General features: G+C 72.4%; 54 protein-coding genes and 1 pseudogene (1 of these 55 cut by a window edge). 19 read left to right on the forward strand and 36 right to left on the reverse strand.

Annotated features, from left to right (window positions below):
• The first annotated feature begins 153 nt into the window (after positions 1-153).
• Positions 154-588, forward strand: a complete 435-nt coding sequence (locus tag ABH931_RS34630; RefSeq protein ID WP_370122554.1) for a helix-turn-helix domain-containing protein — start codon at positions 154-156, stop codon at positions 586-588.
• 67 nt (positions 589-655) lie between these two features.
• On the opposite strand, the gene ABH931_RS34635 is transcribed toward ABH931_RS34630, so the two are convergent.
• The gene (locus tag ABH931_RS34635; RefSeq protein ID WP_370122557.1) at positions 656-1258 is read right to left on the reverse strand and encodes a ClpP family protease; all 603 of its coding nucleotides are present in this window, start codon (positions 1256-1258) and stop codon (positions 656-658) included.
• A 1-nt stretch (position 1259) separates the two neighbouring features.
• Positions 1260-1904, reverse strand: a complete 645-nt coding sequence (locus tag ABH931_RS34640) for an ATP-dependent Clp protease proteolytic subunit (RefSeq protein WP_370122559.1) — start codon at positions 1902-1904, stop codon at positions 1260-1262.
• Positions 1905-2281: 377 nt separating this feature from the next.
• Here ABH931_RS34640 and ABH931_RS34645 point away from each other — a divergent pair, with 377 nt between their 5' ends.
• From ABH931_RS34645 to ABH931_RS34670, 6 genes are all read left to right on the forward strand, one after another.
• The gene (locus ABH931_RS34645) at positions 2282-2683 is read left to right on the forward strand and encodes a hypothetical protein (protein ID WP_370122562.1); all 402 of its coding nucleotides are present in this window, start codon (positions 2282-2284) and stop codon (positions 2681-2683) included.
• A 27-nt stretch (positions 2684-2710) separates the two neighbouring features.
• Complete coding sequence (locus tag ABH931_RS34650) at positions 2711-3022, forward strand: hypothetical protein (protein WP_370122565.1); 312 nt, start codon at positions 2711-2713, stop codon at positions 3020-3022.
• A gap of 230 nt (positions 3023-3252) precedes the next feature.
• Positions 3253-4026, forward strand: a complete 774-nt coding sequence (locus ABH931_RS34655) for a DeoR/GlpR family DNA-binding transcription regulator (RefSeq protein WP_370122568.1) — start codon at positions 3253-3255, stop codon at positions 4024-4026.
• Positions 4023-4955 carry a 1-phosphofructokinase gene (gene pfkB / locus ABH931_RS34660; RefSeq protein ID WP_370122571.1) on the forward strand — a complete coding sequence of 311 codons (933 nt, stop codon included), beginning with the start codon at positions 4023-4025 and terminating at the stop codon, positions 4953-4955. The genes ABH931_RS34655 and pfkB overlap by 4 nt, the downstream gene beginning before the upstream one ends.
• 73 nt (positions 4956-5028) lie before the next feature.
• Positions 5029-7014 carry a fructose-specific PTS transporter subunit EIIC gene (locus ABH931_RS34665; RefSeq protein WP_370122574.1) on the forward strand — a complete coding sequence of 662 codons (1986 nt, stop codon included), beginning with the start codon at positions 5029-5031 and terminating at the stop codon, positions 7012-7014.
• Positions 7015-7211: 197 nt separating this feature from the next.
• The gene (locus ABH931_RS34670; protein WP_370122577.1) at positions 7212-7694 is read left to right on the forward strand and encodes a macro domain-containing protein; all 483 of its coding nucleotides are present in this window, start codon (positions 7212-7214) and stop codon (positions 7692-7694) included.
• 90 nt (positions 7695-7784) lie between these two features.
• Here ABH931_RS34670 and ABH931_RS34675 read toward each other — a convergent pair whose 3' ends face one another.
• The 3 genes from ABH931_RS34675 to ABH931_RS34685 all read right to left on the reverse strand — a co-directional run bounded on the left by ABH931_RS34675 (position 7785) and on the right by ABH931_RS34685 (position 9746).
• Positions 7785-7907 carry a hypothetical protein gene (locus tag ABH931_RS34675; RefSeq protein ID WP_370122580.1) on the reverse strand — a complete coding sequence of 41 codons (123 nt, stop codon included), beginning with the start codon at positions 7905-7907 and terminating at the stop codon, positions 7785-7787.
• 190 nt (positions 7908-8097) lie between these two features.
• Positions 8098-9393 (reverse strand): adenylosuccinate lyase, encoded by a 1296-nt coding sequence (gene purB / locus ABH931_RS34680; protein WP_370122583.1) that lies wholly within the window; start codon positions 9391-9393, stop codon positions 8098-8100.
• A gap of 116 nt (positions 9394-9509) precedes the next feature.
• Positions 9510-9746, reverse strand: coding sequence for a hypothetical protein (locus ABH931_RS34685; RefSeq protein WP_370122586.1), 237 nt, complete (start codon positions 9744-9746; stop codon positions 9510-9512).
• Between the two features lie 356 nt (positions 9747-10102).
• Between ABH931_RS34685 and ABH931_RS34690 the strand changes: the two genes are divergently transcribed.
• The gene (locus tag ABH931_RS34690) at positions 10103-10501 is read left to right on the forward strand and encodes a hypothetical protein (RefSeq protein ID WP_370122589.1); all 399 of its coding nucleotides are present in this window, start codon (positions 10103-10105) and stop codon (positions 10499-10501) included.
• Between the two features lie 16 nt (positions 10502-10517).
• A pseudogene (locus ABH931_RS34695) lies at positions 10518-11051 on the forward strand (alpha/beta hydrolase); the annotation flags it as partial.
• On the opposite strand, the gene ABH931_RS34700 reads toward ABH931_RS34695, so the two are convergent.
• The 3 genes from ABH931_RS34700 to ABH931_RS34710 all read right to left on the reverse strand — a co-directional run bounded on the left by ABH931_RS34700 (position 10952) and on the right by ABH931_RS34710 (position 13980).
• A complete protein-coding gene (locus tag ABH931_RS34700; protein WP_370122591.1) occupies positions 10952-11935 on the reverse strand; it encodes an alpha/beta fold hydrolase in 984 nt (327 codons plus the stop codon). The pseudogene ABH931_RS34695 and the gene ABH931_RS34700 overlap by 100 nt on opposite strands.
• Before the next feature lie 102 nt (positions 11936-12037).
• Complete coding sequence (locus ABH931_RS34705) at positions 12038-12970, reverse strand: alpha/beta fold hydrolase (protein WP_370122594.1); 933 nt, start codon at positions 12968-12970, stop codon at positions 12038-12040.
• A gap of 89 nt (positions 12971-13059) precedes the next feature.
• Complete coding sequence (locus tag ABH931_RS34710) at positions 13060-13980, reverse strand: alpha/beta hydrolase (RefSeq protein WP_370122597.1); 921 nt, start codon at positions 13978-13980, stop codon at positions 13060-13062.
• A 131-nt stretch (positions 13981-14111) separates the two neighbouring features.
• Between ABH931_RS34710 and ABH931_RS34715 the strand changes: the two genes are divergently transcribed.
• The 4 genes from ABH931_RS34715 to ABH931_RS34730 all read left to right on the forward strand — a co-directional run bounded on the left by ABH931_RS34715 (position 14112) and on the right by ABH931_RS34730 (position 16262).
• Complete coding sequence (locus ABH931_RS34715) at positions 14112-14372, forward strand: hypothetical protein (protein WP_370122600.1); 261 nt, start codon at positions 14112-14114, stop codon at positions 14370-14372.
• A gap of 111 nt (positions 14373-14483) precedes the next feature.
• Positions 14484-14687, forward strand: a complete 204-nt coding sequence (locus ABH931_RS34720) for a cold-shock protein (RefSeq protein WP_370122603.1) — start codon at positions 14484-14486, stop codon at positions 14685-14687.
• A 139-nt stretch (positions 14688-14826) separates the two neighbouring features.
• Positions 14827-15672 (forward strand): thioredoxin domain-containing protein, encoded by an 846-nt coding sequence (locus ABH931_RS34725; protein WP_370122605.1) that lies wholly within the window; start codon positions 14827-14829, stop codon positions 15670-15672.
• Entirely contained in the window at positions 15672-16262 is a 591-nt protein-coding gene (locus tag ABH931_RS34730; protein WP_370122608.1) for a vitamin K epoxide reductase family protein, read from the forward strand. The genes ABH931_RS34725 and ABH931_RS34730 overlap by 1 nt, the downstream gene beginning before the upstream one ends.
• Before the next feature lie 77 nt (positions 16263-16339).
• Here ABH931_RS34730 and ABH931_RS34735 read toward each other — a convergent pair whose 3' ends face one another.
• From ABH931_RS34735 to ABH931_RS34805, 15 genes are all read right to left on the reverse strand, one after another.
• On the reverse strand, positions 16340-17014 hold the full coding sequence (locus tag ABH931_RS34735; protein ID WP_370122610.1) for a restriction endonuclease: 675 nt from the start codon (positions 17012-17014) through the stop codon (positions 16340-16342).
• The gene (locus ABH931_RS34740) at positions 17014-17253 is read right to left on the reverse strand and encodes a hypothetical protein (protein WP_370122613.1); all 240 of its coding nucleotides are present in this window, start codon (positions 17251-17253) and stop codon (positions 17014-17016) included. Before ABH931_RS34740 ends, ABH931_RS34735 begins: the two co-directional genes overlap by 1 nt.
• A gap of 136 nt (positions 17254-17389) precedes the next feature.
• Positions 17390-18649, reverse strand: coding sequence for an ATP-grasp domain-containing protein (locus tag ABH931_RS34745; protein ID WP_370122615.1), 1260 nt, complete (start codon positions 18647-18649; stop codon positions 17390-17392).
• Between the two features lie 70 nt (positions 18650-18719).
• A complete protein-coding gene (locus ABH931_RS34750; protein ID WP_370122725.1) occupies positions 18720-19037 on the reverse strand; it encodes a signal peptidase I in 318 nt (105 codons plus the stop codon).
• Between the two features lie 92 nt (positions 19038-19129).
• Entirely contained in the window at positions 19130-21091 is a 1962-nt protein-coding gene (locus ABH931_RS34755) for a haloacid dehalogenase-like hydrolase (RefSeq protein ID WP_370122618.1), read from the reverse strand.
• On the reverse strand, positions 21088-22149 hold the full coding sequence (locus tag ABH931_RS34760; protein WP_370122621.1) for a glycosyltransferase family 2 protein: 1062 nt from the start codon (positions 22147-22149) through the stop codon (positions 21088-21090). The genes ABH931_RS34755 and ABH931_RS34760 overlap by 4 nt, the downstream gene beginning before the upstream one ends.
• Positions 22146-23603 carry a class I adenylate-forming enzyme family protein gene (locus tag ABH931_RS34765; RefSeq protein WP_370122624.1) on the reverse strand — a complete coding sequence of 486 codons (1458 nt, stop codon included), beginning with the start codon at positions 23601-23603 and terminating at the stop codon, positions 22146-22148. The genes ABH931_RS34760 and ABH931_RS34765 overlap by 4 nt, the downstream gene beginning before the upstream one ends.
• Positions 23587-23844, reverse strand: a complete 258-nt coding sequence (locus ABH931_RS34770) for an acyl carrier protein (RefSeq protein ID WP_370122626.1) — start codon at positions 23842-23844, stop codon at positions 23587-23589. Before ABH931_RS34770 ends, ABH931_RS34765 begins: the two co-directional genes overlap by 17 nt.
• A 43-nt stretch (positions 23845-23887) precedes the next feature.
• Positions 23888-24838 (reverse strand): 3-oxoacyl-[acyl-carrier-protein] synthase III C-terminal domain-containing protein, encoded by a 951-nt coding sequence (locus ABH931_RS34775; RefSeq protein WP_370122629.1) that lies wholly within the window; start codon positions 24836-24838, stop codon positions 23888-23890.
• Complete coding sequence (locus ABH931_RS34780) at positions 24835-26301, reverse strand: MFS transporter (RefSeq protein ID WP_370122631.1); 1467 nt, start codon at positions 26299-26301, stop codon at positions 24835-24837. Before ABH931_RS34780 ends, ABH931_RS34775 begins: the two co-directional genes overlap by 4 nt.
• Positions 26294-27613 carry a condensation domain-containing protein gene (locus ABH931_RS34785; RefSeq protein WP_370122634.1) on the reverse strand — a complete coding sequence of 440 codons (1320 nt, stop codon included), beginning with the start codon at positions 27611-27613 and terminating at the stop codon, positions 26294-26296. Before ABH931_RS34785 ends, ABH931_RS34780 begins: the two co-directional genes overlap by 8 nt.
• A 27-nt stretch (positions 27614-27640) precedes the next feature.
• Positions 27641-27925, reverse strand: coding sequence for a phosphopantetheine-binding protein (locus ABH931_RS34790; protein WP_370122636.1), 285 nt, complete (start codon positions 27923-27925; stop codon positions 27641-27643).
• 11 nt (positions 27926-27936) lie between these two features.
• Positions 27937-30117 carry an amino acid adenylation domain-containing protein gene (locus tag ABH931_RS34795; protein WP_370122638.1) on the reverse strand — a complete coding sequence of 727 codons (2181 nt, stop codon included), beginning with the start codon at positions 30115-30117 and terminating at the stop codon, positions 27937-27939.
• 9 nt (positions 30118-30126) lie between these two features.
• Positions 30127-31992, reverse strand: coding sequence for an aminotransferase class I/II-fold pyridoxal phosphate-dependent enzyme (locus tag ABH931_RS34800; RefSeq protein ID WP_370122641.1), 1866 nt, complete (start codon positions 31990-31992; stop codon positions 30127-30129).
• The gene (locus ABH931_RS34805) at positions 31985-33418 is read right to left on the reverse strand and encodes a FrbG (RefSeq protein WP_370122644.1); all 1434 of its coding nucleotides are present in this window, start codon (positions 33416-33418) and stop codon (positions 31985-31987) included. The genes ABH931_RS34800 and ABH931_RS34805 overlap by 8 nt, the downstream gene beginning before the upstream one ends.
• A 1039-nt stretch (positions 33419-34457) precedes the next feature.
• Here ABH931_RS34805 and ABH931_RS34810 point away from each other — a divergent pair.
• Positions 34458-34679, forward strand: a complete 222-nt coding sequence (locus tag ABH931_RS34810) for a hypothetical protein (protein WP_370122647.1) — start codon at positions 34458-34460, stop codon at positions 34677-34679.
• An 86-nt stretch (positions 34680-34765) separates the two neighbouring features.
• Here ABH931_RS34810 and ABH931_RS34815 read toward each other — a convergent pair whose 3' ends face one another.
• The gene (locus tag ABH931_RS34815) at positions 34766-35365 is read right to left on the reverse strand and encodes a hypothetical protein (RefSeq protein ID WP_370122650.1); all 600 of its coding nucleotides are present in this window, start codon (positions 35363-35365) and stop codon (positions 34766-34768) included.
• 152 nt (positions 35366-35517) lie between these two features.
• On the opposite strand from ABH931_RS34815, the gene ABH931_RS34820 reads away from it, so the two are divergent.
• Both ABH931_RS34820 and ABH931_RS34825 read left to right on the forward strand, forming a co-directional pair.
• Complete coding sequence (locus tag ABH931_RS34820) at positions 35518-36105, forward strand: hypothetical protein (RefSeq protein ID WP_370122652.1); 588 nt, start codon at positions 35518-35520, stop codon at positions 36103-36105.
• Between the two features lie 196 nt (positions 36106-36301).
• Positions 36302-37276 (forward strand): NucA/NucB deoxyribonuclease domain-containing protein, encoded by a 975-nt coding sequence (locus ABH931_RS34825; RefSeq protein WP_370122655.1) that lies wholly within the window; start codon positions 36302-36304, stop codon positions 37274-37276.
• Positions 37277-37324: 48 nt separating this feature from the next.
• Here the strand turns inward: ABH931_RS34825 and ABH931_RS34830 are convergent, their stop codons facing one another.
• The 8 genes from ABH931_RS34830 to ABH931_RS34865 all read right to left on the reverse strand — a co-directional run bounded on the left by ABH931_RS34830 (position 37325) and on the right by ABH931_RS34865 (position 47144).
• Positions 37325-38344 carry a hypothetical protein gene (locus ABH931_RS34830; RefSeq protein ID WP_370122657.1) on the reverse strand — a complete coding sequence of 340 codons (1020 nt, stop codon included), beginning with the start codon at positions 38342-38344 and terminating at the stop codon, positions 37325-37327.
• 793 nt (positions 38345-39137) lie between these two features.
• Entirely contained in the window at positions 39138-39746 is a 609-nt protein-coding gene (locus tag ABH931_RS34835; protein ID WP_370122659.1) for an SHOCT domain-containing protein, read from the reverse strand.
• 146 nt (positions 39747-39892) lie between these two features.
• Complete coding sequence (locus ABH931_RS34840) at positions 39893-40888, reverse strand: aldo/keto reductase (protein WP_370122662.1); 996 nt, start codon at positions 40886-40888, stop codon at positions 39893-39895.
• 63 nt (positions 40889-40951) lie between these two features.
• Complete coding sequence (locus ABH931_RS34845; protein ID WP_370122665.1) at positions 40952-41770, reverse strand: methyltransferase domain-containing protein; 819 nt, start codon at positions 41768-41770, stop codon at positions 40952-40954.
• A gap of 169 nt (positions 41771-41939) precedes the next feature.
• On the reverse strand, positions 41940-43064 hold the full coding sequence (locus tag ABH931_RS34850) for a hypothetical protein (RefSeq protein WP_370122668.1): 1125 nt from the start codon (positions 43062-43064) through the stop codon (positions 41940-41942).
• Positions 43065-43165: 101 nt separating this feature from the next.
• On the reverse strand, positions 43166-44125 hold the full coding sequence (locus tag ABH931_RS34855; protein WP_370122670.1) for a class I SAM-dependent methyltransferase: 960 nt from the start codon (positions 44123-44125) through the stop codon (positions 43166-43168).
• 367 nt (positions 44126-44492) lie between these two features.
• Complete coding sequence (thpR, locus tag ABH931_RS34860) at positions 44493-45080, reverse strand: RNA 2',3'-cyclic phosphodiesterase (RefSeq protein ID WP_370122672.1); 588 nt, start codon at positions 45078-45080, stop codon at positions 44493-44495.
• Between the two features lie 405 nt (positions 45081-45485).
• Positions 45486-47144, reverse strand: coding sequence for a beta-1,3-glucanase family protein (locus tag ABH931_RS34865; RefSeq protein WP_370122675.1), 1659 nt, complete (start codon positions 47142-47144; stop codon positions 45486-45488).
• A gap of 222 nt (positions 47145-47366) precedes the next feature.
• Between ABH931_RS34865 and ABH931_RS34870 the strand changes: the two genes are divergently transcribed.
• Positions 47367-47639, forward strand: coding sequence for a hypothetical protein (locus ABH931_RS34870; protein ID WP_370122678.1), 273 nt, complete (start codon positions 47367-47369; stop codon positions 47637-47639).
• Positions 47640-47698: 59 nt separating this feature from the next.
• Here ABH931_RS34870 and ABH931_RS34875 read toward each other — a convergent pair whose 3' ends face one another.
• Together ABH931_RS34875 and ABH931_RS34880 are read right to left on the reverse strand one after the other, a co-directional pair.
• Positions 47699-48883 carry a glycoside hydrolase family 3 N-terminal domain-containing protein gene (locus tag ABH931_RS34875; protein WP_370122679.1) on the reverse strand — a complete coding sequence of 395 codons (1185 nt, stop codon included), beginning with the start codon at positions 48881-48883 and terminating at the stop codon, positions 47699-47701.
• A 140-nt stretch (positions 48884-49023) separates the two neighbouring features.
• A complete protein-coding gene (locus ABH931_RS34880; RefSeq protein WP_370122681.1) occupies positions 49024-49734 on the reverse strand; it encodes a DUF4232 domain-containing protein in 711 nt (236 codons plus the stop codon).
• A gap of 153 nt (positions 49735-49887) precedes the next feature.
• Here ABH931_RS34880 and ABH931_RS34885 point away from each other — a divergent pair, with 153 nt between their 5' ends.
• Positions 49888-50346 (forward strand): MarR family winged helix-turn-helix transcriptional regulator, encoded by a 459-nt coding sequence (locus ABH931_RS34885; RefSeq protein WP_370122683.1) that lies wholly within the window; start codon positions 49888-49890, stop codon positions 50344-50346.
• Positions 50347-50408: 62 nt separating this feature from the next.
• Positions 50409-51806, forward strand: coding sequence for an MFS transporter (locus ABH931_RS34890; RefSeq protein ID WP_370122728.1), 1398 nt, complete (start codon positions 50409-50411; stop codon positions 51804-51806).
• 43 nt (positions 51807-51849) lie between these two features.
• Here the strand turns inward: ABH931_RS34890 and ABH931_RS34895 are convergent, their stop codons facing one another.
• The gene (locus tag ABH931_RS34895; protein WP_370122685.1) at positions 51850-56139 is read right to left on the reverse strand and encodes an amino acid adenylation domain-containing protein; all 4290 of its coding nucleotides are present in this window, start codon (positions 56137-56139) and stop codon (positions 51850-51852) included.
• Between the two features lie 18 nt (positions 56140-56157).
• A protein-coding gene (locus ABH931_RS34900; protein WP_370122687.1) for an EAL domain-containing protein crosses the window boundary here: on the reverse strand, positions 56158-56758 show its 3' end. Its footprint extends 2489 nt past the window's final position; only the last 601 of its 3090 coding nucleotides appear in the window; its start codon lies beyond the right edge, outside the window — the gene reads right to left on this strand; the stop codon is at positions 56158-56160.

A 56758-nucleotide genomic window follows, 5' to 3' on the forward strand; every position in this document is an offset into this window, starting at 1 on the left:
ACGCGGACGACCAGCGCATCCAAAACCGTTCGGAATGCGCCAGTGAACCAGGATCGGGCCCAAAGCTCACTCCTGCACACTGAATAGGAACGGTTCTCCGAGGGCGGAACGCCGCTGCCTTCCCTCGTCGCGCGTGGTGCCTAGGCTGGAGAGGTGAGCACTTCCGCGCAGGACGAGCCCCGGGTCATCCCGCTGCGACCGAGCACCGCCGCGCCGCCGCCGGGCGGTGGAACGCCTCCCACGGCCGCGTCGCAACGGCCGGGCGTGAGGGAACCGCTGTGGCGGGACCTCGTCGGTGAGGCGCTGCGGCGCGAACGTCTGGCCCAGCAGCGGACGCTGAAGGACGTCGCCAAGGCGGCGCGGATCTCGATGCCGTACCTGTCGGAGTTGGAACGGGGGCGGAAGGAAGCCTCCTCCGAGGTGCTCGCGGCGGCGGCCCGGGCGCTCGGGCTGGGGCTCGGGGATCTGCTGGACCGGACCCGGGGCGAGCTGGACCGCGCCCTGGCGCTCCGGGCGGGCCGCCGCCACACGGTCGGGGCGCGGACCGCGCCGATGCCGCGTCACGACGGCCTCTGCCTCGCCGCCTGACGACCCCGGACGGACACCAGACACCAGGCCCCGGGGTGCCGGCGGGCGCCTGTCGCGTCCGGGGACTTCAGGCGAAGGCAAGCCGTCGGCAAAGCACCTCGTCGGCGATCCCGTACGCGACGGCCTCCTCGGCCGTGAGGATCTTCTCCCGGTCCATGTCCGCTCGCAGCGTCGCCACGTCGTGGCCGGTGTGCCGGGAGAGGACCTGCTCCACCTGGGCACGTATGCGGACCATCTCCTTGGCCGCGAGGCTCAGGTCGGAGACCGTCCCCTGCTGTCCGCCGCTGGCCGGCTGCCCGAGCAGGACGCGGGCGTGCTGGAGCACGAACCGCCGTCCCGGATCGCCTCCGGCCAGCAGCACCGCCGCCGTCGACGCCGCCTGACCCACGCAGAACGTGGAGATCGGCGCCTGCACGAACGTCATGGTGTCGTAGATCGCCATCAGCGAGGTGAACGAGCCCCCCGGCGAGTTGAGGTAGATCGAGATCTCCTGCTCGGGGCTGGACGACTCCAGGTGCAGCAGTTGTGCGATCACGGCGTTGGCGACCCCGTCGTCGATCTCGGTGCCCAGGAAGATGATCCGCTCGTTCAGCAGGCGGCTGAAGACGTCGTAGGTCCGCTCGCCCTGGACGGTGCGCTCGACGACGTACGGGATGGTGTACGAGCCCATGTCACAGCCCCATCCGTCGGCGGGAGGTGGCGGGACGGATGTCGTCGAGGGACTCCACCACCTGGTCCACCATCCCGTACTCCTTGGCCTGTTCGGCCGTGAACCAGCGGTCCCGGTCGCTGTCGCGGGCGATGGTCTCCGGGCTCTGCCCGGTGTGCTCGGCGGTGATCCGCTCGATGGACTTCTTCGTGTGCTCCAGGTTCTCCGCCTGGATCTCGATGTCCGAGGTGGTTCCGCCGATGCCCGCGGAGGGCTGGTGCATCATGATCCGCGCGTTCGGAAGGCCGAAGCGCTTGCCCCGCGTGCCCACGGTGAGCAGGAACTGGCCCATGCTGGCGGCCAGGCCCATCGCCAGGGTGGAGACGTCGTTCGGGATGAGCCGCATGGTGTCGTAGATGGCCAGACCCGCCGTCACCGACCCGCCGGGGCTGTTGATGTAGAGGCTGATGTCGGTGCGCGGGTCCTGCGCCGACAGCAGCAGCAACTGTGCGCACACCCGGTTGGCCGACACCTCGTCGACCTGCGTGCCGAGCAGCACGATCCGCTGGGCGAGCAGCTGCGCCGCGAGGTGGTCGTCGAACCGGCTGGGCGCGGTGTCGCCCTCCTCGGCACGGATCGTCGGATGCGTCGTGGTGGGTCCAGTCATGCGTGCTCCTGGTCGAGGCCGCCGGGGAGGCGGGAGACGGGAACTGCTGTTGACTCGACTGTGACCCGGGACGCGGCCCCTGATGCCGTTTCTCTGCCGTGCGCAGATTCGCTACGGGCAGAGCGGGCGGCCCACGCGACGGGGCTGCCCCTCCGCCCGCCGGGCACTGCCCGCCATGCGATGCTGCGGGCGTCACCACAACGATGAGGAGAGAACACTTGCTGGTCACGCTGACTGGAGGTGCCGGGGCGGGGAAGACCACGTTGGCTACCGCGCTGGCGGCTACGACGCCCCAGGGCCCAGCCCGGGTACTCCACGGTGACGACTACTACTTCCGCACCCCAGAACATGGAGTGTGGGCGCCTGACGAATCCGGAGTGCCGCGGTTGGACGTCGGCGACCCCCGGTCGCTGGACTTCACGGGTCTCGCCCGCGACACCGACGCCGCGCTGGCCGGCTCGCCCGTCGTCATCGTGGACGGCCTGTTCGCCCGCCACGTCACCCCGCGCACAGCGACAGCGCGGCTCGACATCTTCGTGGACCTGCCTGCCGACCTGCGCCTGGCCCGGAAGATCGAGCGCAAGTGCCTGCGGGACGGGTTTCCCCTCGACGTCCTCCTGCGCAACTACCTCAACCACCGGCGTGCCGCCCACGAACAGCATGTCGAACCCCTGCGTGGCGTCTGCGACCTGGTCGTCGACGGGGACCACCCGGTCGACGAACTCGCTCAGCGGGTCTGGACGGCGGTTGCGGCCAGAACGCCGACGCACACGTCTTGACCATCGCTCGAGCTGGCTGAGAGGCACGTGCAAAATGGTGAGCGACGGCGTGGTGTCCCGCGTGAAGAAGGTGTCGCCGGACGCCTCCTACCTGCGCTTGACCGTGGGCGGCTGGCGCAGGACCTGGTCGCCGAGTTCACCCACACCCACCCGGAGGGACCGCGCTACCTCTTCCAGGCTCCGGGCCCGGCGGTGGTCCGCGCAGCCGCGACGCAGGCGGTTCCGGCCTGGGGCCGGCCCTGGGCCCGGGAGATCGCGGTGCGGCACGGCGGCTCGCTCACCCTCGCGCCGACCGGCCCGGCCTTCACCGTGCGCCTGCCGCTGCCGCCGCAGGACTGAAGTACTCGGGTTCAGGGTCGAGGCTGAGGACTCGGGTTCGGCGTTCAGGATGAGGACTCGGGTTCAGGGTTCAGGGTTCGGGGCATGCCCTGACGCCCGATCGGACGCCGGCGGACCCGCGACCGGGCATATTCGGGCACAAAGTCCCATTCCGTTCGGACATGACGCCATTAGGGTCGGAAGCAACCGGACGCAGACAGGCAGTCCGTCGCCAGGAACGGAAGCCGCCGATGTACGCGCCGGAGCGCCAGCAGCAGATCCTGCAGCTGGTCCAGGAACACGGCCGGGTCGACGTCCCCTCCCTCGCGCAGACCTTCGGCGTCACCCAGGAGACCATCCGCCGCGACCTCGGCGTGCTGGACCGGGCCGGGCTGCTGCGCCGGGTGCACGGCGGGGCGCTCCCTGCGGGGAGCCTGCCCGAGGAGCCGGGACTGGCCGAGCGCGAGGTGACGGCCGCCTGCGAGAAGGACCGGATCGCCCATGCGGCACTGGAGCTGCTCACGGAGCTGGTGCCGGCCGAGGGCAGCGTGCTGCTGGACGCCGGCACCACCGTCTCCCGGCTGGCGGCACTGCTGCCCGCCGACTCCGCCTGGACGGTGGCCACCAACGCGCTGCCGGTCGCGGCCCGGTTGGCCGACCATCCGCGGCTGACGCTGCACCTGGTGGGCGGGCGGCTGCGGCGGCGCACCCACGCCGCCGTGGACGCCTGGGCGCTGCGGGACCTGGCCGAGCTCCACGCGGACGTGGCCGTGCTGGCCGCCAACGGCTTCGACGCCGCGGGCGGGCTGACCACGCCCGACCTGGCCGAGGCAGCGGTCAAGCGGGCCATGGTCGCGGGCGCGCGGCGGGTGGTGCTGCTGGCCGATTCGGCCAAGCACGGCGACCGGCACCTGGCCCGCTTCGCCGGCCTTGCACAGGTGGACGTGCTGGTCACCGACACCGGACTGGACGACGACGCCACACGAGAGATCGAGGAGCTGGGACCGAAGGTGATCCGCGCATGATCGTGACCATTACCCCCAACCCGAGCCTGGACCGCACCTACGAGCTGCCCTCGCTGGCGGCCGGCACGGTCAACCGGGCCACCGCCGACCGGGTCGACCCCGGCGGCAAGGGCGTCAACGTCGCCCGCGCGCTGACCGCGGCCGGGCACCCCAGCACGGCCGTGCTGCCGCTGGGCGGACCGGCCGGGGAACGACTGGCCGCGCTGCTGCGGCAGCAGGGCATCGCGGTGGCGGCCGTGCCGGTGGTCGGGGAGACCCGGACCAACGTCAGCCTCGCGGCGGCGGACGGCTCGCTGACCAAGGTCAACGCGCCCGGCCCGCAGCTCTCCGCGGAAGAGTCGACGGCGCTGCTGGCTGCGGCGCGCGGCACCGAGGCCGCCTGGCTGGCCTGCTGCGGCAGCCTGCCGCGCGGCCTGGCCCCGCGCTGGTACGCCGAGTTGGTCGCCCAGGTGCACGCGGGCGGCGCCCGGATCGCGCTGGACACCTCCGGGCCGGCGCTCACGGCCGCACTGACGGCCCGTCCGGACGTGGTCAAGCCCAACGCGGAGGAGCTGGCGGAGGCCACCGGCCGGACCCTGGCCACCGTCGGGGACGCGCTGGCCGCGGCCCAGGAGCTGCGCGAGCGCGGCGCGGTCCAGGTGCTGGCCAGCCTCGGCGGGGACGGAATGCTGCTGGTCGGGCCGGACGGGGTCTGGTTCGGCAGCGCCCGGGTGGACCGCGTCCGCAGCGACGTGGGGGCGGGCGACGCCTCACTGGCCGGGTTCCTCGGCGCGGGCGGGCAGGGACCGCAGGCGTTGGCCGCGGCGCTCGCGCACGGCGCGGCGGCGGTGCAACTGCCCGGCAGCGTGATGCCGACCCCGGCGGACCTGCGGCCGGAGCGCGTCGAGATCGCCGCGGACATCCCCGCAGACCGGCCGCTGACCGGATGAACCATCACACCAGGGGGGCACGGGGGCCCATAGACCGAGCAACGACGCACGGATGCACGAAGGAAGACCGACCATGACGACGCAGGCGCCCCCGCTGACCACACCACCCCTGGTGGACCTCTACCTGGCCCCGACCGACAAGTCCGAGGCGCTGCGCGCGCTCGCGCAGCGCCTGGTCGGCGCGGGCCGGGTCACCGACCTGGACGGCTTCCTGGCCGACATCGCCGCCCGCGAGGCGCAGGCGCCCACCGGGCTGGGCGACGGCGTCGGCATCCCGCACTGTCGCTCGGCCTTCGTGACCGCGCCCAGCGTGGTCTTCGGGCGCAGCGGGCACGGCGTCGACTTCGACGCCCCCGACGGCCGCCCGGCCGACCTCATCTTCATGATCGCCGCGCCGGACGGCGCGGACGACGCGCACCTGGCCATCCTGGCCTCGCTGGCGCGACGGCTGATGGACCCGCAGTTCACCGACGCGCTGCGGGCGGTGACCGACCCGGGCACGGCCGCGGCGCTGGTCAGCGGCGAGGACATCGCTCCCGCCCCGGCCGCGCCCACGGCCCCCGTGCCCGCGGCTGCGGCCGCGCCCGCACCTGCGGTGCCCGACGCCGCGTTGCGGCTGGTCGCGGTCACCTCCTGCCCCACCGGCATCGCGCACACCTACATGGCGGCCAGGGCCCTGGAGCTGGCCGCCGACCGGGCCGGTGCGGTGATCGCGGTGGAGACGCAGGGCTCGGCCGGGTTCGAGCCACTGGCCCCGCAGACCATCGCCGAGGCGGACGCGGTCATCCTGGCCCACGACGTGGAGGTGCGCGGCCGGGAGCGGTTCGCGGGCAAGCCGGTCGTCGAGGTCGGCGTCAAGGCGGGTGTGAACCGGCCGGACGACCTGGTGGCGCAGGCTGCGGCACTGGCCGCGGGGCGTGAGCGCACCACCGTCGCGGCGGCCGCGCCGACCGCGTCCGGCTCCGAGGAGCACTGGGCCAAGCGACTGCGCACCTACCTGATGTCCGGCGTCAGCTACATGATCCCGTTCGTGGCGGCGGGCGGCCTGCTGATCGCGCTCGGCTTCGCGCTGGGCGGCTACCAGATCGCCTCCGCGCCCTCGGTGGTCGGCCACTTCGACTGGTCCGCCAAGGAGAGCTGGGCCGCCCTGCTGTTCCAGACCGGCGGCGCGGCGTTCGGCTTCCTGGTGCCGATCCTGGCCGGGTTCATCGCCTACGCGATCGCCGACCGGGCGGCTCTGGCGGCCGGCATCGTCGGCGGCGCGGTCTCGGTGACGGTCGGCGCGGGCTTCCTCGGCGGCATCGTCGCCGGTCTGCTGGCCGGGCTGCTGGTGCGCTGGATGGCGGGCTGGAAGGTGCCGGAGGCCATCCGCGGGATCATGCCGGTGGTGGTGATCCCGCTGCTTTCGGTGGGTGTCGTCGGCTTCCTGATGTTCGTGCTGCTCGGCTCCCCCATCGCCTCGCTGATGACGGGGCTGACCAGCTGGCTCAACGGCCTGGGCGGCGCCAACGCGATCGGGCTGGGTCTGCTGCTGGGCGGCATGATGGCGATCGACATGGGCGGACCGGTCAACAAGGTCGCCTACACCTTCGCCGCGGGCGCGCTGACGACGGCCGGCTCGGTGCCGGACGCGGGCAGCCTGAAGGTCATGGCCGCGGTGATGGCCGCCGGGATGGTTCCGCCGCTGGGCCTGGCCCTGGCCACGTCGCTGCGCGGCCGGCTGTTCACCCGCGAGGAGCGGGAGAACGGCAAGGCGGCCTGGGTACTGGGCGCCTCGTTCATCACCGAGGGCGCCATCCCCTTCGCGGCGGCGGACCCGCTGCGGGTCATCCCCTCCTGTGTGCTGGGCAGCATGACCGCCGGCGGCCTGACCATGCTCTTCGGCAGCACGCTGCGCGCCCCGCACGGCGGTATCTGGGTCACGCCGCTGATCGGCAGCCCGCTGCTCTACCTGCTGGCGATCGCCGCTGGCACGTCGGTGACCGCGCTCAGCGTGATCGCGCTCAAGTCGCGCCGCCCGCGTGAGACCGCCCCGCGGGGCGCGGTCCTGGCCGCCTGACCCCGCATCACCCCGCAGCCCCGCCGGAGTTCGCTCGAACTGCGGCGGGGCTGCGGCACCGACCGGCACCGGCGGGTGGGACACCCGAGGCAGTCACCCCCACAGCCCACGACCGTGAGCAGGCACGGCGCTGCTGAGCGGATCGATTCCCACGACTGTTGTGGTGGGCTGTCGGACCCGTTGGCTAGTGTCACGTCGTGACTCACGAGATCAGCTACGTCGTCGGCGACGCGACCGCGCCGCAGGGCGAAGGCCCGAAGATCATCGCGCACGTCTGCAACGACGCGGGCGGCTGGGGCAAGGGCTTTGTGCTGCCGCTCGCCCGACGCTGGCCGCAGACCAGGACCGCGTACAAGACCTGGTACCGCGACCGGGACTCCAGCGGCTTCGCGCTCGGCGCGGTGCAGTTCGTGCCCGCCGAGGACGGTCTCCTCGTCGCCAACATGATCGGCCAGCACGGCTACCGCCCGGGCGGCACCCCACCTGTCAGGTACGAAGCCATCAGCGCCGCTCTCGCCATCGTCGCCGACCGTGCTCTGGAACTTCGGGCCTCGGTGCACATGCCGCGGATCGGTTGCGGGCTTGCCGGAGGTCGATGGGACCTGGTCGAGCCGCTCATCGCGGCAACGCTCACCCGGTGCGGGGTGCCCGTCACGGTCTACGACGTGCGGACTGCTTGATCTCCTCGACCACCACTGGGCGACGTGCGAGATCCGGTGCGCGGACCAAGGCTCGCAGGGACCCCTCCCGGCCGACGCGCTGGGGGCGGGCTACCGCCGACTGTCGATCCTGGCGAACTCCTCCTTCGCCCGTTCCTCCGTTGACACCGCCGAGTAGCCGGCGACTGCGGCCAACAGCGCTCCGACCGCCACCAGGGCCTTCACCACCAGCATGTGCGAACGCCGCCTCTTCCCGATCCGTGTCCGGCTGTCTGCCCGTTCACCCTAGGAAGCTGCGGCTGCGCGTCCGCGCGGCAAAGGTCCCCGTTCGGCGGGCCGAAAGAACCTGATGGGTGCGGCGGCGATCCGAACACGCAGGTGCCTCGCGGCGCGGGGGCCGCGAGGCCCGGGGACGGGGAACGGATCAGCGGGGTTCGGCGTCCAGGCGCTCGAGGCGTTCCAGGCGTTCCCGGACGACCTGGTGGTGCGTCAGAAAGGCCTCCGGGCGCAGTTCGCCGGTCGCGATGCCCTGTTCGGCGAGGACGTGCGTGAAGGGCTTGCCGGTGGTGGCTGTGCGTGCGGCGGCGGCCTGGACGGTGCGGTAGGTGTGCTCGCGCTCCCCACCTGCTGCGAGTTGATCGGCCAGGACGAGGGAGCTGTAGACCAGGCCGTGGGTGCGGTCGATCTCCGCCCGCATCCGCTCACGGTGGACGGTGAGCCCGCGCACCAGCGTGACGGCCGTGAGCACCTGGTAGTGGCTGACGGCGAGGGCGTCCGGCAGCGCCACCCGCTCCACGGCCTGGTTGCTGAGGTCGCGTTCGTGCCACAGGGCCACGTCCTCCAGGGCGGCGCCGGCGTAGCCGCGCAGCAGCCGGGCCAGGCCGCACAGGCGTTCGCTGGTGGAGGGGTTGCGCTTGTGCGGCATCGCACTGGACCCCTGGTAGGCGCCCGGGTGCGCCTCGGAGACCTCGGCGACCTCGGTGCGCTGCAGCAACCGCAGCTCCAGCGCCAGCTGCTCCACGCACGCGCCCAGCAGGGCCAGTGCCTGCAGCAGTTGGGCGTGCCGGTCGCGGGCGACGACCTGGGTCGGCGCGGACTCCACGCCGAGGCCGAGCTCGGCGCAGACGTGCGCCTCCACGGCCGGGTCGACCAGGGCGTAGGTGCCGACCGCGCCGGAGACGGTGCCGACCGCGACGGCCTCACGGGCGGCTTCCAGCCGTCGCAGCGAGCGGTCGACGGCGAAGGCGAAGACGGCGAGCTTGTGCCCGAACGTGGTCGGCTCGGCGTGGACTCCGTGGGTGCGGCCGATGCAGACCGTCTCCCACTCCTCCATCGCCCGCCCGACCAGCGCCGAGCGCAGGTCGCCTGCGGCGGCCGCGATCAGGTCCACCGAGCGGGCGAGCAGGTGGCCTTGGGCGGTGTCGGTCACGTCGTAGCTGGTCATGCCGAGATGCACCCAGCGGGCCGACTCGGGTGGCATGGTCTCGCAGTAGGCGGCGAGGAAGGCCAGCACCTCGTGGTCCCGGTCCGCCTCCAGCTCCGCGACCCGCGCCGGGTCCGGCACCGGCGCACGGCGAATGTCCGCGAGGGCTTCGGCCGGGAGCACGCCCAGCGCGACCTGCGCCTCGCAGGCCAGCACCTCCACCCGCGCCCAGGCCGCGTAGCGCGCCTGATCCGTCCACAGCGCGGCCATCTCCGGCAGCACGTACCGTGCCAGCATCGGCTCTCCCTTTCTCGACGACGGCAACCGGGTCCTCCCGGGCCATCGCGTCACTTTGCCCGCCGACGCATCAGGGTCCGTCGGCCCGAGCGCGGGCTCGGCCTCCGGGGGACCGCCTACACGTCCGCCAGGAAGTGGATCGCGGTGAGGCCGTGCGCGCCGGACGTGGTGAAGGCGGGGTCACGGGAGGCGTCGACCGCGGCGATCGCGATCAGGGTGGCGAGCAGTGCGAGGAAGACGGTGAGGCCGGCGATCAGCTGGCGACGCGACCGCAGGCGCCGCTCGTCGGCGGTGAGCAGCGCGCGAAGGTGCGGCGGGATGGTGTCGAGCTCGGGCGTGTCGTGGGTGATCACTACGGCCTCCGGTGGCGGCGGACGAGGGGTTGCCTTCCACGTTAGGTACCTGGCTCCGCGAGAGCAGTGGCCGATGGTCGGTCGTGAAGGTGCCGCAGGGCCCGGGCCGGTGGACACTGCGGCCCGGGCCGACGGACACTGCGGTCCATGCTCGGCGGGGCCGGTCGGCCGGGGCCTGCCACCGGGCGAATCGGCCGGGACCTTCGACCGCGACGCGGGTGCGAAGGTCCCTCGCCGCGCGAACCGCCCATCGGGTCGTGCAGCACCCTTCGGGTGTGGTGGGCCGGACGGCCGTGGGCTACTGTCCAGCCAGCCACCGTATGTCGTCGCCCGCTCTCCTGGGGAAGGGACTCTCCGTGCTCGAAAAGCTCCTGCACCACAAGCTGCTGCGCGAAGGCCTGGAAGGCCAGGGGGTGATCACCGCGCGGAAGCTCGGGGCACCCATGACCCAGAACGGTGCCGGGGGCTTCTACCTCGACGTCGAAGGACACATCACGTTCGACGACGGCACCCAGGCCGTCTTCTCCTCGAGAAGACTGGACCCCCACAAGCTCGGGGATATCGACGTGGGCGCGATCGTGCCGGTCCGCTACAGCGCGGACCGCCAGCACGTGGTCCTGGACACGCCCAGGCTCGAGGCGGTGAGAACCGCGAAGAAGCAGGAGGCGGCCGGCTGGGCCGAGCAGAAGAGGCAGCGGGACATCGCCGCCGCGGACGCGAAGCTGGCCCGAGGCAACAACCACCCCGACCACTGAGCCTCGCGGCCCCAAGCCGCTCCAGCCCTTGCTCAGCCCGGCCGTCCTCGCCGACCTGACCGGATTTCCTCCGCTGCTGATCCAGGTGGGCACCAACGAGATCCTGCTGGACGACTCCACACGCCTCGCCGCACGCGCCAGGGCGGTCGGGGTCGACGTCATCCTGGACGTCACCGCCGACGTGCCACACGTGTTCCAGGCGTTCGCCGGCACGCTGGACCAGGCGGACGAGGCCCTCGACCGGGCGGCGCTCTTCCGCACCCCAGCGCGTCCGCGCCCGGGACAGAGTGGGCACGGGGGCCGAGCAGGGGTGATCCCGGCCCTGCTCCGCCCGGGACGACCGCCTCAGGCCGGGAGCAGGCACATCCCACCACGGCCCCTCGCTCCTGAACGGCATGACCGCCGCACCCCGCGGCACCGCGTGGTGGTCGCCGCAGCGACCGTCCGGCCTCAGTCCTTCGGCAGAGCGGCGAGCCAGTCGGTGAGCAGCTCGTTGACCTCGGCGGGGCGTTCCTGCTGGATCCAGTGGCCGCAGCCGTCCAGCAGGTGACTGGAGGTCAGTCCGGGCAGCGTGCGCGGGAAGGCGTCGATCGCGTCGGCCAGCCAGGTGGTGGAGGCGTCCCGGGTGCCGCCGGCGAAGAGCGAAGGCTGGGTGACGGGGGCGCCGTCGTATGCGGCGAGATCCTCCCAGTCGCGGTCCATGTTCCGGTAGCGGTTCAACGCGCCGGTCAGGCTGGTGCGTTCGAACTCTCCGGCGTAGATGTCGAGGTCGGCCCCGGCGAGCCAGGCGGGCAGCGGACCGGCGGGGAACCGCTCGCGCAGGGTTCCGCCCGCGGCCACGAAGTGCGGGTCGGGGTCGCCGGGCCCGGGCATGGTGTCGGCCGAGAGTGCGGCGTAGAAGCCCGCGAGCCAGCCGCGCACGTCGGGTTCGATCTCGGCCTCGGCGCGTCCCGGCTGCTGGAAGTAGGAGGCGTAGAACTCCTCGCTCGCGCCCAGCCGCGCGAAGACCTCGCTGGGGCGCGGTCCGCCGCGCGGGGTGTAGGGCACGCTCAGCAGGCCCACGGCCCGGAAGACGTCAGGCCGTACGAGCGCGCAGTTCGCCGCGACGGCCGCGCCCCAGTCGTGTCCGACGATCACGGCGTGCCGCTCCCCCAGGGCCCGTACGACCGCGGCCTGGTCCTCCACCAGCTCCAGCATGCGGTAGGCATCCACCTGCTCGGGCCTGGAGGAGCGGCCGTAGCCCCGTACGTCGACGGCGACCGCGCGGTAGCCGGCCGCGGCCAGCGCCGGGAGCTGGTGCCGCCACGAGTACCAGGACTCCGGGAAGCCGTGCACGAGCAGCACCAGGGGCCCCGCTCCCTGCTCGACCAGGTGAACCCGGCCCGCCGGTCCGGGGACGAGCCGGTGGGTGACGTCTGCGGCCCTGAACTGCATCGATCCTCCAGGTGTGTTGACGCGCGACAACCTCGGACCGATCTTCGGGGAAGGCCGTGGCGTACGCGCGCTTTGTTGCCGTTTCGGCAAAACGCGGCGCCCTCAGGATGCCTGGCGCACCTGGTTCAGCATGGCTTCGACGGCCTTGATGACGACGTCCGGCCGGTCGATCGGGATGTCGTGCGAGCTGTGGTCGGCGACGACCAGGTGCCGGTTGGGTGCAGCATCGGCGAACTCCCGCTGGGCCTGGCGCCACCGTTGCGCGTCGAGGCCGGTGGGGAAGGGCGTCGTGGCGGACACGATCGCGGTGGCGGGGACCGAAGCGGGCCAGCCGAGCTTGTGGTAAGCGAGGTGGACGGGACCGTAGCCGTCGGCCTCGTCCAGGAGTTGACGAGTCGCCTGGGTCAGTGGCCCGCTCTTGAGGGCGTCGATCTGCTGCTGGTTCGCGGCGACGAGCCGCGCGGTCTCGGCCGTGGTGTAGAACGGCGGCAGGCTCGCGTCCACCAGGACCGCCCCCGCCACGACGTGCGGGTGCGCGCGGACGAGGTAGGTGGCGATCTCGCCGGCCAGCGAGTGCGACACCAGGACCACGTTCTTGGTGACGCCGAGCCGGCCCAGTCCGGCGGCGAGGTCCGAAGCGGCGTTCGGGGCACGCCACGGGCCGGGGACGTACGGACTCCTCCCTTCTCCGGAGCGGTCGTAGGTGATGATCTCGGCTCCGGTCCGGCGGGCGAGGGCGGGTGCGACCTGCTTCCAGTAGGAGGCGTCGAGCCCTCCGCCGGAGTCCAGGACGATGACCGGCAGGCGGTCGCTGCCGGGCGTCACGTAGAACGCGAGCCGGTGTCCGTTGACCGTCAGCATGCGGGTGGTCGCCCGGGGAGCGGCCGGCAGGGCCTGGGATGCGGCGGCGGTTGTGCGGGGCTGCGCCGCACCGGCGGTGCCGCAGGCGGTAAGGCCACCGACCACGAGTGCGGCGGCCGCGAACGTGAGAACCGGCTTGCGGCGACGCGTGGTTCGGGTGCCGTGGTTGTCCATGGAACTGTCCCTCCGTGCTGAAGCGTGCTTTCAGCCTCGCCGCGGGGAGGCTCTTCGGCGATGGTGCTGACCCCCTCACGCAGAGGGAGTTACCCCCCGATTCGAGGAGCTCGTGCGGCCTCGGAGGCAAGCCTCCGGGCGAGGAATTCCGTCACCCGCCGCAGGGCCGCATCGCCCTCGCCCAGGATCGGGGCGAACGCCTGGAACAGGTGCGGCACGCCGGGGGTGACGTCGAGGGTGACGGGTACGTCGTCGGTGGCGGCGCGCGCCGCGAGGCGGACCGCGTCGTCAAGCAGGAGCTCGTGCGAGCCTGCCTGGATCAGCAGGGAGGGAAGGCCGCGCAGGTCCGCGAAGGCGGGGCTGATCAGCGGATCGGACGCGTCGGCGGCGCCCACGTAGTCCCTGGCCCGGACCGCGATCGCCTCAGGGGTGAAGGACGGGTCGACGGCCGTCTTCGTCGTCATGCTCGGACCCGAGAGGGTCAGGTCCGCGTAGGGCGAGAAGAGCACCCCGGCTGCGGGCATCGGCAGTCCCTGGTCGCGGGCGGCGATCAGCAGCGCCACGGCGAGGCCCGCCCCTGCGGACTCGCCGACCACGGCGCACGCCGCCCCGCGGCCCTCCGAGCGGGAGAAGCCCCCACCTGCCGCGCCTGCCGCGTCGAGGAGAGCGACGTAGGCGGCCAGCGCGTCGTCCAGTGCGGCCGGGTAAGGGTGCTCGGGGGCGAGCCGGTAGTCGACGGAGATGACACGCGCTCCGGTGCGCCGGGCGACGTCGGCGGCCAGTGCGGCCGAGGTGCGGGGCGAGCCGAGGACGTAGAAGCCGCCGTGGAACCAGAGCAGCGTGCCGTTCGGGGTGACGTCGTCGATGCTGATCTCCAGCACGGGGACGCCGCCGAGGGTGTGCGGATCCACGATGACGTCGGCGGGCAGCGGACGCGAGGTCAGCATGCGGGTGAACATCTCGCGCTGCGTCAGGTGGCCGCCGCCGATGTCGAGCGGACCGGCCCCCACTGGCCGAACGCATCCGGACCGAACTTCAGCAGGCGCTGCCGCGCCTTGAGCACGTCTTCTCCGGCGAGGCCTTCGACCCCGCGACGGCGGCACGGGCGTTCCGGCTCGCGGGCACCGACCACACCGTCTCGGTGCTCAGCGGGGCCCTGCTGGGGCGGGTCTTCGAGCAGTCACCCGGATCCACGGTGCTCTTCTCCCGCTGGCACCACTCGGTGTTCGCCGACGCCGAGCACGGCCTGGTGGACCTGCTCGTCCACGGCGCTCCCCCGCCGCCCCTGCGCACCCGGACCCTGTTCGAGGTGGCCGACCATCGGGGCCGGACCTGCGGCGTCGCTCTCGTGCAGTGGACACTCCGGCGGTTCTCCCGAGCTCACCGAACCGAAAACCGGTAGCGTGATCTTTGCAGGCTCGCTGTCCGCCGTACCGCCTCATCTGCTGTTCGAGGACGCGACCACCCCCGGGACCGGCAGCAGTCGGCCCCTCGTCCCGAACGGGAGACAAACATGGCGCAGGGCACCGTGAAGTGGTTCAACGCCGAGAAGGGCTTCGGCTTCATCGAGCAGGACGGCGGCGGCCCCGACGTCTTCGCCCACTACAGCGAGATCCAGGGCGGCGGCTACCGGGCCCTCGAAGAGGGCCAGCGGGTGGAGTTCGAGATCGGCCAGGGCCAGAAGGGTCCGCAGGCCCAGAGCATCCGCGTGATCTGAACCCAGCGACGCGCAAGGCCCCGGCCGCCCATCCCCGTAGCGGGCGGCCGGGGCCGCCGTCGCGCGAGGGACTTGCGTCCCTCGACGAGATGACCTCCGGGGTCTTCGCCGCGCGCGGGCGCGCGGCGAGGCTGGAGGAATGCCAAGGACCAGCTCAGAGCGACAGCGCCCGCATGCGCGGGACCGGATCCAGTCCGCGCGGGCCGCGGAGGCCAAGGCCGCGCGGCGCAGGCGGCAGGCGACGGTGGCCGGGGGGACGGCGCTGGTGCTCGCGCTGATCGGCGGCGTCGCCTTCGCGGTCGGCCACTCCGGCAGCGACGGCACAGGGGGTGCGAACGCCGTCGCGTCGGCGGCCACGGGCCCGCTGGTGGTGCCGGAGCACGCCACCGACACGACCGGCATCGTCTACGGCAAGGCCGACGCCGAGCACACCCTCGACGTCTATGAGGATCCGCGCTGTCCCTTCTGCGGGGAGGTCGAGCGCGCGCTCGGGGCGGAGATGCAGCGTCTCGCGGACAAAGGCGACTACAAGATCCGCTACCACATCGCCACCTTCCTGGACGGGAACACGCCCGCCGGCTCCACCAACGCCCTGAACGCCCTGGGCGCAGCACTGAACCAGGGGACCGCGCAGTTCGCCGCCCTGCACGCCGAGCTCTACAAGAACCAGCCGCAGGAGCAGGACGACGTCTTCGCCGACAACTCGAAGCTGCTCGCCCTCGCCGCCAAGGTGCCGGGACTGGACCAGGCGGCGCTGAAGCAAGCCGTCGAGGCGGGCACCTACGTCCCCTGGGCGCAGCAGGCCGGCAAAGCCGCCGTCGACTCGCTGAGCAAGGCCTGGACGGCGGCCGAGCTGCCCGAGGAATCCAAGGGAACCCCCGCCGTCTTCCTGGACGGCAGGCGACTGAACGTCCTGCCCAGTGCGCAGGGGCCGGTCACAGCAGGGCAGTTCGACGAGCTGGTCGCCAAGGAGCTCGCCCGCTGATGACCCCGTCTCCCGCCCGGGCGACCGTGGGTGCGTCCCGCCCGTTCGCGCTCCTGCTCACGCTCGGCGGGGCGCTGGGGCTGCTGGCCTCGACGGTGCTGACGGTCGACCAGATCAAGCTGCTGCGGAACCCGGACTTCCACCCTGGCTGCGGCATCAACTCCGTGCTCTCGTGCACCGACGTGATGAAGGCCTGGCAGGGCGAGCTGCTCGGCTTCCCGAACGCCGTCCTCGGCATCGCCGCCTTCGCGGCCCTGACGGCGCTCGGCGCGCTGCTGCTGACCGGGGTGCTGCTGCCGCGCCGGATCTGGCTCGGGCTCGCGGCGGGGGCGGCGGGCGGCGCGGGCTTCGCTCTCTGGCTGGCCTCGCAGTGCCTGTACGTGATCGGGGCGCTGTGCCCGTGGTGCATGGTCGTCTGGACGGTGACGCTCGCCATTGCCTGGTACGCGGTGCTGCGGACGGCGGAGCTGTACGCGCCGGTGGACGGACGGCTGCGGTCAGCGGTCCGGCTGGCCCGTGAGTTCCACTGGACGGTCCCCGTCCTGCTCTACGGCACCCTGACGATCCTCGTCTACGCCCGCTTCGGCTGAAACGCGGCCGGGGCCGGGGCCGGGGCCGGTCGAGTGTGACGCCCGCCAGCGCAGACCTCCGCACGGCGGTCAGCCCGTCAGCCGGCCAGGCGGCGCGGGGGCGGCAGCTTGTCGAGGAGCTCCCACAGGGGCTGGGGCCCGGCTGCCCACTGTGCGAGCAGGCCCCGGTCGATCAGGTGGATGCGCTGGTCCTTCGCGAAGGGCAGGGCCTTGGAGGAGAAGCGGCCGTTGGTCACCGCAACGACGATGTCCGCCCTGTGCACCGGGCGGGCGGTGCCGTTGAGCCGCTGGAGGTCCGGGGTGCCGACCGGGGAGCCGGCCAGGCCGTCGCGGCGGTGCTTGGCCTGAAGAACCCACCGCCGGCCGAACGGGTCGGTGGCCAGTACGTCGCAGCCCAGGTCCCCGCCGCCGCCCGTGCGCTCGGCCTCGGCGCCGTCGCGGCGCATCAGGTCCCGGATGGCGTACTCGAAGCGGTCGTGGCGCATCGCGTCGAGCTGGGACAGCTGCACACGCAGCTGACCCTGGTGCAGCCGGGCCCAGGCCTGGCCCTGGCGGCGCTGCTCGAACGCCCACAGGCCTCCGCCCGCGGCGAGCACCCCGGTGACGACCAGGATCCACCAGTGCCCCAGCAGCCAGTGGACCGCGAGCCAGGTGACGTATCCGCCGATCGCGAGCGCGGCCAGCACCGCGAACAGTTCGGCGTCCCCGGGAACCGAGCGCCTGCGGGCGCGGCCGCGCCGTCGGGCCGCCATCAGCCGTGCGCCCGGTGTGTGTGCGCGGGCAGCGGCATCGTGACGGCGGCCGGCCGCACGCCCGGATCCGTCGCCCCGGGCGTGTGCCTCACGATGTTGTGCGTCGCGAAGCCGTACAGGATGGCCAGCAGGATGAGCAGGCCCGTGCCTCCGCCCGTCGCCGCGAACGTCGGCGCCGAGCGCGTGTGCTCGCGTACCTGCGTGCCGTCGCGTCTCGCATAGGCCCGGACATGGACCACAGCCGCCCCCTGATCATCTTGGCGTGTGCGTATCAGTACAGCAGAGGCAACTGACAATCCGTCAACACATACTCGCAGAGCGGGCTGAGGGTTCCGCCGACGGCCCCGGCCCGCTGGTTGCGTGGGGCGCCCCCGCTCAGATCGTGCGGGGCTCCCGCGGCCGTACCCTCAGCTGGAATTCCAGGGACTCGGTGGCCTGACGGGCCGCCGCGACGGCGGCCTGCGGGGTGTCCGACAGCGCCCGCGCGTACGCGAGCCGGGATTCGGAGGTGGTCGGTGCACCGACCTGGGCGCCCTCCGAGGTGAGAGGGACCACCTCGGTCACCGCGGGGAGCTGACGGGCGGCCTCGAGGCCGTGGATCGCCTCCAGGATCCCCGAGGCGTCGATGGCGGAGAACCAGATCGCGGAGGCCTTCTCGGTGCGCGCGGACGCGGTGAGTTGGGTCCGGATGTCGGGCAGGACCTTCTCGCCCAGGGTCTGGCGTGCGGCGCAGTCGTCGATGTCCACGCCGGTGACGTCCCGGGTGAGCTCGGGTATACGGTCGCCGCCCATCCGCACGTGGGTCTCGATCAGCCGGGGGCCCTGTTCGGTGAGGACGATCTCGGTGTGGGTGGGGCCGAACTCCACACCCAGGGCGTCGAGGACCCGGACCAGGTGGTCCTCGATCTCCTCCCGCTGCCCGGCGGGGAGCTCGGCCGGGGTCACGTGCCCGAGCTCGACGTAGGTGCGGGGGTCGGAGTACTTGCCGGTGATGCCCACCACCTGGTGCTCGCCGGCTTCGGAGAACGCCTCGACGCTGAACTGCGGACCCTCGAGGAACTCCTCGACCAGCACGCCCGGGTTGTCGATCCCCAGGTAGCTGCCGCCCGCCGAGGCGAAGGCGGCGTCCAGCTCACCCTCGGAGCAGACCTTGGTCACGCCGGCGCTCCCCGAGCTGGAGACCGGCTTGACGATGCAGGGCAGACCGTGGTCGCGGACGAAGGAACGCAGTGCCCCGACGTCCTCCACCCGGGCGGAGGCGGTGGCGTCCACACCGCGTTCGCGCAGTCGGCGGCGCATGGCTTCCTTGTCGTGCGCCAGGGCCACGGTGTCGCGACTGTGCGCCGTCAGGCCGAGGGCTTGGCCGATCGCCGCGTAGGGGTGCTGGTCGCGCTCGCCGAAGGACCCGATCCGGGTGAAGGGGTCGCTGCGGTGCACGGCGGCGGCCAGATCGACCCACTCCTGCATGGGGGCGTCGCCGCGGACCCCGATGACGCGGTGGTTGCCGCCGGGGTCGGCGACCCGGCCCACGTAGGCCACGTCACAGATGACGGTGGTTCGGGTGCCGGATCGAAGACCGCGGATGCGGGCGGGGAAGTCGCGGCCGGTGCCGACGACGAGGACGTGCTCGGACACGAAGGATGTTCCTCTTCCTGTAGTACGAGTGCAGGGCGCGGGGGTCCGGCGCTCGGCGCCGGGCCGCCGCTCAGTCCACGCGGTAGCCGGCGACCGAGGGCCAACGGACGGTGAGGACCACCGAGTCCTCCTCGGCGTACCAGGAGTGGTCCACGCCCTCGCCCCACACCACGTAGTCGCCCTGCCGGGCCAGCAGCACGCTGCGCCCGGGCAGTTCGACCCGGAAGCGCCCGCTGATCAGGACCAGCAGCGCGGTGCGCCGCTCGCCCCTCACCCACTGGGCCCGCTCGTCACCCGCCGGGTGGACCCCCCACTTGATCTCGACGTCGGCGCTGTGCCGGGGGTCACCGGCCTCCTTGAAGTGGCCGAGCAGCCAGCCCCGGTCCATGGCCGCGTCCTTCGCCGCATGGCCCACGTACACCGTGGCGCCGGCGGGGACAGGCGCCACCTGGCCGGCGTCCGTCGTCGGGTCGGCATCGATCATCGGGTCACCGCCGCGACCAGCGCGGACACCTCACGAAGGTCGGCGAGGACGAGGTCGGCGCCCGCCTCGGCGAGCTGGTCGGCGGTGTAGGCGCCGGTCGCCACGGCGACGGCCAGGGCGCCCCGCGCGTGGGCCGCCTCCACGTCCAGCGGGGTGTCGCCGACGACCACTACCTGCTGGCCCTTGAAGGTGGTGCCGTAGCTGCGCTCGGCCCGGTCACGGGCGAGGTCCAGCAGCTCCGCGCGGACGAGGTGGTCGTCCCCGAAGGCCGCGACGGAGACGTCGAGCCGGGCTCCTGTCGCGGCGGCGTCCAGCCCTCCGCTCCCGAGGCCGATGGCGTCCAGCTTGATCTGCCCGATCCGGCGCAGGTTCCCGGTGAGCACGGACTGGATGACGCCGCTCTGCTCGGCCAGGGCCGCCACCGCGGACAGCGCGCCGGGCAGGGCGTGGCCGCCGTTCGCCGTGAACGTCCCGGCCCGCTCTTCCGCGAGGGCGCAGGCCAGCCCCTGGAGTGCGTCCTGGTAGTGGAGGCTGTCCGGCGCCCCCTGCTCCAGGTAGTCCTTCAGGATCGCCCGGTCGGTGCGGCCGGAGGCGGGGATGCCGGTGGGCGCGGCGGTGCCGAAGAGCCGCTCGAAGGCGGCCTTCATGGCCGTCTGGCCGAAGCCGGCCGGGTGCAGCAGGGTGTGGTCGAGGTCCCACAGCACCAGGCGGGTGGGAGTCTCCCGGGCCGGCTCGATCACGGTCTCCGCGGCCACCCAGGCGGTCAGCCGCTCGACCGCCTGCAGGGCCTGCGCGCGGTCCGCGGCCCGGATCAGCGCCGAGGCGTAGGCGTCGGTGCTCTGGCCGGCGGCGTTCAGCACCGTCCCGGGTTCGGCGTTGACCCGGAAGTTCACCACGCCCGGCACGTCGCACTCGGTCGGCCGGGAGACCAGCCGGCCGGGGCGGGGCGGGAACAGCACGAAGCCGCCGGTGTGCTCCGGAGCGGCGGGCACGGCCGGGTGGGGGCGGCCCGCGGAGGCCTTGACGTAGACCTCCGGCAGGGATATCCCGAAGCCCTGGATCAGTGACTCCTCGATCCGCCCGCCGCCCATCCGGCAGCCGACCTCGTTGAAGACCAGGCCCTGGCCGGGTGTGCCGAACACCTCGGCGTGGAACATCGAGGTGCCGGGCAGCGGGAGGGCGCCCAGGGCGGCGAGGGTGAGCTCGCGCAGCGGCCCGGTGCGCGGGTCGTCGGCCTCGAGCATGGTGCTGCTGAGCGGCACCCCCTGCAGCGGGGAGAGACAGGACTGGTCACCGTGGCTGGAGGGCCAGACCAGGAGCGGCGTGCCGTCGACGACGATCCCGTCGACGTGGAACAGCTCGTGGTCGAGGTAGACCTCGGCCAGGAGCTGGGCGTCGTCGTCGCGGCCCAGCAGCGGCGACTCGGTGATGTACCGGGCGGTCTCGTCGTCGTCGCGGAGCACGGTGACCCCGACCGAGCCGGCTCCGCGCCGGGGCTTGACCACGATCGGGTAGCCGTGGGTCTCGGCGAACCGCAGCAGGTCGGTGGTGTGGGAGACGGCGGCGTAGCGGGTGACCGGCACGCCTGCGGCGTCCAGCAGGTCCTTCATCGCGAGCTTGTCGCGGAACGCCTCGGCGCTGGCGACGCTCTGGCCGGGAAGTCCCAGCAGCCCCCGCAGCCGGGCGGTGCGCAGCAGGTCGAACTCGCCCAGGGCGACCAGGGCGTCGAAGGGCTCCTTGCGGTGCAGCCGCAGCACCTCCAGCTCGACGTCGCTGTTGTCGTGGAACGACTCGTAGACCACGGTGTGGTCGTAGGCGCCCAGTTGTTCCTCGCGCAGCTCGGGTGCCGCGCTGACCGACCGGGCGTCGGTCAGCAGCGTCAGCCGGTGCTCGTCGCCGAGCCACTGCCGGTAAGGCCGGTTGAGCAGGGCTGACCGGTTGAGGATGAGAATGTTCACTGTTCGGCTCCGGAGGTGGGGGTTCGACGGGGAGCGAGGGGTCGGCGCGGCGGGGCGGTCCGGCGTCGTGGCCGCGGGCCGAGGATCTCCACCGGGTCCGGGGCGCGCAGCAGGCGGTACAGGACCCACGGCAGCAGGCGGAGCCCCGGCAGCCGCAGCCGGCTCGGCCCGAACCCGGGGAACAGCCGGCGGAAGGTCGCGCCGTGCACGGCGGGCCCACCGGGGCGCAGCGGCACGGTGTTGACGTACAGGGCGCTGGTGAGCCGCAGGCGCAGCGCGGGATCGTGCACGTCGGCGCCGACGAAGTGGGCTACGGCGTTGCGGTGCCCCCACCACAGGAGCTCGTAGCGGTCCCGGTAGCGGGTGCGGGAGTTCTGCTCGCCGGTGCTCTGGTCGGCCGTGAACGCCAGCTCCTCGCCCACGCGGTGGACCAGCGGGTAGCGCAGGGCGCAGCGCCACAGCAGCATGCCCGTGTAGCCGATGCCGATGGTGTGCGTGTCGTCGTCGAGGCGGGAGGGGATGCGTTCGGGCATCAGCCCCCTGGCGTCGGCCGTCCGCAGCAGGACACACGAGGTGGTGACCGGGACGAGGTCGGCCAGGGTCGCGGAGCGGTACAGGAACTCGGTGGAGCCGAGGTCCTTCGGGCGCGCCGCGGTGTAGCACCGTACGGTCTGCTCACCCAGCCGCCAGGTCATGCCGCAGTACGCGAACGCGATGTCGGGGCGCCCGTCCAGTGCGGAGTACAGCCGCTGCACGGCCTGGGGCGCGAGCCAGTCGTCGGAGAAGAGCAGCACCAGGTAGGGGGCGCGGGCGGTGGCCACGGTGCGACGCCAGTTGTCGGGCTTGTCCAGGACCGTGTCGTTGCGTTCGACGCGGACGCGCGGGTCCTCGGCGGCGTGGCGCAGCGCGACCTGGTGGCTCCCGTCGGTGCTGGCGTTGTCGACGACCACGATCTCCAGGTCGGCGAAGGTCTGCGCGCGGGCGCTCCGCAGGGCCCGTTCCAACTGCTCCACGCGGTTGTAGACGGGTATGCAGATGCTGACGGCGGGCACGGTCACCGACCTCCGTCGCGGCCGTGGGTCCCGGCCAGTGCGAGGGTGGCCGTCCGGTCGACCTTGCCGTTGGGCAGTCTCGGCAGCAGGGGGACCGGGAGGAAGCGGCGCGGCACCTGGTGGGCGGGCAGTTCCTCCCGCAGCATCGCGTGCAGGGCCGCCCGGTCGGGCAGTTCGGCGGCGCCCGACTCGATGACGGCCACCAGCGTCGCGACACCGGGGACGAGTTCCGGGGCCACGCACACCGTTCGTGCGCCGGGGACGAGCCTGTCCAGGGTGCGCTCGGTCAGGTCCAGGGAGACCTTCCGGCCCAGGATCTTCGTGATGTTCGACAGTCTTCCCTCCACCACGAGGCGGCCGTCGTCGGTCAGGGCGCCCACGTCGCCGGTGGGGTGCCAGTGGCCCGCGGGTATCTCGGTGAGCCCGTCCTGGTCGGCGTAGGCGCGCAGCAGTGCCGTTCCCCGGACCAGGATCTGGGAGGTGCCGGCCTCGATGGAGACCTCGACGCCCGGCATGGGACGGCCGGCCGTCGTGTCGGTCGCGGGCGTGTGGAGGTCGGTCATGGCGACCCGCGAGCACTCGGTCATGCCGTAGTGCAGGCCGAGCCGGGTGGTCGGCAGCAGCCGGGCGAGGTCCTGACGGAAGGCGGGCTCGAGCGGCTCGCTGCCGATCTCCAGGTACCCGATCACGGGAGCGGTCCGGGCCAGGGCGGCCCGGTAGCGGTCCAGCAGCACCTTGACCGTGGAGGAGATGCAGGCGAGGCCCGCGTAGGCGTACCGCTGCGCCACGTCGAGGAGTTCCTCGGGTGAGCCGAGGGGTTCCACGAGGTGGACACTCTGCCCTGCGGTGAGGGCGCAGCGCAGACGGCCCAGTCCGAAGGAGTGCTGCAGCGGCAGGCTGAGGACCTCGGTCTGCGCGGGAGTGTTGCCCAGGAAGGCGTTGATGTGGCCCGCCTTGACCACCAGTTGCTCGCCGTCGAGGAGCACGGCCTTGGGGCGGCCGCTGCTGCCGGAGGTGAACAGGGCCTCGGGCGCGGCCAGGCGCAGGCCCGCGACCCGGTCCTCGGCCGCGGTCAGGGTCCGGGCGAGGGCCTGCGCGGTGCCCGGTTCCTGGGCCACCACCAGGGATGCGCCCAGGCGTGAGCCAGCCAGGTAGTTCAGGGTGAAGTCGAGCTTGTCGTGGCCGTGCACGACCGTCCAGGGGCGCCGCGCGGACCGTTCCTGGCCGCCGGCGTCGGTGGGATCGGCGACGGTGCCGGCAGCGGCTCGGTCCTGGCCGCCCTCGTCGGAGGGATCGGCGGCCGCCCGGTCCTGGGCGCGCCGGTCGGCCTCCGCCACCAACTCGGCGTAGGAGAGGGTGGCCTGGTCGTGGATCAGGGCCGGCCGCAGGGGCGCGGCGAGGGCGTGGGCCCGCACCGCCCGATAGAGCGGGCCCGGTGCGGCGTCACCGTGCGTCGGCATGGGTCCGCCGTTCTGCCGCCGTGACGAACTGCGCCAGGGTGCGGCAGTCGCGCAGGTCGTCCTCTCCGAGACGGATGCCGTAGATCTGTTCGGCGTTCACGATGAGCTCGATCTGGCAGACCGAGTCCCAGTCGGGCTGGGCGCTGACGTCCGAGTCGAGGTCGATCCCGGTGTCGTCGGACAGGTGCGCGATCTCGCGGAAGGCCGCGATGAGGTTCTGGGCGCGCTCGTCGAGGTGCATGGTGTTCCCGTGGTCGGCTGGAGGTGGGCGGCGGGGGCGGTGGTCAGTCCTGGTGCTCCAGCACCATGCCGCCCCAGCTCATGCCGGAGGTCCCGAGGACCAGGAGCCGTCCGGGACGGCCACTGGGCCGGGTGCGGTGGTAGGCGTGCAGGTTGACCAGGCTGTCGATACCGATCACGTGGGCGTTGTCGGCGAGTGTCCCGAGCCACACGCGGTCGGGGTTCACCCCGCACAGCCGTCCGTACTTGAGCATGGACTCGCGCCCGAGATTCTGTACGAACACGTGGTCGATCTCGTCGGGCCGCAACCCGGCGGCAGCCAGCAGGCGCTCGACCATGGACCGGATCTTCAGGGCCTTCAGGGAGAAGTAGCGCGACTCGTCGATGGTGCCGTCGAGGTCGCGGAACTCCCCCGGATTGACGAAGTCCAGCACGTGGGCCCGCAGGAGGTAGCCGCCCGCTGCGCTGTCCGGGGTGACCAGGAAGCCGGTGGCTCCGTCGCTCTGGATGTGGAAGGCGTGCGGGATCCGCGGACTGTGCTCGTTGGAGACGCCGGCCACCAGTGCCAGCGCGGTGCGCGCGGCTCCGGAGCGGATCGCCATCGCCGCCAGGTCCAGGCCGCTGAGGAAGGTGGCGCAGTTGTACATGGACAGGCCGACGATGCGCTCGGGGTTCACCTCCAGGCGCTGGACCAGCCAGCGGATGTCCGGGACCTGCCACTGCGCCTGGTTCAGCATCCAGTTGTTGCTGCTCTGGACGAGCGGCTCGATGGCGTAGGTCAGCAGGTCGACCTTGTCGCGGTGGGCCTCGAAGGCGGGGTCGGCCAGCGCCGCCTCCGCGCACAGGGCGAAGGGGTCGGTGTCGGTGACCCTGACCCGCTCGTAACCGAAGGAGCGGTAGCGGGCCGCCTGTTCGGCGTCCAGCTCCGGGAGGTCCTCCAGGTCGACGGAGGCGCCCAGCGCGGTGCCGAGCGGCACGAAGTAGAGGTCGGTCATGGGGTGCTGCTTTCTGGCGACGGAACGTGCCCGGCCGCCGAGGCGACAGGCGCGACGGGGACAGGGGCGGGGGCGGCAGGCGCGACGGGGGCGCTGCCGGCGGCGACGGCGCTGGAGGCGACGGTGCCAGCGGCGACGCCGTCGGCGGGCACAGCGGCCGCGGGGACCGCGGCGTCGGGGACCGCGGCGTCGGCGTTGGCGGGGACTGGTCCGGGCGGGGCGAGGACCGCCGGCGGGGCGTTGCGCCGGGCGGCCGGCCCCAGCCAGGTGGCCACGGCGACCAGCGCCTGCAGCACCCCCGCGCACAGGAACAGCGGGCCCGCGCCGAGAGCCCCGAGCGCCCAGCCGCCCGCCAGAGCACCCACCGGGTTGAGCGCGAATCCGGCGGTGCGCTGCACGGTGACGACCCGTGCCATGTACTGGTCGGGGATCACCTGCATGCGGTAGCTGCGCCAGGGCACCACGATCACCGAGGCGGACAGACCGTTCAGCAGGAAGGCCACGGCCAGGACCGGCAGGGACCGGGACAGGGCCGGAGCGAGCAGGGCCAGGGCCATCGCGGTCATCCCCAGCCCGAGGAGCGGCCCGATGCCCAGCCGGGGCAGCAGTCGCGCACCGGCGACGGCCCCGGCGACGGCACCCGCGCCCTGGACGGCGAAGACCAGAGCCAGGGCGGTGTGACCGTGACCGGGCTGCCGGGAGGTCAGGTAGGGCAGGTTGGCGTCGACCGCCATCACGCAGAAGTTGGTGACCGTCAGGAAGACGGTTCCCCACAGGACCACCGGCGCACCGGCCAGGACCCGGAACCCGCACCGCAGATCGGGACCGATGGCACGCGCGGCCGCCCGGATGCTGCCGAGGGCCGCCCCTGCCCGCCGAGCGGCCGGGATGCAGGTGATCAGCGCGGCCGACAGCGCGAAGGAGGCAGCGTCGAACGCACAGGCCCAGGCGGTGCCCAGCCCCGCGATCACGCCCACACCGACGGCGGGCCCCAGCAGGCTGAGCACACTGTCGGTGCTCTGGAGCCAGGCGTTCACGCCCAGGCGGCGCTCCGGGGCCGTCCGCTCCGCCAGGAACCCCTGGAACCCGGGGAACTGGAACGGACGCACGGCCGACAGCAGGAGCGCGCCCACCACGGCCACCGGCACCGTGGCCGCACCGGCCGCGCACAACGCGGCGAGCACACCGGTCAGCACGGCCGAGAGCGAGTCGCAGGCGACCAGCAGGCGACGCCGGTTCACCCGGTCCGCGACCACGCCGCTGACGAACCCCACCACCAGGTAGGGGACGAACTCCACGGCGTAGGTGAAGGCGGCGAGCGGGGCGGACCCACTGCGCGCCAGGACCAGGAGCGGGAGGGCGAAGCGGAAGATCCAGTCGCCCGCCGACGAGACGGTGAAGGCCCCGATCAGCAGCCTTTCCTGCCGTCGCGTCAGGGGTGGCGACGTGGGCGACTCAGACATGGACCGACTCCACGGCCTCGGTCAGCAGTCCACAGACCTCCGCGAGCAGGTCCGCCACGAAGGCGTCGTCGACGCGGTCGCGCTGATAGCGCGCGGCCAGCGTCAGCCGTCCCGCCCCCGTGCGGCCGACGATCATGAGCTCGCTGCGCGGCCGGGCCGGGGCCTGGTCGAGCACCAACGGCCGGCAGTGGGTGTCCGGCGGCCGGAAGTGCTCGTCGAGCAGTTCCGCGTAGAGCATGTTCAGCACCACCCCGACCGGGGCGTCCGGCCGTGCGTACAGCTCCGGGCTCAGCGCCTTGACCAGCTCGGGGTAGGGCAGTTCGGCGTGCTCCTGGGCGTCCAGGGTGGCCGCGCGGACCCGCCGCAGCGCCTCACGGAAGCTGCCCGCACCGTCCAGGTCCGTGGAGACGACCATGAGTTCGGCCAGGGGGGCCACGAGCCGCTCGGTGCCGATCCGGTCCCGGTTGTAGAGGTTGACCGCCGTGGCCTGCCGTGACCGTGCGCTGCGTGCGGCCAGCGCGAGCTGGAGGGCGCACAGCACCAGCAGGAACAGCGTGCTGCGCTCGCGCGCGGCCAGGCCGCGCAGCCCCTCGGCGACCGCGGTCGGGACCTCGACCTCCTGGGTGCCGCAGCCGACGGGGGTGCCCGCAGCGGCACGCCCGACGCCGAGTACGGGGATCGCTCCCCCCACCCCCAGCGTCCCGGACCAGTAGTCCAGCAGTCGCCCGTACTCCGGTCCGCCGAGCAACTCCTGCTGCTGGCGCACGTGGTCGGCGTAGCTGTACTCCACCTCCGGCAGAGCGGCCTCGTGTCCGGCACGGGCAGCCGCGTAGCAGTGCGTCAGCTCACCGAGCACCAGGCTCCGCGACCAGGCGTCGAGCACCAGGTGGTCGAAGGCCAGGACCAGGATGCGCTCCCGCGGGGCCAGCTCGATCACGGTCGCGCGCAGCCGCGGACCGCGGGCGGTGTCGAACGGCTCCACGGCGGCCCGGCGAGCCGCCGCCAGCGCCTCCTCCTCGCGCAGTCGCGGATCGCCCTGCGCGGCCACCGACACCCGCGTCACCGGCACCGGCTCGCCCTCGTGCACGGTCTGGGTGTACGCGTCGGTGGGAAACGTGGCGCGCAGCGCCTGGTGACGGGCGGCGACCGCCGTGAGGGCGGCGGCGAGGGCCGCCTCGTCGAACGGACCCTCGATCCGGTAGGCCTGGGCGATGGTGCGGAGCGAGGGGAGCTGCTCCCGCTGGGCGTGCTCGTCCATCAGGAGCCGACCCTGCTGGTAGCTCAGCGTCGGCAGGTCGAATTGCGCGGACATCTCGGTGCTCGGACCTCTCGGACGGGGTTACGCGGGTGAGGCCGACAGGTCGGCATCCTGGACGAGGCCGGCGACCAGATCGGTGAACGCGGCCAGCTCGGGGTGGTCCAGGACGTGCCGGAGCTTGAGCCGGACCCCGAGGGACCGCTCCACGCGGGCGATCATCTGCGTGGCGAGGAGGGAGTGACCGCCCAGCAGGAAGAAGTCCGCCTCGGGGATCACCTCGGTCCCCAGGACCTCGGCCCAGATGCCGGCGACGACAACGGCGACCCGCTCGGCGTCGAATGACTCGGTTGACTCGGTGGAGCTCACGGACAGTCCAATCACTGGTTGGTGGCGGCGTGGGTGGCAGCGGGGGCCGCGCTGGTGGCGGCGGTCAGGCGGGCCCGGTCGACCTTGCCGTTCGCGGTCAGCGGGAGCGCGTCGAGCACCTCGATGCGGGCGGGGACCAGGTAGGCGGGCAACTGCTCACGCAGCGCACCGCGCAGGTGCAGGGCGGCCTCCCGAACGGGCTGACGGTCGCCCAGCGCGTCGGCCTGCTGGACGACGACGAAGGCGGCGAGGCGCTTGCCCCCGAGACCGTCCGGCTCGGCGCACACACAGGCCTGCCGGACCGGTGCGCAGGCCAGCAGCGCCGCCTCGATTTCCGGCAGTTCGACACGGAACCCGTTGACCTTGACCTGCAGGTCGCGCCGGCCGAGGAAGTCCAGCGCACCGTCCGGCAGATGGACGGCCAGGTCACCGGTGCGGTACATCCGGACCCCCGCCAGGGGTCCGGTCGTGGCGGTGACGAAGCGCTCGGCGGTCAGGTCGGCCCGGCCGGCGTAGCCGCGAGCCAGCCCCGCACCGGAGGTACACAGCTCGCCGGGGACCCCCGGGGGCAGCAACTGCCCGTAGTCGTCCAGGAGATGGACGCCGGTCCCGTGCACCGCACGGCCGATGGGCACGCTGGTGCCGGTCGGCGCGGTCTCCGCCCGCATCGGGTGGCAGCAGGTGAAGGTGGTGTTCTCCGTGGGGCCGTAGCCGTTCACCACCTCCAGGCCCGGCCAGCGGTCCAGCACGCGGCGGACGTGGTGCGGGGAGACGACGTCCCCGCCGACGAACAGCCGGCGCACCGACCCCAGGCACTGCGGCTCGTACTCGCTGACCTGATGGAACAGGCCGGCAGTCAGCCACAGGACGGTGACGCGCTGCTCCTGGATGACGTCCGCGAGTTCGGACAGGCCCAGCGGTCCCGGCGGAGCGATCTCCAGACGGGCTCCTCGGGCCAACGCTCCCCAGATCTCCAGCAGGCACGCGTCGAAGGTCAGCGGTGCGTACTGCAGGACCACGTCGTCCTCGGTGATCCCGATGACGGTGCTGTCGCCGACCAGCCGGGTGATGCCCTGGTGGGTGACCTCCACCCCCTTGGGCCGCCCGGTGGATCCCGAGGTGAAGATGACCGTGGCCAGGTCGGCCGGGCCGCAGCCGACCGGGTCCGCCCCGTCCGTCGAGCCGTCCGGGGAGCCGTCCGTCGAGCCGGCCGGGGAGCCCTCGGTCGAGCCGGCCGGGGAGTCGGCCTGCGGGTGCGCCCCAGGCGTCGAACTGTCCTCCGCCCCGGTGACACCGGTGCCGCCGGTGCCACCGGCTGTGAGGTCAAGGACCCGCACGACGTCCGGCAGGCCCTGGGGCAGGCGGTCACGGTGCTGCGGCGGGACCAGCACCGCGACGATCCTCGAGTCGTCCAGCATGTGAGCGAGCCGGGGTCCGGGATACGCGGGGTCCAGCGGCAGCACAGCCGCCCCCGTCATCGAGACCGCGAGCAACGCCGTCACTGCGGCGATGCCGCGGTCGGCCATGAGCCCGACCAGCGTGCCGGGCTCCGCACCGGCCCGGGCCAGTCGCGCGGCGACCGCCTCCGCGTCCGCGAGGAGTTGGCCGTAGCTGACCGTTCGCTCCCCCTCCGCCACGGCCACGGCGTCCGGCCGCGCCGTGGCGGCAGCCGCCACCAGGGCGTGGACGGGCTGCTCCGGGAGTCCGGGACGCGGCTCGGGCCCGGCCGGAGGGGCGGAGAGCTCCGCCAGCCGGACCAGATCCCGCGGTGTGACCGCACTGAGCCGCGCCAGCGGCAGACCCGGATGGCGGGCGGCCTCGGCCAGGAGGTGCTCCACCCGTGCCAGCGCGAGGTCGGTCAGCACCCCGTCGTCCAGGTGCTCGGCCACCTCGACCGTCATGCGCGATGTCGGTCCTTCGGCCGCCTCGAACAGGACGTGGAGCTCGGGCTCGTCGTCCGCCGTGCCGGCCTCGGTCGCGCCGTCCCCGACGACCTCGGCCAAGGTGCGGGCCATCAGCGTGGCGTCGGCCACCGCCGCCAGGCCACCGGACCGCGTACCGTCGGCCGTGGTCAGCCGGACGGTGAGCTCCCGCCCGAGGAAGCGGTGCAGCAGGGTGGCGAGAGCGACGGTGAAAGCGGCGGGGGGCCGTTCGGCGCCCTCGGCCGGCCGCAGCGTGCGAGTTGTGGTCATCGGGTCGCCTCAGCCTGCCGAGAGGGCCGGCTGTGCCGACACGAGACGGTTGGCATCGGTGGCGGCGCGCAGCACGGCGGCCAGCGCGTCGGCGAAGGCCTGGTTCTCCGCCCCACCCCGGCAGGCGATCCGCAGGAACTGCTCCCCGTCACGCATGGACTTGCCGCCGCAGTGCTTGGTGAGGATGCCGTGCCCGGCGAAGAGCTCACGGCAGACCGACGGCCCGTCGGCGCCCTCCGGTAGACGCACCATCAGGTAATTGGCGTCGGACGGGAAGACGGTCAGGCCGGGCACCCGGTCCAGCATCGCGCTGAACTCCTGCCGGTCACGGCGCACCAGAGCACAGCTGTCGCGGAAGTCCGCCTGGTAGTGCGGCAACAGGCGCAGGAACGACTCCGCCAGCCCGTTGACGTTCCAGATCGGGAGCTGCTCCCGGATCCTGTGCGCCGCCTGCCGCTGCGCCAGCAGGTAGCCCAGGCGCAGGCCGCCGATGCCGTAGGCCTTGCTCATGCTCTTGACGATCACGAGGTTGGGGAAGTTCTGGATCTCGTTCTCCAGGGACTGGCCCGGCTCGCAGAAGTCGACGAAGGACTCGTCCACCACCAGGGTCGTCCCGTGCTCACCCAGCGCCGTGCACAGCTGCACCAGCGTGGCGCGCGGAACCGCCATCGCTGTCGGGTTGTTGGGCGAGGTGATCACCACCGCGTCGACCTGCGCAGCGCGCGCCTGGGCGGTGAAGGCGGCGACGTCCAGCTCGAACAGGGGGGCCTGCAGCTCGATGCGCTCGATCTGCGCCTCGTCGAACACCGCCTCGTACTCGTTGAACCCCGGCACGGCCAGGGCCACGCGGCCCAGGGTCCGGCCAAGGATCTTGATCAGTTCCGAGGCTCCGTTGGCGATCACCAGGCACTCGGCGGGCTGGCGCACCACCGCGCCCAGCAGTCGCTGCAGCGCCGCATGCCCCACCGGATAGTGGACCACGGCCGGCCGCAGGTCGGCCTTCAGCTCCTCGATCAGCCGGTCCGGCGGGAAGTACAGGTTGTACAGCAGCCGGTGGTCCACGACGTCGTGGCGCCAGTAACCCCCGTACTGCTTGCGCAGGAAGTCCAGGCGCTCGTCGTCGGAGCCGAACAGGTAGCAGGCCGCGTCGAGGTCGGTGAGGTCGTCCACCTCGAACCAGGACAGGTGGCGGCAGTCCGCCGCCGCCAACTCCGCCGCGCCCTCGTGAACCGCCTCGGCGAGCACGACCTCGTAGTAGGACTGCGTGCCTCCGCCGCCGATCAGCGCCTCCAGCCGGGGGAGGAACTGCGTGCGCAGGAAGTCCCCGCGCAGCAGGCAGATGTTGACGGTCTTGAAGACCGGACCGAGGTTCTCCAGGACCTCCGCCTCCTGCGCGCCGACCAGGAAGCGTTCGATCCGGCCGTCCGTGTTCAGGGCCACGACGGTCCCGCTGAGTCCGCGCCTCCAGGGCGCCACGGCCAGGACGCCTCCGCCCGGCACCCTCTCCAGCTCGAACAGCAGGGCGGGGTCGAAGACCACGTCGCCCTCGACGAGATAGACGTCCTCGCTCAGGTGCTCGGCCGCCAGCCACAGGGAGTAGGCGTTGTTCGTCTCCCGGAACCGGTCCGACTCGACGTAGGTGATCGCCATGCCCGCGTGCTCGGCCCCGATCGCGGAGCGGATGCGGTCGGCCTGGTGGCCGACGACGATCACGGTCTCCAGCACGCCTGCGGCTGCGAGGTTGTCCAGCGAGCGGTGCAGGATCGAACGCCCGTGGACCAGCGTCAGCGGCTTGGGCCCCAGAGCGCCCAGCCGGCTGCCGGTCCCTGCCGCCAGGACGACTGCCTTGCGCGGAGCCGAAGTTGTGTCATGCATGAGTGGCCTGCCGGGGCGTGGAAGCGGATACGGAAGCGCAGGACGCCAGAGGCGCGGCGGTCGCGGGATGCAGCAGCTCGTCGACGACGAGGTCCCCGATGTCGTTCTGGTACAGCCAGACCCCGTCGGCCCTTCGGTGGTAACTCGCCTCGCCTCCGGCCACCGTGGAAGCGGGCAGGCCCGCTCCGAGGCCGTAGCCGAGCAGTTGCGGGTACTCCGTGCCGTTGGCGTCGACCAGCCGGACGCGCGACGACACCACGGTGCCGGTCGCGTCGACGGCCGGCCGGATCGGCTGTCCCTGGGCGTCGACGAGCTCGGGCAGGGCCGCCTGGTAGCCGGTGGCCAGGACAATCACGTCGGCCGCCGCGAGTGCGGCGCGGGCCGCTGCGGCGCTGTCGGCGCCCTGCACCTGTACCTGTACCGGTACCTGGAGGGTCCTCACCCGGCCCGCGGGGCCGGTCTCGTGGCCGAGTGCGGCACGGGCCAGTTCCCTCGCCGGGCCGCGCAGGCCGCCGTAGCGGTTGACTCGCCCGCTGAGCGGGCACACGTCCACGTCCGGATCGAACGGATAGCCGTCCGCGTGCGCGGCCTGCGCCGACGGGTAGTACAGCCGGATAGGCGTGCGGTGCAGCACGGTGACCTCACGGTCCGGCTGCGAGGAGCCCCGCGTCAGCTGTCGGACCACGGACCAGGCGCTGTGCGAGCCACCCAGGACGACGACCCGACCGGATTCCGGGAGGGGTCGCGCCCCCGCGATCATCTCATGGGCATGACAGACTCGGGGATCCGAGCGGTCGACCATCAGCCCCGGCGCCACCTCGACGGCACCCTCGACATGCAGTGGCATTCCGCCCATCACCAGGGCGGCACGGTCCGCGCGCACCACCTTGGTGGTCCGGTCACTGAGACGGCATATTGTGAGATCCAGGCCGAGATTCTCATGCAATTCAATTCGTTGCACTTCTGCACCGGTCAGCACAGCGCAGGACGGGTGGTCCCGGAGAAGCCGCCACACATAGTCGCCGACGAGCTCCAGAAAATCTGCGACCACCGAGAGTGGCGGATACTCGTCAGCGTGGCGAACGAGCTCGAGTGTCGGCCTGGAATTCCGGACTCCCCGGAATCCGAGTTCGTCCAGAACATCCAGGCATTCCAGGAAGGCGCCCCCCAGCGAGTTCGCGACGATCTGGTGTCGCCGCAGTGCACCAGGGCCGATACGCGCCGGTTCGACCAGCAGGACGCCGAGGTCGAGCAGCTCTTTCAGCTGTCCGGTCCGCGCCGCGGCAAGAATGGGGCCGATTCCGGCCGGGCCGCCCCCGCAGATCACGAGCCCGTATTTTGGATTCGGCACAGAGAGGCCGAATGAATTGCTGTGCAAGATCTCTGGATCCTTTTGCCAAAATTGGTCAGAAAAGATGGAGCGCACACGTATGCAATATGAGAATACCTCCCCCGCGAGGATCTTGATTGGACCGTACCAGCCCCCAGATGTTCACCGTCAAGACGTCTCATATTCTGGATGCAAAGAATGCCAGAGTTCCGGTGTTTGCACCTTTTTGCCAGGCATGCTCCGCACAGGGGCGGCTGCCCATCTCGTCCCCCACGAGTCCCCTACTGGCCCCGCTCGCCCGTTCACGGCCTTCTCCGGTTGAGCGAAGGAGCCCGGGGCCCACCACCGCCCCAGGGTGAACGAGTAGATCTCGGCACTGGGCTGCGTGGAAGGGATGACGGATCGCCAAGCCGCCGGCTCAGCACCGACGTTCTCCTCGTCGGTTCACATGACCGTGTGCCAACCTGCGGCCACGCCTTGCGCTGGCGCGGCGCGGCGCTCATGACCCCGGCGTTCTTCCGGTGATCCGTCTCTCAGGACTCCGGGCCGGGGCCGCCGACGGGTTCGTGTCAGTTCTGGGGTCGCTGCCGAACCGGGCAGTACGCGCTGTGGGGAACATGGCCGTCGGCGCCCTGGCAGGTTGGGCAGGTGAGGCCGTCGAGGATGGCGAGGAGATAGGCACCGATGTCGGTGGCCGGGTCCAGGTCCTCGTCGGGGTAGCCGCGCCCGTCGCAGTCGGGGCAGACATCGTGCGCGGGCGGGTCGCAGGTGCAGCCATCCGCGCCAGGAAGGACACCTCGGCCATGCTGGGGATGGTCTGGCTGCTGTCCGGGCCGGCGACCGCCGCCGCGCAGCAGGCGTCGGGCGCCGTTCAGGCCGTGGTCGTGGTCGACGACGGCCCACCGCAGGGCAGGATCGGTCCGGGCTTCCTGGGCCTGTCCTTCGAATCACAGGCGCCCGGCGGAGGAGTGAACAGCGGACGCTTCGACGACACGGCAACCTGCCCCAACTGCTGCGCAACCTGGGGCCGGGCCAACTGCGCTTCGGCGGCAACTCCGTCGACCGCTTCTACGCCGGAGCGGACGCTGCGGCGCTCGGAGGCCTCCGAGGACTGGCAAACGCCGCCGACTGGACCATGCTCTACAGCGAGAACCTGGCCGGACCCACCCCGACTGCGGCCGCTGCCGCTGCCGACGCCACCGAGGTGGCCGCCGCGCTGGGGCCCAGACTGGACGCCCTCGCCTGCGAGAACGAACCGAACCTCTTCGCCGCCTATCACCTGCGCCCGCCGCAAGCCTGCCGAGTGGCACTCCCAGCATTCAGCGCGACACTGATCACCCTGGGCGCGACGCCCTGACGCACATTCATGCCACACGAGCTGGTGGGAACACGAGCGCGCCTGCCCCATCAATTCCTCAAGGCAGGCGCGCTGCTCAGCGGGCGTCAGGTGCAGGACAGGTAGATGCCCGAGCCCCAGCCACCGTCGGAGAAGGTGTGCCAGTTGCCCCACATGTGCTTGTTCGTGCAGTTGGTGGACTGGTGCCAGCCCGTGTCGGTCTCGTAGACCGTCAGGTCGACGTCGGGGAGGAACTTGAGCGGGGCAGCGTAGGTGCCGCCCCAGCGGTTGTGGTGGATGTCCTCGATCGGCGAGGTGGTGAAAGTGCCGTCCAGGTGGTCCTTGGCGAAGGTGGTCCCTGGGAAGCCGTCCTTGTTCTCGCCTTCGACGTAGACGGTGCCGGCAGGACGGTAGACGGACATGCCACCCTCGCCCGCCTGGTTGGGCTGCACCGGGGCCGTCGGCCCGAAGTCCCAGTGGATCTCGGCGTAGACGCCCTTGCAGTCGGCGAAGTAGCCGAGGTACAGCTGGCCCAGCCGGTTGCCGTCGTCCATGATCGAGACGGGGTGCGAAACCAGGATCGGGGCCGTCGAGGTGCCGCAGCCGACAGCGGTGTTGGCCGAGGCGCTACCGGCCCCGGCCAGGGACACACCGGCGACCATCGCCAGGCCGGCGACGCCGGCGGCGAGCTTCTTGGTGATGCGCATAACGCTCTTCCCATCAGCGGTGGAGATGTCCGGGCGAGCCTTCCACCTGTCAATTCGCCTCGTCCCCCCTCCTTCGGCGGGTCCTTTTCCCACCCCCGTACCCCCCGGCCAGGGGTTGCCCCGGACCCGGACGGTGGTGGGGAATAGGCTGGGTGAAAGCACGCAACTCCCGTCTCCTGGCCGCCATCGCCACGGCCGTCACCCTGGCCGCAGGGCTGGGCTGGTACGCCGCCTCCGACCACACGGGCAGCAGTACCGCCTCGGCCGGCGCCACCTGGTGCAGCCAGCACCTCCAAGCCGCAGGACTGGACCCGGACCACCACCTGACGCTACTGACAGGCGGCTCCGACCCGAGCCGCGCCGAGATCTGGTCCGCCGGGGTGAACCTCCAGCTGTGCGTGACCGACGGCCACGGGGCCGGGCTCACCGAGGCTGTCGACCCAGCCCCCGGTGGTCCCGTCTCCCTGCCCGGCCAAGCCGTCGTCCTGGACACCTCCGGCGCGTTCGGCGATGCCTCCGTCACCGCCTACGCGAGCGGTTTCACCGGCGCCGACGTACGGGACGTGACCGTCACCAGCGCCGGCCACGCCGCCAAGGCACTGATCCAGAACGGACGCTGGATCGCGTGGTGGCCCGTCGCGAACAAGAAGCAGGCCTCGGACGGCACCGTCACCATCACCATGACCAACGGCACCACCAAGAGCGGACCACTGGCCAAGATCGCCCCCCTCGCGTCCTGACACGCGCCCCGGCTCTCTCCCCCAGGTCACACGCACGCAGCGTCGACAGTGTCATGCATGCGGGGTCACCATCAGGCATACCGGCACGACCGGTGTTGCGGATGCGCGCCTCCCGGACGCGACGAACCCGCCCCCATAGTCTCCCTTCGTAGACGAAGGGAGACCGATGTCAAGACATCGTCCTATTCTCACGTGCATGCTCGCGAGCCTGGCCCTGACCCTGGTGGCTCTGGCGCCCGCAGTGGTCTCGGCTCCACCCGCCCGAGCCTCTGGACGCATTCAACTCTCGGATGACAGAGCGGTCTCGAGGGCCGCCGGTTGCGAGGACTCCCGGACGACCTCGTGCGAGTCCATCCACAGTCTGGTCGAGGTCAGGATCGGCAGCGGGGTGATCGGTGTCGCCCTGGAAGAGGGGACTCTCACCTGGCGCACCGCGACCAACAGCAACACCTACACTGCCGAGATCGACGTCGTGACGACTCGCATGTCGCCGACGGCGGCCGGGATGTTCGACCAGATCACCGCCACCTGCGGCAGTCCGTGCTCCTCCTCCGGCATCGTGTCCGGGCCTGTGATCCTCGGCTATCACATCAAGGGTGCCATTCACTTCACCAACACCACACGGACAGTGGACACCAGCCGGGCCTTGTTCATCTTCACCGGAGAGATGGCGGGCGCGACCCCCTGGGCCTTCGCCGTGCGCGCCAACACCCCCATCCGCTGCGACGACCTGTTCAACGGCCGCCGGGCCGGCTGCGTCGTGCCGGACTTCATCCCGACGATCACCACCATGAACCAACTGAGATTCATCTCCCAGAGCATCCGCAGCCTGCAGGGCAAGGGCGCGCCGAAGGTACTGCACCGCAACAGCTACCTTGACGACATCAACCGCAGGGCGCTGTGCGGCAGGGCGAAGCTGCCTGCCGAGTGGCGGCCCCCCAAGGGCTGGCCCCTGCCCCTGTCGAACGAGGAGAACAAGCCGTCCTGCGACGAGTACCCCTTCGCCACCACCGCCGAGGGCGGGAACGGGCCCCGCAACGGCTACGCCTGGGTCCCCCAACGGGAGAACGACAGCCAGGGGGCACTCCTGAAGAACTTCTACTTCGACAACCGGGTGCTGAACGCCACCTCGATCCTGCAATCCGGAGACGCCTTCCGCGTCACCGTCTGACCGAGAGCGGATCCCGGTGCCCGGTGCCTGTGCCTGGACCGGCGCGCGTCAGGCGGGTTGCTGGGCTGCCGTTCCGTGTACGAGGTCGGCGCCGAGCCGGGTCGGGGCGTGGTGGACCGACTGGCCGTCGCGGACCGTCGCGATGAGCCCGGAATCGCGCAGGACGGAGGCGTGTCGTGAGGCGGCCGCGGCGGAAACCCCGAGCGTCACCGCGAGCCGTCCCGTGGTCAGGGTCGGTGTCCTGACCACGGCAACCAGTGCCGCCGCCCTTGTCGCGCCCAGGAGCGACACCAAGGCCGGCGCCGGAGCTCGGAGCTCGGGGTCCCGCGTGATGGAGTCCACTGTCGCGGGATAGATGACCGTGACCGAGTCCGCCCGCGGATCGAACGCGATTCGGCCGGCCAGCGCTGTGGGCTGGAAGATCAGCGGACGCCCTTCGAGCGACTCCTCGGCGTCGACGAGAGTGTTCAGGTACAGCCTGCGACCGTCCCACCGTATCGACGGATGCAGGGAGTTCAGCATGTCGCCGCTCCCACCGAGCACCGCGCGGACGCTCGCCGTGGCTGACGCGGTGGCGACGGCAGAGGTGATCCTCCGACGGTAGGGCTCCAGACCGGTGGCTCGGAAGTCGCCGACAGCGCGGTTCAGCGCGTTCACCGCCCCCGCATGGCCGTCGGCGAGCGCGCGGGTGAACGGAGTCAGCGCACCGGATCGGGCCAGGTCCCTCAAGTGAGCGGTGGCCGGCGGCCATTCAGGGCGGATCCCGGACGGTGCCGCATCGGCCGCCGGGGCGAAGAAGGCTGGAATGTAGACACTCGCGTACAGATCGAACAACCGGCTGTGGCTCGGATTCCAACCACGGGCGACCTCCAGCCGCCACGCCGCCAGCCTCCGGGTGCTGGCCCGGCCGGCCAGCTGATCCCCACCCAGCGCCAGCTCCTGCCCGAAGTCGGGCACGTCGGCGACCCTGACCCGCTCCAGATCAACCGTCGACAGACCGAGCCGTATCAATCTGGCATCCCCCCGCGAGTGCTGACGAGCCCGAACGCAGACCATTTGCATGCTCATGCAAAAGCCTAGTCGTTTGGGTGCGGACCGTCGATCGTTGACCACGTCTTCGGCCACGGCGGGGGAGGGGCACCGGTGGGCATACCCGGGCATGCTGCGCCGGATCGTGCGCCAGGAACCCGTCGCCTGGCCCCCGCGGTCCGCCGCGTCGGAGGCGGGGGCAGGATGGCGCTGGCGGGACACGACGACGCTGTCCCCGGGCAGGGATGCGGCCTTGCCCTTGGCGACACCCGGTCGCGAGGAGGGCGCCACGCGCGTTTCGACAACTGTTCGGACCACTGGCCCCCGCCTCGGGTGAGTCGGCAGCGGGGCGCGGTAACGCGGTGGTCGACCAGGAGCGCGCGGCGTTCTTCGACGGCGAGGATCTCAGCTTCGGCGGCCCAAAGGCAGGTGCCCGGTTCGTTGCTCGGTATGGACACAGCCGGGAGCGTAGGGCGGGGCAGGCCGTGCGGGTAGGTGCCGAGTGGTGTGACCGGACGGCCGCCGGCGTGCGGGCCGTCAGCCGGTCGGCCGGTGAGCGGCGCGGGCGTCGACGGGCGGGAGGGCGGCGTCGAACTCCACGACGTGGTGCGGAAGGCGCGAACCGGTTGGGTTACGGATGTCCCTTCGTCGTGTCGCCTTCGACCGTAGGGGCGTCGGACCGCGTCGGCGCAGAGGCTTAAGTCCCGTCGGAGACGCGGCCGCCGCCCGCGTCAACGCCCGCGCCGACGGCGAGGAGGACGCGGGCGGCCCGGGGCGCCTCAGCGGGTCGAGGCTCGCCGGCGGCGTTGATGACCCGGATCCGGCGAGGGCCTCACACCCGCGCGCGTGCCCTGGAGCGCAGGGTGAGGAGCCCGGTCGCGAGGAAGACAAGCCCAGCCGCGATCAGCAAGCCGAGCAGCATGGACAGGCCGAGGACGTTCCCGCTCTTCTCCTGCATCGAGAGTAGCTCCAGGCCGGTGACCTGCTGTCCGGTGGGCGCGCAGTAGAAGTGCGTGGAGCCCTGCGCGGAGCCGCCGTTGCTGTGGACCACGCCGCCGTTCGTGATGAGGTGCTGCCCGCTCGCACACACGAACTGCGTCGTCCACCCAGCCGTGGACGGGGCGACCTCGGCCACGACGAGCAGGGCGATGCCGAGCACGAAGCCGACCACCACGGTGGCGATCAGGGCGAGGGTCCATCGTTTGCCGGCCGACATGCGGGCCGGCGCGACAGGTGCGTCCTCGGCGGGTTCGTACTGCGGCATCGGCGGCCGGGTGTCGAACATGCGGGGCGCTGGGATGGGTTCGGCCGTCACCGTCCCCCCGGCTGCGCCGCGCTGAAGCAGCTGACGCTTCGCGTCCTCGAACTCCGTGTCACTCAGATCACCACGCCGATGCAGCTCGGCGAGTCTTTCGAGGTTCTGTACCGGGTCGTCGCTCATGTCCCCTCCGATTCCTCCCTGTCGCGCGTCCACGGCGCGACTTTGCAGGCCACAGTGTGCTCGCTCGCCTGCACGCCGTCCAAGCCGCCGACGCCTGGCCACCGGCTCGTGCCCTGCGCCCAGCGGGAGTTCGCAAGCGAAGCCGCTCAGGCCCAGGGCAGTGCGGCGCGGGTACGCCAGTACTCCTCGGGGACTTCGGCCAGCGGAGCGAGATCGGCCAGGTCGGCGGCGCCGAGAGTGAGATCGGCCGCCGCGAGGTTGGAGGACAACTGCTCCACGGTGGCCGCACCGGACAGGACGACGTCCGCCCAGGGCTGGGCGGCGGCCGCAGCGAGAGCGACCGCGTCCGGGGAGGAGGCCGTGCGGGCGGCGACAGCGCGCAGGGCGGCGGTGTCGGGTCCGGTGGCGCTGCGGCCGGCGAGCCGGCCGTTGGCCATGGCCTCCTTCACCACGACCAGCCAGCCCGCCGCGTGTGCCTCGGCCAGCGCGTGGCCGGCGGAGGGCTCGAGCGGGTTCCAGGTGGCCTGCACGGCGCTGAACAGCGCCCTGCCGTCCACGGCCACACGCAGCGCGGCCCGCAGGGCGCGGGCCTGTCCCGGTCCGCTGGTGGACAGCCCGACCCGGACGCCCTTCGCGGCCAGCTCCGCGAGGCGGGCGTGGAGCGCCGGATCGGTGAGGGCCGGGCTGTCGGGGGTGACGGAGTGGACAAGGTACACGTCCAGGCGGCTGCCCAGCCGGGCCCGGGTCTCGGCGATCTGACGGTCGAACACCGCCGCCGAGTGCTCCTTGATCTCATGCGCGGGCACGCCCGAGGTGCGCCAGTCGGCGGTGTACGTGTAGCCCCACTTGCTGCCCACCACCACCTCGGCGGCGGCCTCGGGGCGGGCTGCCAGCCAGTCGCCGAGGAACTCCTCGGCGCGTCCGTAGGAGCGGGCCGTGTCGAAGTAGCGCACGCCCGCGGCGTAGGCGCTGTCGAGCAGCGCGTGTGTGCGCTCGCGCAACGCCTCGACGGTCCGTTCGGCCGGAAGGTCGAGCTCCCGGCCGAGGGTGATGTAGCCGGGGCGTCCGACAGCGGCGGTGCCCAGACCGAATCTCCGGACCGGCAGGTCGGCGAAACGGTCGGCGAACGGCGCGGCGGTCATGGCAGGTTCCTTGAGAATGGTCGGCGGTCCGGGAGGACCGGGTGTGGCTGACGGGGCGGTGGGTCAGGCGGGCCGGTGGGCGACCACCGCGAACATGGTGACCGACAGGTGGAAGGCGCCCTGTTCGGCCGCTGTCGTGAGATCGGCGTACAGCGTGTCCCGCTGCTCCTCGGTGACCAGGTGCTGCTGGAGCGCGGCTGCGACCAGCCCTCGCACGAGCGGCCAGGTGACGGTCCGGGGATCGTGGAGCAGCACGTCGGCGCCGACGTGGTCGACGGTCAGGCCCGCCTCGGCGAGCCAACCCGCCAGGTGCCGTCCGGCGTGCGGGGTGGCGGCGGCCGCCCGGGTCACGGAGGCCAGTGCGTGGTGGATCTCCGGGCCGGCGGGGTGGAGGACGAAGGTGGCCCAGTCGCTGTCGAGCAGGGCGACCCGGCCTCCCGGGCGCAGCACGCGGGCGATCTCGGCCACGGCTCGCGCCGGATCGGCGAGGTGCTGCAGGACCCGTTCGCACCGGACGACATCGACGCCGGCGTCGTCCAGCGGCAGGGCGAGCGCGTCACCGTCCAGGAACCGGGCCGGGCTGACAGCGTCCGCTGCGCGCCGCTCCGCCAGGGCACGCAGGCCCGGGTGGGGTTCGAGCCCGAGCGCGGTGCCGCCCGGCGCGACCGCGGCGGCGAGCACCTGGGTCTCCGACCCCGTCCCGGACCCGATGTCCAGTGCCGTCTCCCCCGGACGCGGGGCGAGACGGGTGTGCGCCCATGCACGCAGGCGCCGCACGCCGGCGTTGGCGGCCTGGGTGTCCAGCGCGAGGACGAGGCGGTCGGTGACCGCGGGGTCGACGTTGGCCGCGTGGAAGGCCGAGGTGGGGCGCGGGTCGGTCATGGCGATCACTATAGGCAGAGGTGACGGCCTGTCATGACTACCTGCGCTGGGGCCTAACGTCCCTGACTGAGCGGGGCACTGACCATTCCTCATCGGCGGCGACCCGCTCCGCGCGTCCGTGATCCGGCGGGGCGGGGCGGGGCGCCCGGCCCCGGCTCAGGTCAGGTCCCTACAGGGGAGCGCCGGCGAGGAAGGCGACGTGGATGCCGTAGACCCCCGACAGCGCCACGCCGAAGGCCAGTACGCCGTAGCGAGTGGAGCGGGACCTGAGCCGGACCAGGCCCACGGCGGGAGGAAGGAGGAGCGGAATCGCCGGCATGAGGAACCGGGCCAGCGGCGGGAAGGGCGAGGCGTTGCCCAGGTCGAGCACCAGCAGCGCGCCGGAGAACATCAGCAGGGCGGGCGGCTGGCGGTGCATCACGCTGACGAAGAACAGCAGCAGGTAGACCAGCGTCGAGAAGGCGGCGACGGCGTACGGCAAGGGGCGGTCGGCGCCGCTCAGGAAGAACCGGCCGTACCAGTGGAGCGTGCCCAGACCCCCGTCGAAGGAGGATCCCCACGCCCGCTGGATGGTGAAGTACGCGTCCCACGCATGGTCGGCGTACGCCACGTACGTCACGAAGCCGAGCCACCCCAGTGGGGCGAGCGCGGCAGCGGCCAAGGGAGCGGACCAGCGCACGACGCGGACGGGGCGCTCGCGCGTCAGCGCCCACAGCCGCAGCGTGGCGGCCAGCCACACGGCGGACACCAACGCCAGGGCACTCGGCCGCACCAGCCCGGCGGACAGGCAGAGCACACCGGCCAGGAGCCACCGCCCGGTCTGCACGGCGTACAGCGTCCACACGCACAGCGCCGTGAAGAGGGCTTCGGTGTACGCCGTGTTCTCCAGCACGGCCAGTGGCAGCATCCCCCACAGCATCGCCGTCACCACGCCGACCTGGTGCCCGTACAGGAGGCGGGCCAGCGCGTAGCTGCCCCAGGCCGCCGCGATCCCGCTGAGGGAGGAGACCACGACCATCGCCGTCCCCGGGCCGAGGGGCGAGAGGTCATGGACGGCGGCGCCGAGCCAGGGCAGCAGCGGGAAGAACGCCCGTCGGCTGTACGGGATGACCCGCAGTCCGTGCAGCCGGTCCGCAGGTCCGTACCCGTCCACCAGAATGCGGGCGTACCAGCCCGCGTCCCACAGACTCCCGAGCCGCCGCACCACATCGACATGACGCCGGGCGCCGTAGACCGCCAGCATCGCGACACCGACGAGCCGGACAAAGAGATATCCCAGGAGCGCGGCGCACACCCCGGACGAACCTCGCCCGGCCAGCAGTCTCACCCTCGCGCCTGCACGGGAGCGGAGCTCTCCCGGCTGCCCCCGCGTCACGGCCGTGGTCGGCACGGGCGTTACCGGTGGCGTGCCCGACGGATCGCCCGCACCGCCATCGGCGGCAGCAGGTCGACGGCCAGGCGCGAGGCACGCGTGCGCAGCGAGGGTGCCGGCTTGCTCTGGGCCTCTGTGCGCCGCTTGCCGCCCTTCTGCTCCGCCGCGGCCCGGGCGGAGGCCTCGGCCGCGATCGGGTCGTAGAAGCGGGAGGGGCGGAAGGCCGGAGGGTTGAGCCCGGACCCGCCGCGGAAGCGCAGCAGTCGCAGGCCGCGGACCCGCTCCTCGTGGATCGTCAGGCCGGTGTGGCCGGCGAGGTCCGCGGCGAGCGCGTCCTGGAGGGGCGCGGGGTCGCCCCAGGTGCCGTAGAACTTCTGGTTGGACACCGTGACGGGCTTGAGGCCCATGGCCAGGACGGCCTCCCAGACCGCCGCGCTGACACCGGGGGTGTGCTCGGACCGGTAGTCGTCCAGTACGACGATGCCCTCGTCGGTGAGGGCCTGCCGGGCGAACTGAATGTCGCCGATGACGTGCTCGTAGAGGTGGGAGGCGTCGATGTGGATGAACCGGGCCGAACGCGCGGAGATCCGCCCGTCCGCCAGCACCGACGAGGGTGCCTGGACGATGTCGGGCAGCTCCTGGTGGAAGGCCAGGTAGTTCCGCTCGAACGCCTCACGGGTGAGTGTGCTGCGATACGAGGTGTCCATCTCCGTGGAGTTGGCCTCGTCCGGCGCGGCCGAGTCGAACAGGTCGCAGACGGTGAAGGACTCCCCCGGCCGCAGGTGGTCGGCGATCAGGATCGCGCTACGCCCGAGATAGGCGCCGATCTCGATCAGGTTGCCGCTCGTACCGAGGCGCGCCTGCCTTTCGAGCAGCCAGACGAACAGCACCCGGTCGACGTTGTAGAACCACCCGGGCACCTCTTCCAGGACCGCCGGACCACCGGTGGACTGCTGAACAGAGGACGGCTGGGAAACTGACATGGGGACTCCGAGAAGGCATGACGGACGGTTGTCGAGCCCCACCCCGAGGGGAAGGCGGCGGCCAGGGAGCCTTTAGCGGTGCCGTGACCGGTACCGGCACGTCTCCTCGCCATGGTGCTCCGGGTGGTGTGGCGGGACCGCGCTCGACCCAGCCGTTTCCCCCAGGAGTCACCCGATCGGCTCGGAGGGGAGGTCGCGAGCGTACGAGGGACCCGTGCACAGCGCATCGCGCTTGGTCCCATGCTCGCCTGACTGCCTTCCCGGGGCTTCGCTCCGCTGATGCTCCGGGGTGTTCAACGGGATGTGGCGCCGATCAGGTCACGGGTGAATGCCTTGCGTCCCCGGTTGACGGATCAGCACAGACGCGTCAGGACCCGGCGGCGAACCGCCAGGACTCGATGTCGCGGTAGCGGATCACTCCCGGACCGCGGCCGATGTTGCTGCCCACCAGGTGGAGGCGCTCGGCCTGCCAGGTGCGGCCGGTGAAGCCGGCGAGGCTCGCGGCCGCCGACAGGATGTCGGCCTGCTGACCACGCCGTCCCCGGGCCAGCGTCAGGTGGGGACGCAGCAGGCGCTCCTGAAAGGTGACGCCGCAGTCCCGGACGGTGGTGCGGACCTCGTCGGCAAGGACGTGCAGCGCGTCGAGGTCCCCTGTGATGCCGCTCCACAGCAGGCGTTCGTCGAAGTGGCCGCCGCCGTTCAGGCCCAGTCCCAGCGAGAGGCGGTCCGCGGCCAGCCGGGCGAGCGCCGGTTGCAGGAGCGGGACGGCCGCGACGGGGAGCTCGCCGAGGAACGCGAGGGTGATGTGCCAGTCCTGTATCCGGTTCCACCGCAGGTGGGCGTACTTCTCGTAGGCGGGCTGCAGGGCGTCCGCCAGTTCGTCCTTGGCATCGTCGGGCGGAGCCAGCGCGACGAAGACGCGCACGGTCGAGGGCTGCGGAGGATGAGCAATCACCAGGGCTTTCTAGCATCCCTGCCGGGTCTGCCGTGCCGCGGTCCGGGCGGGCCGGGCCCGGTCCGGCGGGTGAGGAGCCGTCCGCAGGGCCGGTCGGCCCTGCGGACAGGCCGAAAGACCACGGCCGATACCCCGTGCCGGCGCCGGGACTGGGACGGACGGTGGGGCCCGGAACATGCGGCAGCCGGACGCGCTCCAGGTGCAGCAGGGGCGCGCCGGCGGGGACGCCCAACAGGTCCGCGTCGTCGAAGTCGGCGGGGGCCTGCTCCTGGCGCAGGACCAAGGAGTGTGCCCACCCCGCCTCCCCTGTCCTGAGCAGGCATCCCTTCACGCTGCACACTGACCGCCCAGGCGATTTCCGGGGCGGGGCAGGACAGGGCAGGACGGGGCGGGGCCGGGCAGGTGTCAGGTGGTGGAGAAGGTGAACCAGTGGATGTTGACGAAGTCGCTGGTGCCTCCGCTGCTGAAGGTGATGAACAGGTCGTGGACACCGGTGGCGGCGGCGCCGAGGTTCATCGGGATCGTCTGCCAGCTCTGCCAGCCGCCGGTGTTGGCGATGTCGATCTCGGCGATGACCGGGCCGGTGGTGCTGTCGAGGCGGAACTGCACGGCGCCGCTGACGCCCGCGGCGGCGCCCGAGGCGAGCCGGGCCAGGACCTGGACCGGGGAGGAGCTGCCGAACGCGAGGCCCTTGTACTGGAGCCAGTCGCCCGAGGAGATCCAGCCGACGTCGAGGCCGCCGCCGGTGTCGGAGGTCGACTCGGTGGCGGTACCGCTCTGGGCGGAGTAACTGGAGGCCTGGATGGTGGAGTAGGCGCTCGTGTTCCCGCCCCCGCCGCCCCCGGAGCCGGTGACGCCGCTGCCGAGGGAGATCGTCCAGGAGGTGGGGGCGGGGTCCTGGAGGTGCCCGTCGACGGGTGCGCTGCCGGTGGGGCCGACGTCGTCGTAGGGGAAGGCGTAGCCGATGGTCGCGTACTGGTGCACCAGGCGCGCGTAGTGGTTGGTGATCGCGTTGCCGTAGTACTGGGAGGCGGTGACGCCGCCGGGTTGGTTCTCGCCGCCGGCCAGCAGGAGGGTGCTGCGGTTGAGGGCCGCTCCCAGGCGTGCCGCCACGGCGCCGCGGGCGTCGCCGCCGGAGTTGTAGAGCGGTCCGCTGTTGCAGCTGAAGATGTCGGCGGCGCTCGGTTTGGTGAAGGCGACGCCGTCGTCGTTCAGGCCGGAGAACGTGAGCACTCCCCCGGAGACCGTGCCCGTGAAGGTGCCCTGGGACTGGGTGTCGACGGTGAGCGGTGTGCTGGTGAAGCGGCTCCAGACCTGGTCGAGGTAGGGGTTCCAGTAGCTGCCGAAGTCGGTGGTGGCATGGGTGGGGGCCATGACGCGCAGAACCGCTCCGCTGCTGTCCTTGGCCACCAGGGTGTCCCAGGGCGCGCCGTCGTTCGCGTGCTGGCTGATCAGTCCCGAGGCGATGGAGGCGAGGGCGCCGGCGGGCAGGGGGCTGACGGTCTGGGTGCCGACGCTGCCGGTGGTCTGCATGGAGATCGGGGAGGCGACGAGGTCGACGTAGCTGATGTTGGCGTAGAGGTTCGCGCTGTTGTAGGTGAACTCGCAGAAGGTCCAGTCGGTGAGCCAGTTGGGGTCGGAGCTGGTGAAACCGGGCTGGACCAGGCCGGGGACGGTGCCGGGGTTGACGAAGAACTTGATCTTGTTGCCGGTCGAGAACCAGACGCGGCCGCCGATCACGTACTCGGCCATGTTGACGGTGGTGGAACTGCCCGACGCGCCGAGCGCGATGGAGTAGTCGGGGGTGGGGGTGAGCGTGGCCGAGGGGTTGGGCAGGCGCTGGAAGGAGCCGTCGGCGGTGACGAAACCGGGCCAGCCGGTGGTGTCGGCGCCGGAGATGTAGGCGTAGACGGGGGCGCCGGAGCCGGAGTTGTTCTGGAGGGTGACCGGCAGCGAGACGGCGGCCGCCGCCGGGGCGGCGAGGGCGGGCAGCCAGGCCGGGGCGGTGAGCGCGGCTGCGGAGGCTGTCGCTGTGGCGGTGAGGAAGGCGCGTCGTGAGAGCAAGAGTCACTCCAAGGGATTGACTGGGCCCCGCGTCCGCACGCGCGGAGGATTGGTGTAGACCGGTCGAAACTATCGTCCGGCGCGCATGTCCGCGTCAATGCTTGTGATGTGAAGGTGTTTCACATGCTGCTGTCCGTACAGGTCTTGTAGTCGGACAGTGACGTTCCACCCGGCCCGACGCGGTCTTGTCGGCTTCCGACCGGTGGACAAAGATCGGTTCACATGAGCCCCGCCTACGACGACCAGCGACTGGCCGACTCCTACGCACACGGCAATGACATGCCAGAGGCTTCCTTGCGCGCCTGGGTCGACCTCATCGCCTCCTACCAGGAGCGGCCGTCACCGGCCGTCATCGAGGTCGGCGCGAGGACCGGCATGTTCTCCGCGGCCATGACGCGCTGGATCGCAGGGGCCAGGGTCCTCGCGGTGGATCCGGCGGACCGGCCGCTGCCCGTGAGCGAACGCTACGACGTCGCGGTCTTCTCCCGTCGATAGCCCGGTGCGTCCGGCGGGTCACGCGCCCGCGCTGCGTAGCCGGAACCGGCCCACGGCGTTCAGCCGGAGCACAGGTTGACGTGGCGTACGGCGAGGACCGCGCCTGCGGCGTCGATCAGGCGGGACCGGGAGAGCTGACCGCTCCTGGTCGCGGACACGATGCGGGCGGCGATGGCCGTCGTCTCGGCCTGGGTGTTGGTCACCGGCCCGAAGAGGATCATGTCGGCTCCCGCGCGCAGCGCCTGCACCGCGGCGCCCGGCACGCTCCAGCCCGCGGCCGAAATGGCGTCGGCGCTGAGGGAGTCGGTCAGGACCAGCCCGTGGAAGCCGAGCCTGTCTCTGAGCTCGGCGGTGATCAGTGTCGGTGAGATGCTGCCGGGCGCGGTGGACAGGCCGGGGACGGAGGCGTTGGAGGTCATGATCGCCGGTGCTCCGGCCGCGATCGCGGCGGTGAACGGCGGCAGGGCGATGGCCCGCTCCGTCGACCACGTCAGGGTGTGGGCGGGCCCGAGGTCGGTGTTGTAGCTGGCGTGGCCCAGGCCCGGGAAGTGCTTGACCACGGGGATCACGCCGCCGCTGCGCAGACCCGCCATGTAGGCGAGCGTGTCGCGGGTGACGGTCGCGGTGGTGCCACTGAAGGAGCGCAGGCCGTCGGGGTTGGTCGCGCCCGGCACGACGGCCCGGCCGTCGACGTCGGCGACCGGGGCGAGGTCCATGTTGACGCCCGCCGCGGCCATCTTGACGGCCACCGCGCGGACCGCCTGCTGGATCCGCGCGGCGGACCAGTCGGCGCCCATGGTGTGGGCCCAGGGCAGGGAGCCGACCAGATTGGCCATGCGCTGGATGCCGCCGCCCTCCTCGTCCGTCATCACCAGCAGCCCGAGGTGGCCGGGGACGTGGCTGCGCAGCTTGGCCAGCTGGGATCCCAGATCGGACGGAGCGCGGGAGCCGAACAGCAGCACCCCTCCGGCTCCCTGGCCGACCTCCGCCGTGACCTGGCCGGGGGCGGTCTCCGAGGCGGGCACGGCGAGAGTCGTCATGGCCAGCCGCTGGTTCGACCACCCCGCGAGCTTGCTCGCGTTGGTGCACGTCAACGCGGTCATGGCGGCCGCCTGGCCGGCCAGGGCCGGATCGCGCGGCGGCACAGACGCGTCCGCGCCCACCGCCAGGGCGCCGACGGCGAGCGCCGCACAGGCTGTCAGGGCGCCCAGCCTGCGGCCGGGGTGAAGCAATCGACGCAGCAAGGAACTCGGCCTCCTCACGATCGGGTGACCCACCCGCCTGCGATGGTAGGGCGCCGAGCCCGCCCGGAGGAGGCCGAACGGCCGACGAGTCCGATCGAAACCCCGAACGGGCGTATCCGCTCCGGGCCGGGGAACGCACCTCAGCCGTACACCCCGGGCCGCACCGGGCTGATCTCGAGGCCCGAGCAGATACCCATCGCACCGATATGGCCATAGCTCAGGATGACCGTGCGCGTGGTGTTCGGGACGGTGAACTCGAACGCGCCGGAGCCCGTCGGATAGCAGGTGCGGTCGCCGGTCCGCAGACTCCATCCGGTCTCTGCGTGCGCGAAGCCACCGGGGACCAGCGTGACGAGCGGCGGGCCGGTCTGCCGAGACGTGAAGCCGAAGTCACCGTTCAGCTCCCGGGTCGCGTTGATCACGGTCCCGCCGACCACGATCGTCTCGCCCGGGTAACCCCGGAGGGTGCAGGTGTGGTGGCTGACGTTCTTGAAGAGCACGGCCGAGTACTGCTTCGGATCGCCGTTGGTGCTCTCTCCCCAGCTTGTCCGGATGTCGTCGTCCCCGCACTGCGGCGTACCTCCCCCCGTGCCACCGCCGGCGCTCGTGGCCGAGGAAGAGGCGGAGACCGAGTCGGAAACCGAGGTGGATGTGGAGGTGGAGGTGGACTCGCTGGGCGTGCCCACCGGCGACCCGGCGCCGCCCGAGGGCAGCGGGGCGCTCGCCGATGCGACCGGGCCGTGGGCCGTCCCGCCTGCGGTCGGGCTACCACCGCCGGTACAGGAGGTGAGCGAGAGGCAGGAGACGGCGAACAGGGCGGCGGTGCATTTGAGCGTTCTGGCAGCAGCCACGACAAGGGCCCTTCGTTCTGCGCGCGGAGACAGCCGCAATCAGCCAGAACCACGCAGGAACGCGCCGCCAAGGTTTCTGATCGGATGTCACAGAATGGGCAAGCCGAACCGAAGATACATAGAGCATAAATATAAATGCGCTATGCTTCTCGCATGAGCAGTCCCGACGCCACTCCAGGCGCGTCCTCCGCCATCGGATCAGCGCTCTACCAGCTGGCCACCAGGGCCGTAAGACGCCTTCCGCGCGACCTCAGCCTCACGTCCGCCGCCACGCTGGCCACGCTGGACAAGACCGGCCCGCGACGCGTCACCGACCTGGCCGCGCACGAGGGCGTCACCCAGCCCGCGATGACCGTCCTGGTGCGGGCGCTGGAGGAGTCCGGGCTGGTCGAGCGACGGGGCGACGTCTCCGACAAGCGGGTCACCCTGGTGTGCCTGACCGAGGACGGCGCGTCCTACGTCCGGGCGCGGCGCCAGGCGGGCGTCGAGGCGTTCCAGCGGTTGATCGACCAGCTGACCGAAGACGAGGTCCGGGCGCTGGCGGCCGCCCTGCCGGCGCTGCGGCGTCTGGACACACTGGACGGCCAGAAGCGGGAAGGGACGAGGCCGTGATCGCAGGATCATCCCGCCGCTCCCCGCAGCGCGCCCAGGAGCGGCTGCTGGTCCCCTCCCTGATGTTCGTCGCCCTCGTCGTGGCGGCCGTCGGCAGCCTCGGGACACCGCTGATCACCAGCGTGGCAACCACGTTCCACGTCTCGCTCGACAGCGCGCAGTGGACCTTGACCATCGCGCTGCTGAGCGGCGCCGTCGCCACCCCCGTCCTCGGCCGGCTCGGAGCCGGTCCGTACCGGCGGGCCACGATCCTCGCCACGCTGGCGGTCGTCGTCGCGGGCAGCGCGCTCACCGTGCTGCCGCTGCCGTTCGCCTGGCTGCTCGTCGGCCGGGCGGCGCAGGGCGTCGGGCTCGGTCTGACGGCGCTGATGATGGGGGTGACCCGTGACCACCTGCCCGAGGAACGCGGCGCGGCCACGATCGCCCTGATCTCGGTGGTCTCGATCATCGGGGCCGGTGTCGGCTACCCGCTCGCCGGGCTGCTCGCCGAGTTCGGCGGGGTGCGGGCCGCCTACGGACTCGGCCTGTTCGTCACCGCTGCCGCGCTCCTGACCGCGTGGCGCTCCGTGCCCGCAGCGCCCGAGGGGCGCGCTGGTCACGTGGACGTGGCGGGCGCGCTCATGCTGGCAGGCGCCCTGTTCCTCGTCCTGTTCCTGGCGGGCCAGACGGGTCTGTGGAGTCGTCACCTCGCCGTGGCCGTGACCCTCGCCGTCGCCGCCGTCCTCCTGCTCTGCCTCTGGACGCGCCACGAGCTGCGCAGTGGGACGCCGCTGGTCGACGTCCGGGCGGTGCGGCACCCGGCGGTCGCCGGGGCGAACCTCGCCATGTTCGTCGGCGGCATCGGCATGTACCTCCTGCTGACGCTCATCACCCGGTACGCGCAGACCCCGCACAGCGCCGGCTACGGCTTCGGTCTGACCACGTTCGTGGCCGGGCTGGTCCTCGTCCCGTTCTCCGTGCTGGGGTTCGCCGCGGGCAGACTCGCGCCCCGGATCCGCGCCCGGATCGACGCCCCCTTGCAGCTGGCCGGCAGCGCGGTGGTCGTCGCCGGCGGGTTCGTCCTGTTCGCGGCGGCCCGGTCGAGCCTGGCCGAACTGTTCGTCGCCATGGGCGTGCTGGGTTTCGGTGTCGGCAGCTTCTCGGCCGCGATGCCCGGCGTCATCCTGGCCGTCACCCCCAAGAGCGAGACGTCCAGCGCCATGAGTTTCAACTACGTCGTCCGCAGCGTCGGGTACTCCCTCGGCAGCGCCACGGGCGGCCTCGTCCTGGCCGCCGGCACCGACAGCGGCCGTCTCTTCCCGAACGACGGCGCCTACACCGCGGCGGCGCTGGTCGGCGTGGCAGCGATGGCGATCACGACCATCACCGGCCTCGCTCTCGCCCGCCACCGCTCGAACGAGGCCACGACCGGGACCGGCACCGACACGGCGGCAGCCGCGACCCCCGCGCCCGGTCGATGACCACCCATCACGCGCGACGACGACACGCCCGCGGGAGGAGCCGTCAGTGCGGACGCGGTGCGGCCAGGCGGCGGGCCGGTTCGATGCCGCCCGGGAGGGGTGGGTCCGGGGCGGTGGGGGTGGTCGCCGGGCGTAGGAGGGAGCGGAACTGCTCGCGCGGCACCAGGACCGCGCCCAGCGCGCGGACGTGGGGGCTGTCCCACTGGGCGTCGAGGAGGGTGCCGCCGGCGTGGGCGAAGCGGTGGGCCAGGTCCGCCACGGCGACCTGAGCGGCGCCCGGTCGGCGGCCGAACATGGAGTCCATGCTGAACACCGGGCCGAGGCGGATCCCGAACACTCCCCCGGCCAGCTCGCCGTCCTCGTCCCAGACCTCGACACTGTGGGCCGTTCCGGCCCCGTGCAGGGCGACCAGCCCGCGGATCAGCTCGTCGGTGAGCCAGAGCGGCTCGCGCTCGGCGCGGCACTCGCGGACCACGCGTTCGAAGGCGCGGTCGGCGGTGGTGGTCCAGCGCAGGCGGTTGCGCAGGCGGCGGGCGAGGCCTCGGCTTAGGTGGACGTCGGTGGGGTGGAGGACGGGTCTGGGGTCCGGGGACCACCAGGCGACCGTCCACCGGTTGTCACCGTCGCCGTCGCCGTCGGAGTCACCGTCGGAACCCGCACCGGAGCCCGCGTCGGCGCCGAGGAGGCGGATGCGGCCCATGGCGAGCTCGTCGGCGTGGGTGCCCTGGATCAGGGCGCGGGCGGACGGGTCCGGGACGGGCATCGGGTAGGCACCGGACCGGTAGCCCGCCAGCAGGTGGTCCGCGTCGAGATCGCTGCTGAAGGCGACCGGACCGTGGGCGGGCGCGGCGGAGAGGTCGATGTCCCTCCAGGAGGCGGCTCGGGCGGGGCGGGGCACCCGGTGGTGCGGGGGTTGAAGGTAGCCGTCGGCCTGGAGGAAGCCGACGTAGCCGTCCAGCATCGGCCGGTCCACCGGCGGGATCTCCAGCCCGCTGTCGGCCAGGGCGCGTTCGGCGTTGGTCCGGGTGAAGGCGGGGAAGACGTTGCGCAGGTACATCTCGCCGACCGTCAGATCGGCCCGGGCGCACCGGTCCACGAAGAGCGGCACGAACGGCGTCATGGGGTGCGCGGGGTGCCCGGCCGCGAACTGGACGAGGGCGGTGACCCAGTCGGCGTAGGGCACGGCCTCGATGTGGTAGCCGTGCCCACGCAAGCAGTCGGCCAGCGAGTCGACCAGGGTGGGCTCGGGGTTGGTCAGGTGGTAGACCTGCCCTCGGGCGGGGCGGGTGGTGGAGATGTGGCCGACGGCGCGGGCGAAGCAGTCGGCGGGGAGGAAGTCCAGCGGGAGTTCGGCGTCCGGGGATAGGCCCGTCTCGGCGATGAAGCGGACGAGCGCGCAGATCTCGGTGCTGGTGTTCAGGGCGCCGGTGCCGAGCGGGCCGGTGATGTCCTGGAGCCGGTAGAGCGTCACCGGGACGCCGGCCCGGGCGGCCTCGTGGAGCATCGCCTCGGCGACCCACTTGGTCTCCACGTAGCCGACCGAGAGGTAGTCGGCGTGGTCGAGCGGGGTTGTCTCGGTGACCGTGCGCTGCCCGGCGGGGCCGAAGCCGGCCATGACGGCCATGGTCGAGGTGAAGTGGATCGGCACGCCGCGCGGCGCGGCCAGACGGACCATCTCCCGGACCGACTCGACGTTGACGGCGCGCAGGTCCTGGTAGGGGTAGATGAAGTTGACCTGGCCGCCGAAGTGGTAGACGACGTCGACGGTGTCGCCCAGGCGGGCGAAGCGGTCGGCGCAGAGCCCGAACCGGGGCCGGGCGAGGTCGCCGACGACGGGGATGATCCGCTCGCCGACCAGCGCGGCGGGCAGGTCGCCGAGCCGGTAGCGCTGGTGGCAGGCGCGGATGCGTTCCCAGGCCTGTTCCTTGTCGGCGGCGCGGACCAGGCAGTGGATCCGGGCATGGGTGTGCTCGAGCAGGTCGTGGAGCATGTGGATGCCGCACAGGCCGGTCACTCCGGTGAGCAGCACGTCGTGCGGTTGCTGCCACACCGGCGGCCCGCCGGCGCCCGTGCCGGGGTGGAGGGCGAGGCACAGTTGGGCCTCGGCGGCGAAGTCGATCTCGGCGTGCTCGGCGTCGGCGAGGGTTCCGGCGCGGGCCTGCCGCAAGCGTTCGCTGAAGGCCGCCAGGGTGGAGTGGTGCAGCAGGGAGCTGGTGAGTTCGCGGACCTGGTCGACGCCGATGCCGAACATCACCCGGGCGCGGGCCAGCATCTCCATGGCCAGCAGGGAGTTGCCGCCGAGTTCGAAGAAGTCGTCGCCCGGATCGACGTGCTGCAGGCCGAGGATCAGGGCCCACAGATGGGCCAGGCCGTGGTGGAGCGTGGCGGTGGGGGTGACGGCGGCCGTCCGGCCGGGCGCGGGGTCCGGCAGCAGCGGTCCGGAGCGCTCCAGGGCCTTGCGGTCGACCTTGCCGTTGGGGGTCAGCGGCATCCGGGGAAGTTCGGTGAGGGCCGTGGGGACCATGTGGCTGGGCAGCGCCTGGGCCAGTGCGGCGCGCAGCCGCTCGCCGTCGGTGCGGCCGGGCGGGTGGTCGCCGTCGGAGAGGGTGTAGTAGGCGGCCAGCTGGGGGTCGGGGCGGCCCCGCCGGACCGTCACCACGGCGTGGTCGACGCCGGGCTGGGCGCGCAGCACGGCTTCGATCTCGACCGGGTCGATCCGGAATCCGCGGATCTTGACCTGGTCGTCGACCCGGCCGAGGATCTCCAGATTGCCGTCGGGCCGCCAGCGGCCGGTGTCGCCGGTCCGGTACATCCGGCCGCCCGCGGTGCGCGCGTAGGGGTCGGGCAGGAACTGAAGGGCGGTCAAGTCGGGCCGCTGCCAGACGCCCTCGGCCAGATGGGCGCCGCCGATCCAGACCTCGCCGCGCTCGCCGGGCGCGACCGGGCGCAGCTGCCGGTTCAGCAGGTGGACGACGGTGCCGGCCAGGGCCCGGCCGACGGGGGCGGGTGCGCCGCCCGCGGGCCCGAGCAGTTCGGTGGTGAGGTCGCAGGCGGTGGAGGTGATGGTGGTCTCGGTCAGCCCGTAGGCGTTGACGAGCCTGGTGCCGGGGAAGTGCCGCAGGAACGCCTGGCAGTCGCCGGTGTGGACGATCTCGCCGCCGAGGATGACCAGGCGCACGCCGGCGAGGTGTTCCTGTCCCGGGCCGAGGACGTCGAGCAGGCGGCGCCAGTAGGAGGGGGTCATGTCCAGGACGGTGATGCGGTGTTCGGGCACTCCGCGCAGCAGGTCGGTGGGGGCCCAGGGGGGCGTGTCGGTCATGACGACGGTGGCGCCGGCGGTGAGCGGGGCGAAGATCTGCTCCAGGGTGGTGTCGAAGCCGATGGCGGCGAGGTGCAGCACCCGGTCGCCGGGCCCCAGGCCGTAGTACTCGGCGGTGGCGGTGAGCGAACCGGCCAGGGTGCGCTGGGTGACGGCGATGCCCTTGGGCGGTCCGCTCGATCCGGAGGTGTAGATCACGTAGGCGAGGGCGTCGGGATCGGGGTCCTCGAGCGGCGGGCCCGCCGTGATGTCCGGCAGGGCGGCCAACTGCTCCACGACACGGACGGGGCCGATGCCCGCGTCGGTGAGGTCGTGCGCGTGGTGCCCGTCGGTCAGGACGAGGCCGGCGCCCGCGTCGGCGGACAGACTCGCGAGCCGGGGTACCGGCTGGCCCGGATCCAGCGGCAGGAACGCGGCTCCGGCCCGGTGGACCGCGAGCATGGCGAGGACCAGGTCCGGGGTGCGGTCCAGGCACAGGGCGACGACCGCTCCGGGCCGCAAGCCCGCCTCGCCGCGCAGGCGCCGGGCGAGGCGGTCGGCGTCGTGGTCCAGGGCGCGGAAGGCGAGTTCGCCGCCGTTCCAGCGCAGGGCGGGCTCGTGGGGCGTGGCGCGGGACCGGCTGCGGATCCGGGCGGAGACGGTGGTGGCGGACGGCACGGCGGACCCCGCCCCCGACCCCGCCCCCGACGACGCGCCGGACGACGGGCCGGACGACGGGCCGCGCCCGGCGCGGGTGTCGGCGGGGGCGCCGGCGCGGGTGTCGGCGGGGGCGCCGGCGCGGGTGTCGGCGGAGGTGTCGGCGGGGGCGGCTTCGCCGCGCGTGGCAGCCGGGGCCGGGTAGGTTCCGGCGGCGATCGCCGCGGCGCACTCGGCGGCCGTGCGGGCCGTCGGGTCCACCAGGCGCCACCCGTCGGGCACCGGGAGGTGGGCGGGCCAGACGGCGCAGTGCCGGTGGTCGTCGCACACCACGTGGTGCGGTTCGGGGGCTTCGCCGAGGCTGAGTTCTTCGGTCATGGGGCTCCCTGCCGCGTGCTAGCCGGCCTTGCGGGAGGCGATGCCGGTGGCCTCGTCGAGCACGAGCGACTGAGCGGCTTCGGCGTCCATCGGCCGCGCGAACAGGTAGCCCTGTCCGAGCGGGCAGCCCATGGAGATCAGCAGCTCCTGTTGGACCTCGTTCTCCACGCCTTCGGCGATCACCTTCATGCCGAGGGTGTCGGCGAGATGGGCGATGCCCTCGACGAGGGCGAACTGCTGTGGCGAGCGGCCCAGTTCGTCGGTGAACGACTTGTCGATCTTGAGGATGGAGATCGGGAACTCGCGCAGGTAGCTGAGTGAGGAGTAGCCCGTGCCGAAGTCGTCGATGGCGATGCGGATGCCCATGTCGGTCAGCGCGTGCATGTCGGCGGTGATGCGCTCGTCACGCCGGATCAGCAGGGTCTCGGTCAGTTCCAGTACCAGGGATCGCGGATCGACCCCCGAGCGGTCCAGTGCCCACTGCATGACGTCGAGGAAGCTGTGGTCGCGGAACTGGCGCGGGGAGACGTTGACGCTGACGTAGGGCGGCGCCAGCGGGCTCTGCGCCTGCGCTCCCTCGGCCGCGAGGGCCTGCCAGCCGACGGCCTCCTTGGCGGCC

The organism is Streptacidiphilus sp. MAP12-33, assembly GCF_041261265.1.
In the GTDB taxonomy this organism is placed as follows: Bacteria; Actinomycetota; Actinomycetes; order Streptomycetales; family Streptomycetaceae; genus Streptacidiphilus.

Bases quoted from the DNA above. Each gene is read 5' to 3' on its own strand.
- ABH931_RS34635 (WP_370122557.1), bottom strand. From the start codon at position 1,258: ATGGGCTCGTACACCATCCCGTACGTCGTCGAGCGCACCGTCCAGGGC.
- ABH931_RS34640 (WP_370122559.1), bottom strand. From the start codon at position 1,904: ATGACTGGACCCACCACGACGCATCCGACGATCCGTGCCGAGGAGGGC.
- ABH931_RS34655 (WP_370122568.1), top strand. From the start codon at position 3,253: ATGTACGCGCCGGAGCGCCAGCAGCAGATCCTGCAGCTGGTCCAGGAA.
- pfkB (WP_370122571.1), top strand. From the start codon at position 4,023: ATGATCGTGACCATTACCCCCAACCCGAGCCTGGACCGCACCTACGAG.
- ABH931_RS34665 (WP_370122574.1), top strand. From the start codon at position 5,029: ATGACGACGCAGGCGCCCCCGCTGACCACACCACCCCTGGTGGACCTC.
- ABH931_RS34675 (WP_370122580.1), bottom strand. From the start codon at position 7,907: ATGCTGGTGGTGAAGGCCCTGGTGGCGGTCGGAGCGCTGTTGGCCGCA.
- purB (WP_370122583.1), bottom strand. From the start codon at position 9,393: ATGCTGGCACGGTACGTGCTGCCGGAGATGGCCGCGCTGTGGACGGAT.
- ABH931_RS34700 (WP_370122591.1), bottom strand. From the start codon at position 11,935: ATGCAGTTCAGGGCCGCAGACGTCACCCACCGGCTCGTCCCCGGACCG.
- ABH931_RS34705 (WP_370122594.1), bottom strand. From the start codon at position 12,970: ATGGACAACCACGGCACCCGAACCACGCGTCGCCGCAAGCCGGTTCTC.
- ABH931_RS34720 (WP_370122603.1), top strand. From the start codon at position 14,484: ATGGCGCAGGGCACCGTGAAGTGGTTCAACGCCGAGAAGGGCTTCGGC.
- ABH931_RS34725 (WP_370122605.1), top strand. From the start codon at position 14,827: ATGCCAAGGACCAGCTCAGAGCGACAGCGCCCGCATGCGCGGGACCGG.
- ABH931_RS34730 (WP_370122608.1), top strand. From the start codon at position 15,672: ATGACCCCGTCTCCCGCCCGGGCGACCGTGGGTGCGTCCCGCCCGTTC.
- ABH931_RS34735 (WP_370122610.1), bottom strand. From the start codon at position 17,014: ATGGCGGCCCGACGGCGCGGCCGCGCCCGCAGGCGCTCGGTTCCCGGG.
- ABH931_RS34750 (WP_370122725.1), bottom strand. From the start codon at position 19,037: ATGGACCGGGGCTGGCTGCTCGGCCACTTCAAGGAGGCCGGTGACCCC.
- ABH931_RS34765 (WP_370122624.1), bottom strand. From the start codon at position 23,603: ATGCCGACGCACGGTGACGCCGCACCGGGCCCGCTCTATCGGGCGGTG.
- ABH931_RS34770 (WP_370122626.1), bottom strand. From the start codon at position 23,844: ATGCACCTCGACGAGCGCGCCCAGAACCTCATCGCGGCCTTCCGCGAG.
- ABH931_RS34775 (WP_370122629.1), bottom strand. From the start codon at position 24,838: ATGACCGACCTCTACTTCGTGCCGCTCGGCACCGCGCTGGGCGCCTCC.
- ABH931_RS34780 (WP_370122631.1), bottom strand. From the start codon at position 26,301: ATGTCTGAGTCGCCCACGTCGCCACCCCTGACGCGACGGCAGGAAAGG.
- ABH931_RS34785 (WP_370122634.1), bottom strand. From the start codon at position 27,613: ATGTCCGCGCAATTCGACCTGCCGACGCTGAGCTACCAGCAGGGTCGG.
- ABH931_RS34795 (WP_370122638.1), bottom strand. From the start codon at position 30,117: ATGACCACAACTCGCACGCTGCGGCCGGCCGAGGGCGCCGAACGGCCC.
- ABH931_RS34800 (WP_370122641.1), bottom strand. From the start codon at position 31,992: ATGCATGACACAACTTCGGCTCCGCGCAAGGCAGTCGTCCTGGCGGCA.
- ABH931_RS34810 (WP_370122647.1), top strand. From the start codon at position 34,458: ATGCTCTACAGCGAGAACCTGGCCGGACCCACCCCGACTGCGGCCGCT.
- ABH931_RS34815 (WP_370122650.1), bottom strand. From the start codon at position 35,365: ATGCGCATCACCAAGAAGCTCGCCGCCGGCGTCGCCGGCCTGGCGATG.
- ABH931_RS34825 (WP_370122655.1), top strand. From the start codon at position 36,302: ATGCTCGCGAGCCTGGCCCTGACCCTGGTGGCTCTGGCGCCCGCAGTG.
- ABH931_RS34830 (WP_370122657.1), bottom strand. From the start codon at position 38,344: ATGAGCATGCAAATGGTCTGCGTTCGGGCTCGTCAGCACTCGCGGGGG.
- ABH931_RS34835 (WP_370122659.1), bottom strand. From the start codon at position 39,746: ATGAGCGACGACCCGGTACAGAACCTCGAAAGACTCGCCGAGCTGCAT.
- ABH931_RS34840 (WP_370122662.1), bottom strand. From the start codon at position 40,888: ATGACCGCCGCGCCGTTCGCCGACCGTTTCGCCGACCTGCCGGTCCGG.
- ABH931_RS34845 (WP_370122665.1), bottom strand. From the start codon at position 41,770: ATGACCGACCCGCGCCCCACCTCGGCCTTCCACGCGGCCAACGTCGAC.
- ABH931_RS34855 (WP_370122670.1), bottom strand. From the start codon at position 44,125: ATGTCAGTTTCCCAGCCGTCCTCTGTTCAGCAGTCCACCGGTGGTCCG.
- ABH931_RS34870 (WP_370122678.1), top strand. From the start codon at position 47,367: ATGAGCCCCGCCTACGACGACCAGCGACTGGCCGACTCCTACGCACAC.
- ABH931_RS34885 (WP_370122683.1), top strand. From the start codon at position 49,888: ATGAGCAGTCCCGACGCCACTCCAGGCGCGTCCTCCGCCATCGGATCA.
- ABH931_RS34890 (WP_370122728.1), top strand. From the start codon at position 50,409: ATGTTCGTCGCCCTCGTCGTGGCGGCCGTCGGCAGCCTCGGGACACCG.
- ABH931_RS34895 (WP_370122685.1), bottom strand. From the start codon at position 56,139: ATGACCGAAGAACTCAGCCTCGGCGAAGCCCCCGAACCGCACCACGTG.